62 protein-coding genes and 1 riboswitch are annotated in these 57,255 nt (G+C 36.6%); of the genes, 44 read left to right on the top strand and 18 right to left on the bottom strand.

Translation table 11 applies throughout. The features are described from left to right. Positions 1-139 precede the first annotated feature (139 nt). Positions 140-877: an alpha/beta fold hydrolase gene (locus AC3EA5_RS09355; RefSeq protein WP_488608082.1), complete on the top strand. Its 738-nt coding sequence runs from the start codon at positions 140-142 to the stop codon at positions 875-877. A gap of 46 nt (positions 878-923) precedes the next feature. Next, positions 924-1,406, top strand: coding sequence for a DinB family protein (locus AC3EA5_RS09350; RefSeq protein ID WP_488608081.1), 483 nt, complete (start codon positions 924-926; stop codon positions 1,404-1,406). A gap of 176 nt (positions 1,407-1,582) precedes the next feature. Here the strand turns inward: AC3EA5_RS09350 and AC3EA5_RS09345 are convergent, their stop codons facing one another. Then, complete coding sequence (locus AC3EA5_RS09345; RefSeq protein ID WP_488608080.1) at positions 1,583-2,401, bottom strand: protein-glutamine gamma-glutamyltransferase; 819 nt, start codon at positions 2,399-2,401, stop codon at positions 1,583-1,585. 108 nt (positions 2,402-2,509) lie between these two features. On the opposite strand from AC3EA5_RS09345, the gene AC3EA5_RS09340 reads away from it, so the two are divergent. From AC3EA5_RS09340 to AC3EA5_RS09325, 4 genes are all read left to right on the top strand, one after another. Next, positions 2,510-2,683 carry a hypothetical protein gene (locus AC3EA5_RS09340; RefSeq protein WP_488608079.1) on the top strand — a complete coding sequence of 58 codons (174 nt, stop codon included), beginning with the start codon at positions 2,510-2,512 and terminating at the stop codon, positions 2,681-2,683. 131 nt (positions 2,684-2,814) lie between these two features. Then, entirely contained in the window at positions 2,815-3,633 is an 819-nt protein-coding gene (locus AC3EA5_RS09335) for an SDR family NAD(P)-dependent oxidoreductase (protein ID WP_488608078.1), read from the top strand. A gap of 103 nt (positions 3,634-3,736) precedes the next feature. Further along, positions 3,737-4,276: a P-loop nucleotide/nucleoside kinase family protein gene (locus tag AC3EA5_RS09330; protein WP_488608077.1), complete on the top strand. Its 540-nt coding sequence runs from the start codon at positions 3,737-3,739 to the stop codon at positions 4,274-4,276. Positions 4,277-4,481: 205 nt separating this feature from the next. Then, positions 4,482-4,802, top strand: a complete 321-nt coding sequence (locus tag AC3EA5_RS09325; protein WP_488608076.1) for a hypothetical protein — start codon at positions 4,482-4,484, stop codon at positions 4,800-4,802. Positions 4,803-4,864: 62 nt separating this feature from the next. Here AC3EA5_RS09325 and AC3EA5_RS09320 read toward each other — a convergent pair whose 3' ends face one another. After that, the gene (locus AC3EA5_RS09320; RefSeq protein ID WP_488608075.1) at positions 4,865-6,019 is read right to left on the bottom strand and encodes a phosphatidylglycerol lysyltransferase domain-containing protein; all 1,155 of its coding nucleotides are present in this window, start codon (positions 6,017-6,019) and stop codon (positions 4,865-4,867) included. A gap of 166 nt (positions 6,020-6,185) precedes the next feature. Between AC3EA5_RS09320 and AC3EA5_RS09315 the strand changes: the two genes are divergently transcribed. Both AC3EA5_RS09315 and AC3EA5_RS09310 read left to right on the top strand, forming a co-directional pair. After that, positions 6,186-7,172 (top strand): BMP family lipoprotein, encoded by a 987-nt coding sequence (locus AC3EA5_RS09315; RefSeq protein WP_488608074.1) that lies wholly within the window; start codon positions 6,186-6,188, stop codon positions 7,170-7,172. Positions 7,173-7,189: 17 nt separating this feature from the next. Continuing rightward, on the top strand, positions 7,190-8,839 hold the full coding sequence (locus AC3EA5_RS09310) for a methyl-accepting chemotaxis protein (RefSeq protein WP_488608073.1): 1,650 nt from the start codon (positions 7,190-7,192) through the stop codon (positions 8,837-8,839). Positions 8,840-8,925: 86 nt separating this feature from the next. On the opposite strand, the gene AC3EA5_RS09305 is transcribed toward AC3EA5_RS09310, so the two are convergent. After that, positions 8,926-10,581, bottom strand: coding sequence for an ABC transporter substrate-binding protein (locus tag AC3EA5_RS09305; RefSeq protein ID WP_488608072.1), 1,656 nt, complete (start codon positions 10,579-10,581; stop codon positions 8,926-8,928). A gap of 100 nt (positions 10,582-10,681) precedes the next feature. Here AC3EA5_RS09305 and AC3EA5_RS09300 point away from each other — a divergent pair, with 100 nt between their 5' ends. Together AC3EA5_RS09300 and AC3EA5_RS09295 are read left to right on the top strand one after the other, a co-directional pair. After that, positions 10,682-11,956 (top strand): MDR family MFS transporter, encoded by a 1,275-nt coding sequence (locus AC3EA5_RS09300; RefSeq protein ID WP_488608071.1) that lies wholly within the window; start codon positions 10,682-10,684, stop codon positions 11,954-11,956. A gap of 59 nt (positions 11,957-12,015) precedes the next feature. Continuing rightward, a complete protein-coding gene (locus AC3EA5_RS09295) occupies positions 12,016-13,113 on the top strand; it encodes a threonine aldolase family protein (protein ID WP_488608070.1) in 1,098 nt (365 codons plus the stop codon). Between the two features lie 58 nt (positions 13,114-13,171). On the opposite strand, the gene AC3EA5_RS09290 is transcribed toward AC3EA5_RS09295, so the two are convergent. Both AC3EA5_RS09290 and AC3EA5_RS09285 read right to left on the bottom strand, forming a co-directional pair. Then, the gene (locus AC3EA5_RS09290) at positions 13,172-14,164 is read right to left on the bottom strand and encodes a M23 family metallopeptidase (RefSeq protein ID WP_488608069.1); all 993 of its coding nucleotides are present in this window, start codon (positions 14,162-14,164) and stop codon (positions 13,172-13,174) included. Positions 14,165-14,241: 77 nt separating this feature from the next. Next, positions 14,242-14,949: a gamma-glutamyl-gamma-aminobutyrate hydrolase family protein gene (locus tag AC3EA5_RS09285; RefSeq protein ID WP_488608068.1), complete on the bottom strand. Its 708-nt coding sequence runs from the start codon at positions 14,947-14,949 to the stop codon at positions 14,242-14,244. Between the two features lie 217 nt (positions 14,950-15,166). Between AC3EA5_RS09285 and AC3EA5_RS09280 the strand changes: the two genes are divergently transcribed. Next, the gene (locus AC3EA5_RS09280) at positions 15,167-15,949 is read left to right on the top strand and encodes a SurA N-terminal domain-containing protein (protein ID WP_488608067.1); all 783 of its coding nucleotides are present in this window, start codon (positions 15,167-15,169) and stop codon (positions 15,947-15,949) included. 75 nt (positions 15,950-16,024) lie between these two features. Here AC3EA5_RS09280 and AC3EA5_RS09275 read toward each other — a convergent pair whose 3' ends face one another. Further along, entirely contained in the window at positions 16,025-16,210 is a 186-nt protein-coding gene (locus AC3EA5_RS09275; RefSeq protein ID WP_394188914.1) for a hypothetical protein, read from the bottom strand. Between the two features lie 157 nt (positions 16,211-16,367). On the opposite strand from AC3EA5_RS09275, the gene AC3EA5_RS09270 reads away from it, so the two are divergent. The 8 genes from AC3EA5_RS09270 to AC3EA5_RS09235 all read left to right on the top strand — a co-directional run bounded on the left by AC3EA5_RS09270 (position 16,368) and on the right by AC3EA5_RS09235 (position 23,918). Next, complete coding sequence (locus AC3EA5_RS09270; RefSeq protein ID WP_488608066.1) at positions 16,368-16,853, top strand: hypothetical protein; 486 nt, start codon at positions 16,368-16,370, stop codon at positions 16,851-16,853. Positions 16,854-16,879: 26 nt separating this feature from the next. Next, complete coding sequence (locus AC3EA5_RS09265) at positions 16,880-17,437, top strand: GrpB family protein (RefSeq protein WP_488608065.1); 558 nt, start codon at positions 16,880-16,882, stop codon at positions 17,435-17,437. Between the two features lie 15 nt (positions 17,438-17,452). Further along, positions 17,453-18,217, top strand: a complete 765-nt coding sequence (locus AC3EA5_RS09260; RefSeq protein WP_488608064.1) for an alpha/beta fold hydrolase — start codon at positions 17,453-17,455, stop codon at positions 18,215-18,217. A gap of 25 nt (positions 18,218-18,242) precedes the next feature. After that, on the top strand, positions 18,243-18,716 hold the full coding sequence (locus AC3EA5_RS09255; RefSeq protein WP_488608063.1) for an NUDIX hydrolase: 474 nt from the start codon (positions 18,243-18,245) through the stop codon (positions 18,714-18,716). A gap of 131 nt (positions 18,717-18,847) precedes the next feature. After that, complete coding sequence (locus AC3EA5_RS09250; protein ID WP_488608062.1) at positions 18,848-20,509, top strand: M3 family oligoendopeptidase; 1,662 nt, start codon at positions 18,848-18,850, stop codon at positions 20,507-20,509. 23 nt (positions 20,510-20,532) lie between these two features. Further along, positions 20,533-21,585 (top strand): ATP synthase beta subunit C-terminal domain-containing protein, encoded by a 1,053-nt coding sequence (locus AC3EA5_RS09245; RefSeq protein WP_488608210.1) that lies wholly within the window; start codon positions 20,533-20,535, stop codon positions 21,583-21,585. A gap of 150 nt (positions 21,586-21,735) precedes the next feature. Beyond that, a complete protein-coding gene (locus AC3EA5_RS09240; protein ID WP_488608061.1) occupies positions 21,736-22,824 on the top strand; it encodes an N-acetyltransferase DgcN family protein in 1,089 nt (362 codons plus the stop codon). Further along, the gene (locus tag AC3EA5_RS09235; protein WP_488608060.1) at positions 22,821-23,918 is read left to right on the top strand and encodes an alanine/ornithine racemase family PLP-dependent enzyme; all 1,098 of its coding nucleotides are present in this window, start codon (positions 22,821-22,823) and stop codon (positions 23,916-23,918) included. The genes AC3EA5_RS09240 and AC3EA5_RS09235 overlap by 4 nt, the downstream gene beginning before the upstream one ends. Positions 23,919-23,969: 51 nt before the next feature. On the opposite strand, the gene sda is transcribed toward AC3EA5_RS09235, so the two are convergent. Continuing rightward, the gene (gene sda / locus AC3EA5_RS09230; RefSeq protein ID WP_394188921.1) at positions 23,970-24,092 is read right to left on the bottom strand and encodes a sporulation histidine kinase inhibitor Sda; all 123 of its coding nucleotides are present in this window, start codon (positions 24,090-24,092) and stop codon (positions 23,970-23,972) included. 457 nt (positions 24,093-24,549) lie between these two features. Here sda and AC3EA5_RS09225 point away from each other — a divergent pair, with 457 nt between their 5' ends. Then, positions 24,550-25,086 (top strand): GNAT family N-acetyltransferase, encoded by a 537-nt coding sequence (locus tag AC3EA5_RS09225; RefSeq protein ID WP_488608059.1) that lies wholly within the window; start codon positions 24,550-24,552, stop codon positions 25,084-25,086. A 44-nt stretch (positions 25,087-25,130) separates the two neighbouring features. Here AC3EA5_RS09225 and AC3EA5_RS09220 read toward each other — a convergent pair whose 3' ends face one another. Next, positions 25,131-25,604: an RDD family protein gene (locus AC3EA5_RS09220; protein WP_488608058.1), complete on the bottom strand. Its 474-nt coding sequence runs from the start codon at positions 25,602-25,604 to the stop codon at positions 25,131-25,133. Between the two features lie 431 nt (positions 25,605-26,035). On the opposite strand from AC3EA5_RS09220, the gene AC3EA5_RS09215 reads away from it, so the two are divergent. The 3 genes from AC3EA5_RS09215 to AC3EA5_RS09205 all read left to right on the top strand — a co-directional run bounded on the left by AC3EA5_RS09215 (position 26,036) and on the right by AC3EA5_RS09205 (position 27,539). Beyond that, a complete protein-coding gene (locus AC3EA5_RS09215) occupies positions 26,036-26,536 on the top strand; it encodes a DUF2243 domain-containing protein (RefSeq protein WP_488608057.1) in 501 nt (166 codons plus the stop codon). Next, positions 26,523-27,314, top strand: a complete 792-nt coding sequence (locus AC3EA5_RS09210) for a cytochrome c oxidase assembly protein (protein ID WP_488608056.1) — start codon at positions 26,523-26,525, stop codon at positions 27,312-27,314. Before AC3EA5_RS09215 ends, AC3EA5_RS09210 begins: the two co-directional genes overlap by 14 nt. Positions 27,315-27,386: 72 nt before the next feature. Next, positions 27,387-27,539: a YfhE family protein gene (locus AC3EA5_RS09205; protein WP_488608055.1), complete on the top strand. Its 153-nt coding sequence runs from the start codon at positions 27,387-27,389 to the stop codon at positions 27,537-27,539. Between the two features lie 285 nt (positions 27,540-27,824). Here the strand turns inward: AC3EA5_RS09205 and AC3EA5_RS09200 are convergent, their stop codons facing one another. The 4 genes from AC3EA5_RS09200 to AC3EA5_RS09185 all read right to left on the bottom strand — a co-directional run bounded on the left by AC3EA5_RS09200 (position 27,825) and on the right by AC3EA5_RS09185 (position 30,859). After that, positions 27,825-28,964 (bottom strand): zinc-dependent alcohol dehydrogenase, encoded by a 1,140-nt coding sequence (locus AC3EA5_RS09200; protein WP_488608054.1) that lies wholly within the window; start codon positions 28,962-28,964, stop codon positions 27,825-27,827. A gap of 15 nt (positions 28,965-28,979) precedes the next feature. Further along, positions 28,980-29,207, bottom strand: coding sequence for a hypothetical protein (locus AC3EA5_RS09195; RefSeq protein WP_488608053.1), 228 nt, complete (start codon positions 29,205-29,207; stop codon positions 28,980-28,982). Between the two features lie 71 nt (positions 29,208-29,278). Then, entirely contained in the window at positions 29,279-29,791 is a 513-nt protein-coding gene (locus AC3EA5_RS09190; RefSeq protein ID WP_488608052.1) for a DUF3231 family protein, read from the bottom strand. Between the two features lie 165 nt (positions 29,792-29,956). Continuing rightward, positions 29,957-30,859, bottom strand: coding sequence for an aldo/keto reductase (locus AC3EA5_RS09185; protein WP_488608051.1), 903 nt, complete (start codon positions 30,857-30,859; stop codon positions 29,957-29,959). A gap of 148 nt (positions 30,860-31,007) precedes the next feature. Between AC3EA5_RS09185 and AC3EA5_RS09180 the strand changes: the two genes are divergently transcribed. The 10 genes from AC3EA5_RS09180 (at position 31,008) to AC3EA5_RS09135 (ending at position 40,276) form a co-directional block, all read left to right on the top strand. Then, positions 31,008-31,541, top strand: a complete 534-nt coding sequence (locus AC3EA5_RS09180; RefSeq protein ID WP_488608050.1) for a ribonuclease FAU-1 family protein — start codon at positions 31,008-31,010, stop codon at positions 31,539-31,541. 35 nt (positions 31,542-31,576) lie between these two features. Beyond that, entirely contained in the window at positions 31,577-32,917 is a 1,341-nt protein-coding gene (gene dsdA / locus AC3EA5_RS09175; RefSeq protein ID WP_488608049.1) for a D-serine ammonia-lyase, read from the top strand. Positions 32,918-33,030: 113 nt separating this feature from the next. Then, positions 33,031-33,264 carry a small acid-soluble spore protein Tlp gene (tlp, locus tag AC3EA5_RS09170; RefSeq protein ID WP_488608048.1) on the top strand — a complete coding sequence of 78 codons (234 nt, stop codon included), beginning with the start codon at positions 33,031-33,033 and terminating at the stop codon, positions 33,262-33,264. Positions 33,265-33,469: 205 nt separating this feature from the next. Next, positions 33,470-33,652 carry a hypothetical protein gene (locus AC3EA5_RS09165; protein ID WP_488608215.1) on the top strand — a complete coding sequence of 61 codons (183 nt, stop codon included), beginning with the start codon at positions 33,470-33,472 and terminating at the stop codon, positions 33,650-33,652. 170 nt (positions 33,653-33,822) lie between these two features. Continuing rightward, on the top strand, positions 33,823-35,040 hold the full coding sequence (locus AC3EA5_RS09160; RefSeq protein ID WP_488608047.1) for a dicarboxylate/amino acid:cation symporter: 1,218 nt from the start codon (positions 33,823-33,825) through the stop codon (positions 35,038-35,040). 181 nt (positions 35,041-35,221) lie between these two features. Continuing rightward, positions 35,222-35,980, top strand: coding sequence for a GTP cyclohydrolase II (locus tag AC3EA5_RS09155; RefSeq protein ID WP_488608046.1), 759 nt, complete (start codon positions 35,222-35,224; stop codon positions 35,978-35,980). After that, positions 35,973-37,076, top strand: a complete 1,104-nt coding sequence (gene ribD / locus AC3EA5_RS09150; RefSeq protein WP_488608045.1) for a bifunctional diaminohydroxyphosphoribosylaminopyrimidine deaminase/5-amino-6-(5-phosphoribosylamino)uracil reductase RibD — start codon at positions 35,973-35,975, stop codon at positions 37,074-37,076. Before AC3EA5_RS09155 ends, ribD begins: the two co-directional genes overlap by 8 nt. A gap of 12 nt (positions 37,077-37,088) precedes the next feature. After that, positions 37,089-37,676: a 5' nucleotidase, NT5C type gene (locus AC3EA5_RS09145; RefSeq protein ID WP_488608044.1), complete on the top strand. Its 588-nt coding sequence runs from the start codon at positions 37,089-37,091 to the stop codon at positions 37,674-37,676. A 210-nt stretch (positions 37,677-37,886) separates the two neighbouring features. Then, positions 37,887-39,728, top strand: coding sequence for a DUF5939 domain-containing protein (locus tag AC3EA5_RS09140; RefSeq protein ID WP_488608043.1), 1,842 nt, complete (start codon positions 37,887-37,889; stop codon positions 39,726-39,728). Between the two features lie 104 nt (positions 39,729-39,832). Beyond that, the gene (locus tag AC3EA5_RS09135; RefSeq protein WP_488608042.1) at positions 39,833-40,276 is read left to right on the top strand and encodes a HEAT repeat domain-containing protein; all 444 of its coding nucleotides are present in this window, start codon (positions 39,833-39,835) and stop codon (positions 40,274-40,276) included. 51 nt (positions 40,277-40,327) lie between these two features. Here the strand turns inward: AC3EA5_RS09135 and AC3EA5_RS09130 are convergent, their stop codons facing one another. Next, complete coding sequence (locus AC3EA5_RS09130; protein ID WP_488608041.1) at positions 40,328-41,251, bottom strand: S66 peptidase family protein; 924 nt, start codon at positions 41,249-41,251, stop codon at positions 40,328-40,330. A 138-nt stretch (positions 41,252-41,389) separates the two neighbouring features. On the opposite strand from AC3EA5_RS09130, the gene AC3EA5_RS09125 reads away from it, so the two are divergent. Beyond that, on the top strand, positions 41,390-42,583 hold the full coding sequence (locus AC3EA5_RS09125) for a class I SAM-dependent rRNA methyltransferase (protein ID WP_488608209.1): 1,194 nt from the start codon (positions 41,390-41,392) through the stop codon (positions 42,581-42,583). 495 nt (positions 42,584-43,078) lie between these two features. Here the strand turns inward: AC3EA5_RS09125 and AC3EA5_RS09120 are convergent, their stop codons facing one another. After that, a complete protein-coding gene (locus AC3EA5_RS09120; RefSeq protein ID WP_488608040.1) occupies positions 43,079-44,221 on the bottom strand; it encodes a CAP domain-containing protein in 1,143 nt (380 codons plus the stop codon). A gap of 210 nt (positions 44,222-44,431) precedes the next feature. Here AC3EA5_RS09120 and AC3EA5_RS09115 point away from each other — a divergent pair, with 210 nt between their 5' ends. The 8 genes from AC3EA5_RS09115 (at position 44,432) to AC3EA5_RS09080 (ending at position 52,732) form a co-directional block, all read left to right on the top strand. Next, entirely contained in the window at positions 44,432-45,016 is a 585-nt protein-coding gene (locus tag AC3EA5_RS09115) for a VanZ family protein (RefSeq protein ID WP_488608039.1), read from the top strand. 60 nt (positions 45,017-45,076) lie between these two features. Beyond that, on the top strand, positions 45,077-45,205 hold the full coding sequence (locus tag AC3EA5_RS09110; RefSeq protein WP_394189098.1) for a Fur-regulated basic protein FbpA: 129 nt from the start codon (positions 45,077-45,079) through the stop codon (positions 45,203-45,205). Positions 45,206-45,404: 199 nt separating this feature from the next. Next, positions 45,405-46,871, top strand: coding sequence for an amidase family protein (locus AC3EA5_RS09105; RefSeq protein WP_488608038.1), 1,467 nt, complete (start codon positions 45,405-45,407; stop codon positions 46,869-46,871). 38 nt (positions 46,872-46,909) lie between these two features. Continuing rightward, positions 46,910-48,133, top strand: coding sequence for a carboxylate--amine ligase (locus AC3EA5_RS09100; RefSeq protein WP_488608037.1), 1,224 nt, complete (start codon positions 46,910-46,912; stop codon positions 48,131-48,133). A gap of 3 nt (positions 48,134-48,136) precedes the next feature. Beyond that, entirely contained in the window at positions 48,137-48,835 is a 699-nt protein-coding gene (cuyB, locus tag AC3EA5_RS09095; protein WP_488608036.1) for a cysteate racemase, read from the top strand. A gap of 603 nt (positions 48,836-49,438) precedes the next feature. Then, positions 49,439-50,590 carry a DEAD/DEAH box helicase gene (locus AC3EA5_RS09090; protein ID WP_488608035.1) on the top strand — a complete coding sequence of 384 codons (1,152 nt, stop codon included), beginning with the start codon at positions 49,439-49,441 and terminating at the stop codon, positions 50,588-50,590. Further along, on the top strand, positions 50,590-51,819 hold the full coding sequence (locus AC3EA5_RS09085; protein ID WP_488608208.1) for an aminopeptidase: 1,230 nt from the start codon (positions 50,590-50,592) through the stop codon (positions 51,817-51,819). Before AC3EA5_RS09090 ends, AC3EA5_RS09085 begins: the two co-directional genes overlap by 1 nt. A 13-nt stretch (positions 51,820-51,832) precedes the next feature. After that, positions 51,833-52,732 carry an SGNH/GDSL hydrolase family protein gene (locus AC3EA5_RS09080; protein ID WP_488608034.1) on the top strand — a complete coding sequence of 300 codons (900 nt, stop codon included), beginning with the start codon at positions 51,833-51,835 and terminating at the stop codon, positions 52,730-52,732. A gap of 39 nt (positions 52,733-52,771) precedes the next feature. Here AC3EA5_RS09080 and AC3EA5_RS09075 read toward each other — a convergent pair whose 3' ends face one another. The 3 genes from AC3EA5_RS09075 to AC3EA5_RS09065 are packed head-to-tail and all read right to left on the bottom strand — an operon-like array spanning position 52,772 to position 54,425. Then, positions 52,772-52,888 carry a hypothetical protein gene (locus AC3EA5_RS09075; protein ID WP_488608033.1) on the bottom strand — a complete coding sequence of 39 codons (117 nt, stop codon included), beginning with the start codon at positions 52,886-52,888 and terminating at the stop codon, positions 52,772-52,774. A 58-nt stretch (positions 52,889-52,946) separates the two neighbouring features. Then, positions 52,947-53,297, bottom strand: coding sequence for a magnetosome magnetite crystal formation protein family (locus AC3EA5_RS09070; protein ID WP_488608032.1), 351 nt, complete (start codon positions 53,295-53,297; stop codon positions 52,947-52,949). A 57-nt stretch (positions 53,298-53,354) separates the two neighbouring features. Further along, positions 53,355-54,425: a M20 family metallopeptidase gene (locus AC3EA5_RS09065; protein WP_488608031.1), complete on the bottom strand. Its 1,071-nt coding sequence runs from the start codon at positions 54,423-54,425 to the stop codon at positions 53,355-53,357. Between the two features lie 138 nt (positions 54,426-54,563). After that, positions 54,564-54,669, top strand: a riboswitch (TPP riboswitch). A gap of 99 nt (positions 54,670-54,768) precedes the next feature. Here AC3EA5_RS09065 and thiT point away from each other — a divergent pair. Further along, positions 54,769-55,350: an energy-coupled thiamine transporter ThiT gene (gene thiT / locus AC3EA5_RS09060; RefSeq protein WP_488608030.1), complete on the top strand. Its 582-nt coding sequence runs from the start codon at positions 54,769-54,771 to the stop codon at positions 55,348-55,350. A gap of 123 nt (positions 55,351-55,473) precedes the next feature. Beyond that, positions 55,474-56,226 (top strand): type I methionyl aminopeptidase, encoded by a 753-nt coding sequence (gene map, locus AC3EA5_RS09055; RefSeq protein WP_488608029.1) that lies wholly within the window; start codon positions 55,474-55,476, stop codon positions 56,224-56,226. 245 nt (positions 56,227-56,471) lie between these two features. Here map and AC3EA5_RS09050 read toward each other — a convergent pair whose 3' ends face one another. After that, the gene (locus AC3EA5_RS09050) at positions 56,472-57,203 is read right to left on the bottom strand and encodes a tryptophan-rich sensory protein (protein WP_488608028.1); all 732 of its coding nucleotides are present in this window, start codon (positions 57,201-57,203) and stop codon (positions 56,472-56,474) included. Positions 57,204-57,255: the final 52 nt, after the last annotated feature.

Raw genomic sequence — 57,255 nt, 5'->3', positions numbered from 1 at the left:
AGCCTAATAATTAAATGGGGATATATCAAATATATGGTAATCTTATATGTAGATGAATTGAGATTGGTGGCTAACGGGTTAGGTTAGTGTAACACCAAAGAAATTGCCAAGATGTAGAACTAAACTTATGGAGGAAACAATGAAAACAAATATTATTGGAGATAAGGTAAGTATTAATGGGACAGACCTTTACTATGAACATATTGAAAATTCTAACGATAAACTAACGATTGTGTTTGAATCTGGGTATGGTTGGGATTTAAACAATTGGAATCCAATCAGGGATGAAGTTTCGAAGTTTGCAAATGTCTTTATGTATGACAGAGACGGTGTGGGTAAAAGTGAGAAAAGCAATAAACCAAAACATAGTAATCAAATTATAGAGAACCTTAGAGGTCTGCTGCAAAAACTAGATATAAAACCACCATATGTATTAATAGGACATTCATTCGGAGGACTAAATGTAAGACTATATGCAAGCAAATACCCAGAAGAGGTAGTGGGAGTAATCCTTTTAGACTCGGTTCATGAAGATCAAAATAAAAAAATGATTTCGTTTTTCAATAAGAAAATTCAAGAAGAATATTTAGGACAGTTCACAGTCGAAGCTTCTCTAAGTGAATTTGAGGAAAGTCTGGAACAAGTAAGGGGTACAAGTCTTGGAAACATGCCACTTATCGTTATGACAGGGGGGACACAGTTACATCATACAACTGAATCAATGACTGTTTGGATCGAATTCCAAAGAGAACTCGCTAATCTTTCGTCAAATAGTACTCATCTTATTGTTAAAGAAGCTGGACACGCTATCCACATTGATCATCCTCAACCTGTTATAAAAGCTATTATTAAAATGATGGAAATTCTTAAAGTTTAGAGCTTTCTTATAGACTTAACTAAGTAGTTAAAGGAGAGAAAGAAGTATGAAAGAAGAACATTTATTTGAGCAAATGAAATTATGGCGTAAATGGACTGTGGAGTTTCTTCTTACAATTCCGGAAGATGTCATAGACAAAATTCCACCAGGTCATAATAACAGTATCAGATGGAATGCTGGTCATATCTTAGTAGGGTGGGATAATACGATGTTTCCAGCCGTTAATGAGAAGAGACAAATGCCTCTATCTTATCACTTCCTTTTTCCGAGTGGTTCTGAACCCGAACATTGGGTAGAACAACCGCCTTCAATGGATGAGATATTAAAGCGACTGGAAGAACAACCTATACTTATTGAACAAGCATGTAAAGGACATCTTGAAGACCCACTTAAAGAGCCGTTCTTAGGTATGGGAACATTAGGTGAAATGCTTATTTTTCATATTAATCATGAAAATCTACATATGGGGATAATTAAAAGCATGAAACAAGTGCTTGTAAATAGATCACAGCATAACTTATTCAACTAAGATGTAGTTTTACTTCAAGAATGGAGTAAAGCATTTTTCTTATTGAATTAAAGAGGCAGTTTAATTGTGCGAAATGTTCCTAGTTTAAATGGAGGATGGTTATATCTCTCTTGTAAAGAGTCGAACAGTACTTGAATTAGGAAGAGTAATCGTGTTAAAAGTTTGGTGAATTACAACTAGAACACATATCGATCAATTGGAATCGAACTTTCGTTATGATGGACGATTTGTTGGTATTTATGAACCGAATAACCAAGTTGCGATATCGAAAGTTTCGCCAAATAGGTAAAAGAAGGTCTTCCAATTTTATTTGTCAGATATGTGGATTGATTTGCTCCTGGCTTTCTCACTTGATTCAGCGCATTTATCATTTGTTCAGCTGTCATGATTCCTAATCCATGTCCAAAGAACGAATCATCTCCAAGAACAACAGCATTTTCTCCTCTCCAATAAGGGGTTCGTGGATCAAAGTCCGGATTATTAAAATAGACAACATCTCCAGGCAGAAGATGGGTTGTATAAGTTGCATTTATTCCAAGGTCAGGATCAGCATGCCAGCCATACAAATAGATGTTTTGAAAGAATTGGTTAAATAAAGATTCACCTAAAACGTTTAGGACTGCGTGGTAATAAATAATGAGAATTGCAGTTGCACATTCGAACGCATATTGTGAACTGTTCGTGTAGATATCCTGAATCGCGTCTGATGGTTTTTCCCCATTCAGCAGCAAAAATCCGCCGGACTTCGTCAAATGCCAGTATTGAGGATTACAAAAAGATTTTGAAAAACTTTCAAACCTCACATTGCTTTGATTCATAGCTCTTGCACTTAATAGTATATTTTTTCGCAACTTAAGTTCAAAAGATAATTCACCTATGGATTGATACGAGTAAACGACTGTATCTTCAATCATTCGTTGGAAAATCATCCGTTCGATACTACCAGGCGACCACAGGTCACCTTGTTGAAAGGGCATCCCCGCTAGTTGAATCATAATATACCCCTTTCTAAATCCGAGTATTTCATTCTTACCTAGCATATTCAAGAATCATATTAATGTGTGATCCTTGAGTGAAATATTGGAAATAAAAGGGGGATTCACTTGGAAGAACTTCCATATGTAATCATAGTTTCGATTGTAACGTTTATTAGTTGGATTGATTATAAAAAGAAGGTTAAGAAAGCTGAAAACGAAGAAGAAATAAGAAAGGCATTAGTTACCTTTCTTTTAGTATTGTTTCTATTTGCTACATCTATTTCAATGTTTCTTACTTAAACTACCGTGGTTCTTTTTCTTATTGAACTAAAGCGCCATTAGTGTGACAAGTATTAATACCAAAATGTATGAACAAAAATGTGAAATTTTATTGTATTTAAAATTGAGATAGATAAGGGAGTTAGGAACATTTGAAACCATTACAAGGGAAGATTGCTGTTGTTACAGGTGCATCCCGTGGAGCGGGTAGAGGGATTGCCTTCGAACTAGGCAGTGCAGGGGCGACCGTATATGTGACAGGTAGGAGTATAAAGGGAGCTACAACCGATAATCGATCAGAAACCATTGAGGAAACTGCCGATGGCGTCACTATACGAGGAGGTAAAGGCATCGCCATACGATGTGACCATACAAGCGACAATGACGTGAGAAACCTGTTCGATCAAATTGAAAGAGAACATGGTCGGATTGATATTTTAGTAAATAGTGTATTTGGTGGCTCTGAAAGTTCTCTACCGTCAGGAGAAGGACGACATTTTTGGGAACGACCAGTGGAGCATTGGGATGCTATGATGGTTGCTGGACCGCAAGCTTATTTGCTGACTACTCGATACGCTGTACCTTTGATGAAGCATCACCATAGAGGGTTAATTGTAAATATCACATTTTTTATCAAGAATCAGATTTCGGGTAATTTATATTATGATTTAGCTATGAATGCTATCAGTCGAATGACCCTAGGGATGGCAAAGGAATTAAAGGACTTCAACGTTTCAACCGTCGCTGTTTGCCCAGGTTGGATGAGGACAGAAAGAGTGGCAGATTCAGGTTTTGGACCAGAGGATGGAACAACGGAAACAACAGCTTATGTAGGTCGTGCAGTTGTGGCATTGGCAACAGACTCCACGGTATCAAAGGTTTCAGGCGATACAATAATGGTGGCTGATCTAGCGAGAAAATATGGTTTTACTGATGTAGATGGAACTCAACCTTTGCCATTTGGAGGATAATCAGTTTTCTGTACACTATAGCAGGAGTTGAAAAAGGATTAATTTCTAATAGAAAAGACAGATTGTAAAAGTTGACTTAACATGACAATAAGGAAGTGTAATGATGTTTTTTCTTCAAATGTCTGGTTTTCCTGGAGCGGGGAAATCGACTCTTGCTAAACAAATAGCTAAACTTATGGATGCCGTAATAGTCGATCATGATGTTGTAAAATCAGCCTTATTAAATTCGTTGAATGGCAACTCAATCGACCATCAAATGACAGGGAAAATATCATATGATATTGATTGGTCATTAGTCGATTTCTATTTGTCTCAAGGACAAAGCGTAATTTTAGATAGTCCTTGTTTTTACACGGAAATGGTTGAAAAAGGTGTACGTCTTACTGAAAAATACAAGGTAGAGTATAAATATATTGAATGTTATTTAAACGACAGTAAAGAAATTATATTCAGACTTGCGAATAGAGAACGAATGGTGAGTCAAATTGAAAACATAGCCTCCGAAGAAGCTTTTAATGAATGGGTGAATAATAGCAAAAAACCCGTGGGACATGAGTGTTTGAGAGTGGATTCAAGTATGCCTATAGAAAATTATATAGATGATGTTCTTAACTATTTAATGACTAAGTCAAATTCTTATTGAAACATCTATAAACTATTTTAGGTTTTCAATCGAGCATAAGAGTAAATTCTGTTCTGTCATTTTCAGATGTATACCCCTGCATATACATATCATAATAAAGCTGTTTTTGTTCGAATTTACCGTATCATATATTCAGTACATTCTAGAAGTGATATAGTAAATAAGAATTATACAAATGACAATTAAGTGGATGGGGATGTTGAGAATGTCAGTTTCAAGAATTTTGAAATGGGTTACTGGAGGAATGGAAGCAGTTTTAGCGATTCCGATTTTAGGGGCAACAATCGTAATCGGATTTTTATGGGTCCCTTTAGCGATTATGCTTGCGTTGCATATTGTTACACTCGTTTTAACAAAAAAAGATGAGGGATCAACCACAGGGAGTATCCTTGGAATTGTGACTTCTTGTATTGCGTGGATTCCATTTGTGGGAATGATTATGCATACTCTAACAGCCATATTCTTAATGTTAGATGCGGCAAAACCTGATCGTGAAGTAAGAGTTAATGGTTTTGATGTGAATTAAATTTTTTATTGAATATAGATAAAGGCATCTTAGGGACTTTAAATCCTAAGATGCCTTTTGCTTTATCCAGCTCTTTTTAAGAGAAGTTTAATTTTATTTACAAAGATAGGTTGAGGTACGGGTGATTTATGAATGACTAAATAGATCTGTATTAGTGCAATTGGAAGGAAAGACCCTTTATACGCCAAGTACTTTGGTTCCCACACACTGGCAAATTTACTCTTGAATTCTTTCAACCCTTTGATATTGTAAGATGACTTTCCATAGGAAGACAGTAAGTGAATCATCTTCTCACTGAATAAAGAATCCTTTGAATTTCCTACATTCGCTAAAGGAGCCATACCTAAACTGCAGCTTTGGTAATCATGATTCTTTGCCCACCTCATGATATGAATAAATAAGACATCCATTGTTCCGTTTTCGGAATTTGGAATTTTTCTCATGAGGTCGATTATTAAGGTCTTTCTATGATCAGATGCTAACGTTACAAATGCCACTGTCTGTCCATTCGAATCATAAAGCAGTGCAACAGGAAAGCGTTCTACATATTCCTTACTAAACGATACAACGGAAAAACTTTTCTCTTCTTGAGTACCTAGCCAAGAATTCGAAACGACTGTTAGTTCTTCAAGAAATGCATCTGAATAGGGAGGTTTTACAACACGAAATGTATATCCGAGTCGAGAAAATTTATTGGATGTTGTTCTGAATTTCGCACCTTGTTTACCTTCAAGAGAAAAAGTAGGAAGGGTAACTTTTCCTTCTTCACCCATTTTCATCAAGCGATAGCCATTCTCTTGGTATAGATGCATATGTGATGGACTTATTTGGTAGAAAAGAGGCTTTAAGCCTTTTCTCTTACAATCCATGAAAAATTCACTGATTGCCTCTTGGAATGATGAACTTTCTCCAATTGGATCTCCTAAAACAATCGCTCGATGAAAGTTTATTTTATAAGCAATCACCACTTTTCTGTCATTTGACCAGAAGAGCTGTTTGTCTTTTAAAAAAATAAGGTGAGAAATATGGTTCCCTCCGTGTGTCATCAAAAATGTTTGAAGCAAACGATCATTAAACTCTTCAATCTTATTGGGAGTAAACTCTTTAGAAGATTTTTTATTTAAATAAAATGCGTAAATTATGACGGTTAGTAACGAAAAATAAATTAAATATAATGAGACAATTTCAAGTTTCAGTTCAATTCCTCCTTGTACCATGGAACTTTATAAAGATAGCATACAGAAGGAATGTATTCTAGAAGGAAATCACTATCTTTAACTTACTGAAAACTTACAATTTCGAATATGATTAAGATTATTAATAATTTTGGAATGTAACCGTTAATAAATAAGCGAAACAAAAAATATGGTTAGGAATGATTTTATGAAGAAACACCTTAATGGTTTATCGGTATTATTTTTACTATTTATTCTTTCTGCTTGCTCAAATTCAACAACAAGTGAGTCAGGTTTAGACAATAAAAAATTACAAGTTGGAATTATGCTCTCAGATGCTGGATTAGGCGATCAGTCTTTTTCGGATTTAGGATTTGCTGGGTTAGAAAAAGCTCGTGATGAGTTAAACATTGAATTTGATTATCTTGAAATTAAAGATACTAAAACTTATGAAGTTGGACTCGAAGAACTAGTTAAACAAGAAAACGATTTAATTATTGGCTTAGGTTTCTCTATGCAAGAAGCTGTAGAGGAAATAGCTAGTAAATATCCAGACAGTACATTTTTGTTAATAGATGCAAAATCAGATTTACCTAATGTTTTCAATGTCACTTTTAAAGAAGAGGAAGCATCATACCTGCTAGGGGCTATTGCTGGTATGAAGACGGAAAGCAATGTTGTTGGATTTGTTGGGGGTGCTAAGGTGCCACTAATCCAGAAGTTCGAGACAGGTTTTATCGAAGGTGTTAAGTCAGTTAATGCTGAAGCAACCATCATTTCAAATTATGCTGAGAACTTTGGTGACGATAAACTTGGTGCAACCATTGCAAAAGAGATGATTAGCCAAAGTGCGGATTATATCTACCCGGCAGCAGGTTTTACAGGTGTAGGCGTTATTCAAGAGGCACAGAAATCGTCCATTTATTCTTTTGGAGTAGATAGCGATCAGTTTTATTTAGCTGAACAAGCAGTTGTTTCTTCTATGTTGAAAAAAGTAGACGTTGCCATCTTTAATGCTGTGAAAAGTTTAGCCGAGAATGGTGAGCTTTCTAATAAAGAAGTGGTATTGGGATTGAAAGAAAATGGTGTTGATATTGCACCAATTCGAGTGATCGAACTTTCATCAACTGAGTTACAAGTACTTGAAGATTTGAAAGAAGAAATCATAAATGAATCAGTCACAATATTAAAGTAAGAAGAGAGATGAAATGAATGAAACTGAAACAAAAAATATTACTTATTTCGATTATTCCATTGCTTTTGTCAACTGGAATTATTGGCTATAACATTGTCCAATTAAAATCACTCAAATCTTCTACCGAAGAAATCGTGAAAATGCTTGTTCAAGTTGAAGAGTTAAATAGTTCATCCAAAAGTTTGCAAAAATCATTGAATGCTTACTCATTGAATATTTCTGAGGGTAATCGAAACGATATAGAGATGGATTTAGAAAAGACGAAACAAATATACGATGCACTTGCTTTGGAATTACAGGAAAAAGACCAACTAAAGTTAGCTGAAAAAATTTCGCTAAAGTATGAGGATGTATTACAAGTAGCTTCTAGCGCAGTCGAAGAACAAAATCAACCAGAAATTAAGCGGCAGTCATTACGTACAAAAGGTCTAATCAATGATGTAATAAAACTGAAAGACAGTATCAGTCTTCAGTATCAAAAAATGCAAGAAGGACTTCAAACAAAAATTGATGGAATTGTTACGTTTTCAATTGTGGCTATACTAATTCTATTAGTCGGCAGTATATTGTTAACTATCATTTTAACAAATCGAATTGTTAGACCTATTAGTAGAATCACAAAGAATGCTGAAGAAATCGCTGATGGAAATTTAACCGTACAACCAATCAAAGTAAATACGCGAGACGAAATTGCTTCCCTTCAAAAAGCATTTGATGTAATGACAGTCAACCTTCGTGAAGTAATTTCTCACGTTTCAGAAAGTTCAAGTCAAGTTGCTGCTTCAGCTGAAGAACTAATGGCTAGTGCTGATGAAACCATGAAAGGTTCTGAGTTAATCTCTTCGGCTATTCAACAGGTTTCTGAAGGGGCTGAAAAGCAAACTAATATGTCTAACGAATCTTCGAAATTAGCAGAAGAAAGTTCTAGGGGAGTAGCTCAAATTGCAGAAAAAGCTCTGTTAGCAATGAATGTGACAGTAACTACGAATGAAAAAACGAAACAAGGGACAGAATTTGTCCAGCAAACTGTTTCTCAAATGAACTTAATCAATGAATCAGTAGAAGGCACTGATCGTGCTCTTGTCATATTAAACAATCGTTCAAAAGAGATTGGTAATGTACTAAAATTAATTACTGATATAGCAGAACAAACGAATTTATTAGCTTTAAATGCAGCGATTGAAGCAGCTCGTGCAGGAGAAGCGGGTAAAGGGTTTGCAGTTGTTGCGGGAGAAGTTAGAAAGTTATCTGAACAAACTAGAGTAGCCGTGTCTGACATCTCAGACATTACTAATGAAATTGAGAAAGATACAGTAACAACCGTCGCATCGATTACCGATGTAAAAGATCGAGTTCGTACAGGACTAGAAATTACGCATCATACAGAAACAACATTTAATGATATTTTGTCTTCAGTAGAAGATGTGAAAGAACAAGTCGTCAACATATCATCTATTACGAACGAAATCATGATGAAGGTCACAGCTGTGACCACTCAAGCAAACGATATGTCTACCATCTCTATTCATACATCAGATAGTTCTTCATCGGTGGCATCGGCCTCTGAAGAACAACTTGCCTCTATGGAAGAAGTGAGTGCCGCTGCCGTATCATTGGCTAACCTAGCAGAAGATTTACAACTGAGAGTCTCAAAATTTACAGTTTAAATAATAAAAATGCGTCTATTAAGTGAATCCTGTTCAAGGAAACTTAATAGACGCATTTTTTTATTCTTCATCATTGTTGCTACAAATTATGTAATCTCCGGACGTACCCACAATTTAGAAAAGTCTACATAGCCGAAATGCTTAATAGTAATGTTCATTAAATCTGCTGAAAATGGGATTTGACGTTTTTCATAATAAAGAGGAATCATAATCGATGATTCTAGTAAGGCTCTTTCAACCTTTAAATTTAATGCGGTCCATTCATGGAATGGGGTATGGGCATATTCATTCATATAATTAGTCAATGTATTATTTGTTTTAAATATTTTCGCTAACGGTGAGTAGCCATTTTTTAAAAAGTGGTAAAAAGAAAAGTTTTGATTCAACTCAAAAACTTCGCCATGAATGAACAAATCCACTTGTTGGTTCTTTTCGCTATTAGTTATGGTATCTGCGAATGATATCCATTTTATTTCAACGGGGATCCCTTCAGACTCAAATATTTCTTTTAGCCATTGAGTTGTGTTTTCTGTGTAACCGACGAGTTTCATAATAAGTGTTCCAGTAAACTTAGGACGGTCTACTTGAGAAACAACATAGTGTTGGTCCTGTCCAAACAGACAGCTTTTATGGTTTGGCAATGCTCGAGAAGATACACGGCCAATATCATGGCGGTGCTTTGAAATCACAAAATGGATGTAATCTCTTACTTCTTTTCGTTGAATGTCAGTGTTTCGGAAAGTATTCATGATGACAACGCCAAACCCTGAATCACTTTCCACTTCAAATGTATCTTTTACATCCTCTTGGGTAGAAGAGCGGTATACGATATCGAAATCTTTAGGTACTTGCACAAATTCCACTTCATCTAGTAAGGGTCTTTCTTGAAAATAATCTTTAAATGCAAATAAAGTCGTTTTTAAATCATGACTATTTTCAGCGTAAAATGCGCCTGTTCCAAAAAGCTGACCTTTACTTTCTTTATAAATACTCGCATTCAATGTTCCAATCATTTGTAGGGCATAGCTACAACCATCCGGAAAACAAATATCTATTACTAATGGAGCAATAACCTTAATTTCTTGAATAGGTTGCCACAGCTCCTTAAAATGAGCGTCCTTGCGAAGCTTTTCTAAACAATCAACAACATCTTCGGCTAATAAAATCGAACCATCATGAAATTTAACATCTTTTTTTAAGTAAAGTCTTAACTTTGTTTTGGATTCATCCCAACTGTGAGCTAGTTCCGGATAGATGACGCCTTGATCATCGACCGTGACTAATCGATTAAAAACATTCGCCACCATATTTGCGCTATGTACTTCCGCAGCCTTTAAAGGGTGCATGGTGAGTAGGGGATAACGTCTTGGAATAATGAGCTTGTCTATTTCATTTGCACTTTGGACGTATCCTAGTCTTGAACTGAATTTATTCATTAAGCGAAGTTTACTGTCTTTTGACCAATCGAATAAAAGATATTTACTGCTCGTTTCAATGGGTTCAATTTCAATCAACTTCATAAGCTGTTCTTCTAATACTTCTTCTACATCCTTCAACCATTGCAGTCTCGATACATTTCCGCGACCTTTACCAGGTGTAAAGGTTAGCCAGCCTTGAGTAACCCATTTTTGGATGTAGCGAGTTGTTTGTTTAGAACTTAATTGAAGAACCTCCGCAATTTCCTTCTGTTTAATTTCACCTGAGTCAACAACATTCCATAATGTTAAAAGATAATGATCCATCTTAACCTCCTTTTGCATAAGTGGACATTTTTATACTAATTGTCTATTTTTAGGAACTTGAGTCTAGTTTAATATACAAAAGACAGAGGAGGTATGCAACATGAATTGGAAAGACTATCCACAAAATATTAAAGTTCGTTTAATCACTTCTTTTTTTAACCGCGCAGTATCGTCAGCAGTTATGCCATTTATGGCATTGTTCTTTGCTCTAGAAATGAGTAAGGTGTGGGCTGGATTGTTTTTAGTATTTACTGTCATCATAAGTTTTTTTATTAATTTAATTGGTGGATATATATCCGATCGATTTCCACGAAAGAAGGTTTTATTATCTACCTCTTCGTTAAGTGCAGTGATGTTTTTACTGATGACGATTAGCTTAATTCCTGAAAATAATGTCATTTGGTTATTTGCCATTGCGTATGTAGGGTTTGTCATTACAAGTAGTCTAGGTAGACCAGCAATGCATGCCATTATTATCGATTCCACTACGCCTGAAAATCGAAAGGCTGTATATGCCATTGATTATTGGATGATCAATTTGTCGATGGCAATCGGTGCTGCATTAGGTGGCTTACTGTATGTAAATCATCAAATTGAGTTATTTGTTTTGCTAAGTGTTACTTCTGCGATTCTTCCAATCTCATATAAAATCTGGCTTATTGATGAACATACAAATCGTTTAGAAAAGCAACACCAAAACGTATTTATCGATTTAATTCAAAATTATAAAGTTGCTTTTCAAGATCGACCATTCGTTAAAGTTGTTGTTGGATCGATGTTCATCTTTGCAGCGGAATTTTCTTTAAATAGTTATATTGGTGTTCGACTGGCAGAATCTTTTAAGACCGTCACTATTGGTGATTTTGACATTGGTGGAGTACGTATGTTGAGTATTTTAAATATCGAAAATATGCTACTCGTTGTCTGTTTAACCTTTTTTATTACCAAATTTACAGATCGATTTAATAAACAAAAAATGATGTTAGCTGGACTTATTATTTATGGAATCGGTTATGTAACGATTACGTCGGCAAATTCGTGGTATCTGTTAATTATTTTTGGTTTTATCGCGACAATTGGTGAGTTAATTTATTCACCGATTCGAAATGCTGAGCAGGCCAACATGATGCCAACTGATAAGAGAGGGTCATATTCTGCATTTTCAAATCTGTCCTTTTCAGGAGCTGACTTAATCGCAAGATCTACAATCATAATTGGTGCATTCTTAATACCAACGATGATGTCGGTTTATATCGGAGTCATCTTAATGATTGGTATTTTTCTCGTCTACACCGGGTTATTTGTGAAGAGCTCCCAGCCGTTAATAAATAAAAAAGCTATTTTGACTGCATCAACGAAGATGTTTATTAAATAATCAAACTCCTATATATTTAATTTAATAAACAAATGCGTGTATAGAGGAGCGATCACACAATGAGTAGTAGTAAAGCATTATTCAAAGCTTTTAAAGAGTCCAATATTCAAATGGCCGGACATGGTAAGCGAAATGTGAAAGTTCTTAAAGAAGCATTTCACCAAGTTGATGGAAATCTAGAGAGTGACATTTACGGAAGCGGGAAAATTATTGAGGATTTCCAGAATAAAATGGCTGCTCTTTTAGGTAAGGAATCTGCCGTATTTTTCCCGAGTGGTACGATGGCTCAGCAAATCGCTTTACGCATTTGGTGTGACCGTAAAAATGTGAAGAAAGTCGCTTATCATCCTCTCTGTCATTTAGAGATTCATGAAGCAGATGGCTTGAAAGAACTGCATCATATTGAGACTGTTCTGTTAGCAGATAAGACCAGAGTGATCACCTTAGAAGACGTAATGAATATGGAAGAAAACATCGCCTGTTTATTGCTGGAATTACCTCAACGAGAAATTGGAGGGCAATTACCTGACTTTGAAACGCTAGTAGAAATATCGAAGTATTGTCGTGAAAAAGGGATACAGCTGCATTTAGATGGTGCACGTTTACTGGAAATTCTTCCGTATTACCAAAAATCAGCTGCTGAAGTTTGTGGTTTGTTTGACAGTGTCTACATCTCTGTTTATAAAGGAATCGGAGGTATCGCAGGGGCGGTGCTTGCAGGTGACAATGATTTCACACAGGAATCGAAGGTGTGGAAGCAACGTTATGGTGGGAATTTAATAAGTCTCTATCCATATATCATTTCGGCGGATACTTATTTAGATCAACGTGTAGACAAAATGGACCAATATTACCGTGATGCTAAAGATTTAGCTAACCGATTTAATTCCTGTCATGCGGTGACAACAATCCCTGCCATACCTGTTTCAAACATGTTTCATGTACATTTTGATGCTTCAAAAGAAGAGATGGAACATGTCTTAAAAGAAATTATGGAATTTTCCAAGGTTGGTATCTCGGGTTATGTAAGAGAAACAAGTGATCACTCTTGTTATTTTGAAGCGAGTCTTGGTGATCAGTATGAAAGCATTACTGAGGATCAGCTGAACTCTGTTTTTGGCAAGCTGAACGTACAGATGAAGAAAATTAAAAATTGATGACATGAATTAACCTCCCAGTTCCTTTTTAGGTACTAGGAGGTTTTATTTTTCATTATTAATTCCCTCTTTTACGTTCTTCCTGTTCCCATCTTCTTAATGCAGGGAAGGGATCATAAGCCCATTCTGTACGACCATTAAATTTATACATACCGTAATGCAGATGCGGTGGAAAGCGACCAGAAGTCCATTTTTTCCCGTACCCTGAACTGCCTACATATCCTATAATCGTGCCTGGTTCAATAATGTCGCCCTGTTTGACTTTTTTGTTAAAACTCGATAAATGAGCGTAATAATGATAGGTATTATTTACATCTCGTATGCCAACTCGCCAGCCACCATATTCATTCCAACCCATCGTTTCAATCATGCCATATGTGGTGGATTTAACAGGCATTCCATAGGAAGCAAACAAGTCTGTACCTTCATGAATTCTTCTGCCACCCCATCCACGACGATCTCCCCAAGTACTTCGATAGCTATAATCTTGTCTAAGTGGAAGCGGGAATGCATGCTGATCTAAGTTGATTGTTTCAAAATGCTGATAAATCTTCGCTGTTGTCAGGATTTGATTAACAGCCAAATCATTCTGATAGTAATTCTTAACGGCTTTTTTAAAGTCCTTTTCGCTATGTCCTTGTACATTCAATAACTCGACAAGCGTCCCCATCACATCGTCATCGTTCTTCCGGTCTGCTAGCCCATCACCATTAGCGTCCACACCATTCCCATTAAAAAAAGCGATGGACAGGGAGTAATTATCATCTCTTTGTGGATTAAGTGGACCTACCCAGTAGTCATCTGAAAATTGCATGGCGACAATTCCGTCTCGCTTTGGTAGATCTCTCCGTACTTCTTGGATATTCCGTTCATACTGATCAATTGCGGCTAAATAATACCATGGCAAAATGTCGCTCGAGTAATTTATATAATAGGCCATTCGCTTTTCCAACACTTGTTCTCTCGTGGGTTGCTGTTCATACGCATATGCACCAGAGGAAAGTAGTAAGAAACAGGCACTAAGTGTAGTTAATCGAAGCCATCGATTCAATCCGTATCCCTCCAAAGGTCGTGATGTCTTGTAGTTTTCCCAGGAAAGATATTTTCATGAATGAATTATGAAATTGGCTATTCTTTTTTTTGACAAGCTTTAATAAATGCTTGAAATATGGCCACGGACGAAAAATCATTCTTTTTGAACATGCCTTCAGGATGCCATTGAATACCTAAAACAAAATCATGTTCTTTGCTCTCAAGCGCTTCAATTAATCCATCATTGGCAATTGCACAAATTTCAAAAGCTTTAGGAATTTTTTTAACTGCTTGATGGTGAAAACTATTCACTTTTGCCAAATCGCTTTGTAAAATACCATGAAGCAAAGTTGCTTTTTCGATTTGAATAAAATGCGAAGCGTGATGGCGAGGAGCCAATTGAGTATGTTGTAAAAGTGGTTTATCAAATTGAGAATATATATCTTGATAAATATTTCCTCCTGCCGCAATGTTAAGAATTTGAATTCCTCTGCAAATTCCTAAAATGGGTTTATTCAGTTGTAACATTGCTTGAGTTAGGGCAATTTCAAAGTTGTCTCTTTCCGGAGAGACATTGCCCAGATGTGGAATTGGTTCTTCGAAAAATAAAGTAGGGTCGACATCACCGCCACCAGTTAAAAGTAATCCATCCAATAAAAGTGCGATAGACTGAACATCCTCATCGTTTAGATTGGGCAACACAATTGGTAAACCGCCAAACGAAGTAATAGCATCAAGATAGTCTGTTGAAACAGATAGCACGTGATCCTTTAAATTTGTTGATACGCCAATAGTAGGTTTCAAAATGAATCGTCCTTTCAAGCTAAGGTCGTTCATTTTATGTATAAATTCTCTCATGTATATGTAAAAAATGAGAAAGTAAATATGTCGATAATAAGATAACAGGAACATGTCAATTCAATGACATAAGGGCTTATTGGTTTAATTCCTTTCATAATTTCGTTAAGATGCAGGCTAGGCATTAAATACATGCGTTAGATTTGAAAGGAGATTTTCATCCATGAATTATAAAAAATACTTACTTCCTTTAGCTGCAGGTGCTCTGGCACTTGGATTAACAGCTTGCAGTGAAGAAGATAAATCAGCTAAAGAAGAATCACCTAAAGAAGAATTAGCGCAAGAAGAAACAAAAGCCCCATCTGAACAGGATGCAAAAGCTGCAGCAAAAGAAATGGAAGCCAACTTAGCTAAACAGCAAGTTGATGAAAAAGAAATCGTAGCGATCGTTAATAAAGAAGAACTTACTGGTGCACAATATAACGAAGCATTGGCTTCGATTCAAGGTCAAATGCAACAAATGGGTCAAGATCCTAATAGCAAAGAAGCAGCAGAGCAATTAAAAACGCAAACGATAGATTCACTTGTGAATCAAACGTTAATTCTTCAAAAAGCAGAAGAAGCTAAAATAACAGCTTCTGAAAAAGAAGTTGAAGAGCGTTATGCAACATTTGAAGAGCAATTTGGTGGAGAAGAAGCCATGACAAAAGCACTTAAAGAACAGAACATGGAATTAGGAACATTAAAAGAGCAAATCGCCCAATCCATCGTTTTTGAAAAATATCAAAACAAAGTAGTACCTGCGGCTGAAGTGACTGATGAAGAAATTAAAGCCTATTACGATCAAGCAGCAGCTCAATCTAAAGAAGCGGGTCAAGAACTACCTCCTCTTGAAGAAGCAAGTAAAGAAATCAAAGGAGTCTTGGAACAGCAACAACAACAAGAAAAGTTCGCTGCACATGTAGAAGAAATAAAAGCTGATGCTGAAATTGATGTAAAAATTTAATCATCGGTTATTTTGGAAAGACACCTTCCGCAATGGAAGGTGTCTTTTTTGTGATTCAAAATAGGGGAGAGTTTATCATTGTTCTCTTTTCTTACGTTGGTTTTGCGTCATAGGCTCATGCTTTGGATTTAAATTCCCTAACTCAGCTAATTCCATAGAAATTTCTTCTCTTTGTGAAGGAGTTCTTTTTCTAGAACGTAATGTGAAATCAGTAAATGAAACCGTCTTATTATTGACTCCATTTTGATAATCTTTTTTCATGAAAACTCTCCTTTCAAATTTCGAATCCTCCTTATCATGAGTTAATTCATGCGAATAATGTATGCCATTTTATATGTAAAAACAATGAGTATATTGATATTATTGGAAATGTAACCAAATACATGTATTATCGTCTAATGATATGAGGTGATTGCGATTGAATTTAAGAAGGATTGTTCTTATTATCATGCTTTTGGGAGGTTGTTCAAATGAATTTAACAATACACATAAAGAAATGCCTGCCGATTTTGATTTCAGTCTAAAATATGGCGTAAATGGCAATGGAGAAATCAATACATTTAAGAATTTTATCGTAAAAGATTTAGTCAAAGATGGAACCGTTCAAGCAAGTTTAACTCTGAGTGAACAAGACATGAATGACATCTACAACGAAATGATGAATTTAAATATTATGAAAGAACTAGAATTAAAAAATGAAGAAGGTTGTCACGTTGAACCGTCAAGTCTGTCAGTTTGGGAAATCCATATGAATGGCGAGACAAAGAAATTTAGTTACCAAAGTTATTGTGAAACACCACCTGATGTACTCAAGCTATATCAACTTGAGGAATTTATTCGAAAAATTATTACCCAAAAAGAAGAATATAAGAAGCTTCCAGCAGTTAATGGTGGTTATGAATAATGTTGTCACACCGGAGGTTAAGAAGTATGACTAATGTTGGCGATCTGCAGCCACATAATGCAATATGGGCGCAACAATTTACTGAATTAAAAAATGAATTTATCATTGAACTGGACAGTTTGATCGTTGCAGTTGAGCATGTGGGAAGCACGTCAATCGAAGGGATTTCTGCCAAACCTATTTTAGATATAGATATTGTCATCAATGATGTTAGCCTATTCCCACAAGTATGTGCCAGATTAGAAAAAATGGGCTATATCTATCAAGGTAATCAAGGAATTGAAGGACGAGAAGTCTTTAAGATTAATGGTAATGAATTATTAAACATAAATAAACCTCCACACCATCTATATGTATGCTCATTAGATAGCAAAGAATTAAAAAGGCATTTGGCATTTAGAGATTATTTGCGACAACATCCGGACGAAGCCAAAGCGTATGAGGTCCTCAAAAAATCCTTGGCAGCCACCGTTAACACAAGAGAAGAATATACAGAAGGTAAAACCGAGTTTGTAGCATCGATTTTAGAGATGACGTTAACTACTTATTGTTTGCCATTTGAAAAATCCACTTCTTCAAAATGACTTGGGAGGTTTGCAATGTACTACGAAATAAATAAAATTCAATTTTATTATGAGACCATTGGTGAGGGGATACCAATCCTTTTCTTAAGTGGTTTTGCCAATGATCTCTCCATTATGAAGAAAAATTTTGAACCATTTTTTAAAAGTGATGAGAATTGGCAAAGAATTTATGTAGACCATCCTGGCGTCGGAAAGACTAAATTATCTGGAACAATAGACATCGAAGATTTATTGGATGGTATCAAATCATTTGTTCAATCGGTTACGAGAGAAAAAGAGTTTTTAATTGTTGGCGCTTCATTTGGCGGTTTTATAGCAAGGTATTTAGTTGATGTTTTCAAAGAGAGAGTTAATGGTCTTTTCTTATTGTATCCGTTAATATCACATAAATTCAGTGAAGCAACTATTGAGAAAGATGTAACTGATCGTATCAATATAGTGACGACCAACCAGGAAATCGAAAGTGAAATTCAAGAAGAAGCGAAAGAAGCTATGCAGAACACCAATTTTCTTTTTTTAGAAAATCTAATCACACAAGCACAAGAGTTTCATTTAGAAATCGGCGAATCTTTTTTTAATAAGCCGGTCTGTATTCTGACGGGTAGACAGGACTCTTCAGTCGGATATAAAGACGCCTTCAGTCTAATAGAGAATTATCCTAAAGCTACGTTTTGTGTTCTTGATAATGCAAGCCATAATTTGCACGTGGAACAAAAAGAGCTTTTCAGTATATTTGTTGAGAATTGGTTAAGGAGAGTTGCAAATTTACAAGTTAATTAGAAATATAACAATGGGGGATTTAAAAATGACACATCAACACCCAAAACATATTATTGCAGTTTCGGCATTTATCACTAATGAACGAGGAGAAGTGTTATTAGTTAAAACACATTGGCGTACAGATACATGGGAGTGTCCTGGTGGTCAAGTTGAAGAAGGTGAAGCTTTAGATCAAGCTGTAATCAGGGAAGTTTTTGAAGAAACAGGAGTCGTGATTAAACCTCTCGGGATTACTGGAGTTTATTATAATGCAACAAAACAATTGTTGTCTGTTGTATTTAAAGCTATATACATAAGTGGAAATATTAAGATTCAACCCGAAGAAATACAGGAAGCTGCATTTATAAAGTTGACAACGGATAATATGGAGGAGTACATCACGCGACCTAATATGATATCGCGAACGCTTGATTCAATGAATGCGGAACACTTCACGCCTTATGAAACATTTGAAGTAGGTCCGTATAATTTACTTGGAAGATTAGAAAACTTAGTTTAATTAGAAATTTATTTGAAGGATCCTTTTGGGTCCTTTTTTTCGTTTAGTAAAGTTTGTAAAAATCGAATTTGACCTTTAGAGTAATTTAAATTACGATATAAAGTAATTAATGAAAAACGGGAGGGAATCGTATGGACACCATATTTTTAAAAGATAGGTTTAATGAATTGCTAAATGCGTTTAATAATGCAAAAACGTTTGAAGAGCAAAATAATTCCTTTAAAGAACTCAACAAACATCGACTGCTATATGAGGGAACAAAGAACTTACGAATGCTTAACCATTACAGTGATTTAAATAATGTAAAAGCTCAAGAAGAATATGCAGCTATTCAACAATCAGAGCCAATGTATCTTTCATTAGTAAATGACTATTATGAAACGATTTTATCGGCGACATTTAGAGACGACTTGGAGAAAATGTGGGGTGAGCAGCTTTTTAAGTTAGCGGAAATAAAAATAAAAACATTTAATAATGAAGTAGCTGAAGAAATAGAGAAAGAAAACAAATTGATTTTAGAATACCAGCAAATTTTCAAAAAAGCAGAAAGTGTTTTTAGAGGAGAAAGCATATCACTTTCTTCACTAATTCCTTATATTTTTTCGTCAGATCGCAGTACAAGAAAAGAGGCATTTGAATCAAAGTATCTATTCTTTCAAAAAAACGAGAAAGAGTTTGATCGAATTTTAGATGAATTAGTTAAAGTTCGACATCAAATGGCTTTAAAATTAGGATATCCATCGTATATTGAATTGGGGTACCATCGCATGCACCGTACAAATCTCAATCAAGGTGACTTCAAAAAATACCGTAAGCAAGTTAAAGAAGTAGGAGTTCCATTAGTTAACCATCTGCGTCATAAGCAAAAAGAGAGATTACAAGTTGAGAAGTTAACATACTACGATGAGCATGTATACTTTCAAACACCTGCACCTAAACCGGTGGGGGATTACCAACAAATTTTGACTACATATCGTCATGTATTTGATGAGTTATCTCCGGAGACTTCATCTTTTTATAATGAAATCATGAGGTATGGTCATCTGGATGTTCAAAATAGACCCGAGAAGACGGGTGGTGCATTTGCGACTTACATTGGCCAAGAGGTGGCACCATATATGTATTGCAACTTTAATGGGACGTCAAATGATGTTCGTGTATTTGCTCATGAAGCGGGCCATGCATTCCAATTTTATATGACTCGAGAGAAACAAATTCACGAATATATTATTCCGTTTGATTCTGCAGAATTGTTTTCATTTATAATGGAGCGCTTAGTTTGGCCTTGGATGGAACAATTTTTCGGAGATGAAGTACATCGATATAAATATGAACATCTAACTCAAGGGGTTATGTATATGCCAATAGCATCTGTGGTTGATGAGTTTGAACACTTCTTATATCAATATCCAAAAGCGACAGCACTAGAACGGAAACAACAATGGCGAAAGCTAGAACAGGAATATATGCCGGAAAAAGATTACGATCAAAATGAGTTTCTAGAACGGGGCATGGGATTTTGTGAATACGGACATATCTTCTCTACACCTTTTTACTTTATTGATTATGACTTGGCACATTTTTGTTCCTTACAGATGTGGATGAAGCAACAAAAAGAAGGAGTACCACCAGTTCAATCTTTTATCAGTATGTGTGAGAGTGGGGGCAGCTTATCGTTTGAAGATTTGCTAGCACGTGCCAATCTGATGTCTCCTTTTGAAGAAGGTAGTTTAACGACTATACTTGAGGAAGTACAAGTGTGGTTAAATAACGTGGACCATCACAATTTTTAGTTGGAATTAGGAGTTGAGAAATGTTGAAAGACATTCGATTAAATGCAGAATTATTACGCAGAAAAGTTCCGAACTTAACGGTGGCAGCAAAATCCATTGGGATTCGACCAGCCACCGTCTCGAATCTATGTACAGGAAAAATTGATCTTGGTAAGGCGGAAGTACGAACATTAGTTGGTTTAGCCACTTTAGCCAACTGCACAGTGGATGAACTGATCTTAAGAGAGGTGAAGTTGAACATGATACCAACCCAAATTAAAGTGTTAGATTTTTTCGCACCCTTGGTTGCTGGAGGAACAGTAGGGATCGTTGCTCGACCAGGCATGGGGCAATTAGTTATACTAGCTGAGTTGTTACAACGTTTGAAAGAATCTACATATGAAACGATATTATTAATGCCTGAAGCAACTTCGAGTGATATGGAGGAATTAGCTGGGCTAGCTAACTACGTGGTCCATTCATGTGAAGAAGCACTCGATATGATGACTAAATTAGACTCGGAAATTGTATTTATCACGGATAGAAGTTATTTAATTTCAGGAGATTTGTTAGATTTACAGGACCGTCTTGTTCACCAAGCGACGAGAGAAATTACAACGATTTTAGTAGATATATCAGGAGACGTCGTTGATGAAGAAATGCCATATGGTCCTCTTGAAACTTTGTGGCAATTAGATGCTGATTTAGCAGCGAGACATCTATATCCTGCTGTTCATCCTTTACAATCTACATCTTCAATTGTTGAAGGGATCGATTTGGATCAAAAACATTTTTCTTTACGACAAAGAGCACAACAACTTCTCCGACGTTATAAAGAATTACGTTCGTTTGTTAATGTTCATGGGAAAGAGCGACTTCAAGAGAAAGATATTACAATTTTTAATCGTGGTGAATTACTTGAATCTTACTTTACTCAGCCTTTTTTCGTTGCAGAAGCTTTTACAAAACAAAAGGGGTTAGAAGTGTCATTAACTGAAACTTTGCGCGACGTTGAAATTATTTTAGATGGAAGGGTAGATACCCTCAATCCTGAACAAGTACGTTATATCGGTAGTATTCAAGAATCTATGTTATAATGAATAAATGGAATTAACTGTATATCGCATGAAATACCTTGCATCTTCTAGAATCTCGCCTTAAGGCTGTTAGTGTTCTACAAGAATGTCTAGGTATTTTTTTTGTGATATTTATTTTTCTTTCATGAAAAATGGATGGAGGAAAACTAAATGAAGAAGACAGCAATTATATACTGCGAGAATCATTTTGGAACGATGGATGGGAAAACAGCAAACGGTTTGATTCGAAGCTCCGGCAAATATCAAATCGTTGGTGTGATAGATAGTACGAAGGCAGGCATGGATTCAGGAGCAGTGCTTGAAGGGAAAGAGAATGGTATTCCTATGTTCGCTAATGTAGAAGATGCATTACTAAATTTATCTAGCGTTCCAGATCAATTTATTTATGGGATTGCACCAGCCGATGCATTTTTGAAAGAAAATGAACGCAATGTTATTTTAGAGGCAATGAAACAAGGGATGAACATTGTAAATCCACTTCAGGAGTTTCTAACAGATGATGAGCAATTTGTTCAAGCTGCTCTTCACTTTAGAGTGGGAATTGAAGATGTAAGGATGCCTCCATTAAAAAAAGATTTACATCTTTTTTCAGGGAGAATCCTACAAATTGATACACCAATCGTTGCTGTATTAGGAACAGATGGTGCAGTTGGAAAAAGAACAACTTCTGTTATTCTTGAAGCTGCCCTACAAGCAAAAGGTTTGAAAGTAGCTTTTATTGCCACTGGACAAACCGGTCTCATTCAAGGAGCTAAGTATGGTGTAGCAATTGATGCTATTCCTTCACAATATATTACGGGTGAAATTGAAAATGAAATAATGAAAGCATATGACGATGAAAATCCAGACATCATCATCGTTGAAGGACAAGGTGCGTTAAGTCATCCTTCCTATATTAGTTCTAGTGGGATCTTAAAAGGTTCAAGACCTGGCGCTGTCATTGTTCAACATCCACCAATGAGAAAAGTGCTTGGTGATTTTAACTTTATGCCAATGCCTACTGTTAAAAGTGAAATAGAACTAATTGAAAATTTTTCGGATTCCAAAGTCGTAGCGATTACAATCAACCATGAGAATATGACAGATCAAGAAATTGAAGATGTCGTTGTAGCTTATGAAAATCAACTTCATTTACCAACTACTGATGTATTAAAACACGGGAGTGACAAGCTTGTTGAAAGCGTTCTTGCAGCGTTTCCTCAATTAGCTAATCGTCAAAAGAAAGCGCTTGTAAATTGACTCATTCTGAATTGCCTCGAATCGAAATAAACCTAGCGAAAATAGCTCATAATGCTGAAATGCTTTTAAAAATATACGGTTCTAAAGGAATCGAATTAATGGGTGTTACTAAAGGTGTATGTGGGAGTCCAGAAATTGCTAAGGTTCTAGTCGGGAAGGGGATACAAATGCTTGGAGATTCTAAAGTGAAGAATCTGAAGCGGATGCACGATGCGGGTATCAATGCAGAGTTTGTTTTATTGCGATCACCTGCATTAAGCGAAATTGAAAAAGTCATTCAAACGGTGGATGTGAGTTTAAATTCTGAACTTATTGTTATGAAACAACTTTCTGAAATGGCACTTAAACATCATGTCCTTCATAAGGTCGTCCTGATGATTGAAATGGGTGATTTAAGAGAGGGTATATTGCCTGAGAACGCAGTAGATGTAGTGCGAGAAGTTTTACAACTTAGAGGAATACGTTTAGTTGGCATTGGGGCAAATTTTGCTTGTTTCGGCGGAGTTAAACCGACTGAAGATAAGATGAATCAACTTTCTTTACTAGCTACTCAAATAGAGTCTGAGTTTAATATTACTTTGCCATATGTTTCTGGGGGTAATTCAGCGAACTACAGTTGGTTTATTAAGGCTGAAGACTCGAATCGGATTAATAACTTGAGAATTGGAGAATCGATTCTTTTAGGTAGAGAAACGCTCTATCGTGAGGCAATACCGAATTTATTCACAGATGCATTTACTTTTGTAGTTGAAGTAATTGAATCGAAAATGAAGCCTTCAGTTCCTTATGGAGAAATTGCTCAAAATGTTTTAGGTATATCTCCTGAATTTGAAGAACGAGGAGAAATCAGAAGGATTATTCTTGGTGTTGGATTTCAAGATGTGTTGATTTCTGGGCTTACACCGAAATTAAATATTGATATTCTCGGATCCAGTAGTGATCATACGGTCATGGATGCGAAGCAGGAAGCTTTGCAAGTAGGCGATGAAGTAAGCTTCTCCGTGAATTATGGTGCATTGTTAACACTTATGACTTCAGAAAATATAAGTAAAAAATATATAAACATGTTAACTCCACATGTTGTGGATAAATAAAAAAAGCACTCGGTTCAAATCCGAGTGCTTTCTTCCGTTATGAGGTTAAAGTTAAACTTTTAATGATCGTCTGCGAATCTCTGATTCTAGTAGACTGATGAAATCTGAGCTTAATTTTAACTCTTTTGCTTTGTAGTAAGACTCTACTAGTAATTCTGATGAAAGATTACTCATTTTAAAAAGGCACCTCCGTTTAATAGTTTTATTTATAGTTTGAATTTTAAATTGATATTTTGGATGTACATTTAATCTATCAAAATAATTTCCAAAGAACAACCGTTCTGTTATCCACAGTTTACAGTGGATAACTTGTGTTTAAGTTGTGTATAGTTTCTCAAACCGTATATTTAGCAGCACTAAATATGTGTATAAAGTTATCCACAGTTTTGAAAAATGCGAAATTTGTCGAAACATTTTTTTGGGAATTGGAAAAATAATTGGTAATATTAATAAATATTCAGGACATTTAATAGTTATTATCTAAAAATACAGACTTTTCTAATAACTTACTCATTTTTATTCACCGGAAAAGTGACTGTTCTTTTTAATCTACGTTAAGGTGAATGTTGTGTATTGTCGAATATAGGAATAAAAATTGATGGTATTAGACAAAAGTATTGGAGGATTATTTGTGATATTTCAACAAAAGGATTTGGTTTTAAGAGAATTAATGAAAGAAGATGCCGCTTTATTAGCCAAATGGCTTTCAAATCCAGCTGTGTTAGAGTTTTATGAAGGAAGAAACAATCCATTCGACTTGGCCAAAGTACGTCAAAAATTCTTCAATCAAAATGACGCTGAAACAAGATGTATCATTGAATTTGAAGGGAAAGAAATCGGTTATCTTCAATTTTATGAACTAGATCAGGAAGCTTTTTCAGAATACGGACTTGAAGCTTCGAATGAACGAGTTTTCGGCATGGATCAATTCATTGGAGAAGTGGATTGTTGGAATCGAGGTATAGGTACGAAAGTGGTGTCCGCTACGGTTCAATATTTATTGGAACAAAAACAAGCAGACAAAATCGTTATGGATCCTCAAGTGGTTAACGAACGCGCAATTGCTTGCTACGAAAAGTGTGGATTTTTAAAAGTGAAGGTTTTACCGCAAAAAGAACTTCATGAAGGCGAGCTTCGAGATTGCTGGCTAATTGAATATACGAAATAAGTGAATAGATAAACGGCAAAAGCATAAACGCTTTTGCCGTTTTGTTATTTCTTTATAAAATGATCTCTCTTCATCACATATGTGTTGGCCATTAAATCATGTAAACCACGTTTTTCAGGATGAAAAATAATTAACAAAAACCCAGCAAAAAGAATAACAGAGCTAACAAAGGAAGCTAGATAACGACCAGTGGAACGGAGTAAGGAAATTCGATTTCCTTGTACATTCACTATTTGTAGTCGCATAACCAATTTTCCAAGTGTTGCTCGTAAAGGAGTGGCGGGTAAAATGATGTAATACGCAATAGTTAATATGTAAAAAAGACTTTGTTCTTGTGCTAAATCCATCCCCACATTCAGTCCTGAGACAACTTCCATTGCTTCATCCGTTGTTAACCCTATTAATTTTCCTAATCCTAATAGAAGAATGGATAATATGATGAAATCTAAAAATGATGCGAAGAATCTGCTCCAAAATCCACCGAATTCAGGATGAAGTACATGCTGTCTGATGCTCATTTGATTTCCTCCAAAATGTAGTGAAATTAGTAGTGCTTAAACAAATTGAATATAAGACGAAATGGTGCTGAAAAAAGAGACCACAAAATTTGTCCTACAACTTCACCCCAAATATAATCTCTCAGTGAATGATCTTTTTCCTTCTTTTTCTTCTCCATTAGATTTGTCTCCTTATGTCTAACTTCGTTAGTTGATTTACGTATTTTATTATGTAAAGTTTCAAATTACTACTATATGTTTTGAATTAACATTTTTGATTCATACTAATCTTAGTTAGAAAATGAGTGGTTGTGAAACTGGCTCTTCGAATTGGTACAAGTCTAGTGAAAGTTACGAATGCTATAAAAATAGCGATGTAAGCATCTGAAGTTGCTCCAAAACAGACATGACTTTTCAAAGTTGAAAATCTATCAACAAAGTAGGGGGATTATATGGAGAAAACTAGTAAACATGTGAAAGCGAGTTTGACAAATCAATCGAACTATTCATCGAGAAATTTGTGGGGAGGCTTTCTATTTGGACTCGGGGTTGTCGCATTTATTGATGAGACAGTTTTTCATCAATTGCTACACTGGCATCATTTTTATGATAAATCTACAACGGACATAGGACTCGTTTCGGATGGGTTATTTCACTCGTTTAGTTGGTTTGCCACTATTGGGTCAAGCTTTATGCTAGCGGACCTTAATCGAAGACATGCTTTTGTGATGAAACGCTGGATTGGTGGAGCATTATTAGGGGGTGGGACATTTCAACTTTATGATGGAACGATTCAGCACAAACTTATGCAGATTCATCAAATTCGCTACAATGTCGATATTACGCCGTATGATGTTGTGTGGAATATTACGGCTTTAGGAATGATTATCGCAGCCTATTTCCTTTTGAAGAACACAAACATAAGATCGGAGGAACATCATGCATTCAAATAACCATCTACCTGAACCGATTCTTTGGTTACAACTGATCGCCGTATGTATGATAGCCATCGGTTTATATTTGATTGCCATGGTGATCTCAAGTAGACGCTATAAAAAGTCATGGTCTATGTGGAAAGCTTTTTCGTTTGGCCTTGGTGTGGTGTTTATCCTTAGCGCCATCATTGGACCACTCGCAATGAAGGCTCACTCAGACTTCTATGCACATATGACTAATCATTTACTGCTGGGGATGTTCGCTCCGATATTAATCGCTTTTGCATCACCAGTAACTTTATTTTTACGAGTGCTTGACGTTAAAACAGCAAGACGTGTAACTGAATGGATGAAGAGTTGGCCGATGCTATTGTTAACACATCCATTATTTGCAGCTTTGATTAGCGTTGGTGGACTATGGATTTTATACACATCTAGCTTATATGCCCTCATGCAACAAAACGTCCTGTTGCATATGTTCGTGCATGTTCATGTGTTTATCGCGAGTTATCTATTTACGATTTCCATTATTTCTTTTGACTATCTTCCTCATCAATGGAGCTTTCGATTCCGATCAATTGTTCTCTTATTAGCCCTTGCTGCCCATGGGATATTGTCTAAGTATTTATACGCCCATCCTCCAGAAGGCGTTTCAAGAGTAGATGCGGAAAAAGGTTCAATGTTGATGTATTACGGAGGAGATGCAAGTGAAATCCTGCTTATCCTCATTTTCTGTACACAGTGGTATAAATCAACTAAACCACGAGTATCCACAGGCACTCATTCCTTTGTATGAAGTAAAAGCAATCGGGCAATCTAAAGTTGTTTAGAACAAACTCGCATTGAGTGATGAAGGGGAGAATTAAAAATGTCTAAGAACAGAGAGCCACATGAAAAAATGACCACTCAAAGTAATGGTCTAACAAAAACGCAAGAAGTTTTGTACCAAGAAGAATTCAAAAAAGCAGATCGTCATTCGAACAGAAATAAAATAGAAGTTACCAACAAACAAAAACAGTAAGAACGCGGAGGACGCTTTCGCGGGCATAATAACTATCCAAACTATTTTATATGGGAAGTGGTCGGCTATTTCTGAAGACTCCTGCGGAAAAACGAAACACGATAGACCCCACAGGCAACGAATTGTGCACAATTCGTTTGCGACGAGTAACCGCAGAAGCATAGGTTTTTAACAGCTGAGGAGGCTGGCGTTTAGTCCGCGGAAAGCGTCCGTCGCAATGGAAATCAACATTTTTTTTTCAAAAGTCGAAAATGCTCTTTAGTGAGAATCTAAAGAGCATTTTTTCTATGGCTTTAATATGAACTTGATGCTTTCGTCTTCATGGTCATGAAATGTTTTGTAAGCTTTGCTCGCTTCTGCTAAAGGTACTTTATGTGTAATGATTTCTCTTGGGTCGAATTCGCCTTTAGTAATCTTATCGAATAATAAAGGCATGTAGTGTATGACAGGGGCTTGTCCCATTTTTAGTGTCACATTGCGTTCAAAGATATTTCCTAAAGGGAACATATTATATAGAGAACCATAAACTCCTGTTAGTTGAATGGTTCCAAACTTACGAACTGCATTTAAGCCAATATCAATAGCACTCAAAGTGCCACCTTGAAGCTTTAATTTTTGTTCGACTTTTTCTACGATCGAAAGTTTCCCATCCATCCCCACACAATCGATGACAATGTCTACGCCGCCATTCGTTATCTCCTTAATATGTGCACCCATATCTTCAAATTCATCAAAATTAAACGCTTCTACATTGTTCATTTTTATCGCATGTTTCAATCTGTAAGGTAAGTGATCAACTGCAATAACACGTTTTGCGCCTTTCATCCACGCAAATTTTTGCGCCATTAAGCCGACAGGACCAGATCCTAAAACGGAAACCGTATCCCCTGGCTTTACCCCTGCATTTTCAACACTCCAATAAGCAGTGGGAAGGACGTCTGATAAAAAAAGAAGCGATTCATCTTCGAACTCGCAAGAAGGTGGAACAACGAAAGGCATAAAATTTCCATAGGGCACTCGCAAATATTCTGCTTGCCCGCCCGTATAGTTGCCATATCTTTCTGTAAAACCAAAATATCCACCTGTATCAACTTCTGGATTATCGTTTGAATTATCACACTGACTTTCTAAATCATGCTTACAATAAAAACAAGTTCCGCAAGAAACGTTAAACGGTAAAACCACACGATCTCCTTTTTTCACTTTGGTTACTGTTGGACCTACTTCTTCAACAATGCCCATAGGTTCATGACCAATAACATAATCTTTTCTTGTCGGAAGGGCTCCTCGATAAATGTGGAGATCCGATCCACAAATGGCAGTTGAAGTGATACGAACGATAATGTCATCTTGTTTTTCTAATTTGGCATCTGGTACTTCTTTAACCTTAATATCCTTTGTGCCTTGAAAAGTGACTGCTTTCATTTATATCCCTCTTTTTCAGTTTGGATGAATTTCTTCATTTATAGCTGGATCTTTCGTAACTTTTCGATACGGATCGTTTATCACTTGTTTATTTAATTCATTAATCGAAATGGAATCGACTGTTTTCATGTCATCATGCATATCGAAGAGACTTATCTTATCAGTCATCACTTGTTCAGGATTATCCATGTAAGGTCCTAAAGCCAATTTACGATCTTCTTCTGAAAACACTTTTTTGTCCATTGAATGACCATCCTTTCGTGAAATAAACCCATGACGAGCCAATGCGCATCGCCATGGGTAAGTGAATAATATTACTTCGCGACTGTCGGTGCGTAATGAAGTGGTGGGGGTACGAGCCAAGCTTTTTCTTTATTTAAACGTAGTAATTTGGCACCGAATAAAGCTTTGCTTGCATGGAATTGTCCAAACATCAAGGCAATATCTTCACGTATAGCTTGTCCCATAACTAAGCTACATGCGACTAGACCTTGAGCTGCATTCACTGATACAACGGCACTGATTTCAGGGTCCATGAATCGTGCGCCGACCGGAATTTCCTCGGCAGAAGCAACCGGTCGATCTGGTAAGGCTGGAGGCAAAGCAATACCATTTTCTTTTAAAAGTTCACCAATCGATTGGTTTTCATCTTTCATGGTTCTTACAGCTTCTTCAAGCATCGATTTAAGTTCTTTGTCACCTGCATGATTGATGAATGCTTGATAAATAGACAACAAACCGTTATTCGATATCATATAAGACCAAGCACCAAAAACTTCACCGTCATGTAGGGGTTCGTCTTTCGAATTTCCAGATAAAATGCCCAACTATTTTCCTCCTTTTGAATTGCATCGAGAATGTACAAAAATTCGTACTGACTTATGTTGTGTCAGTTTCTAACCAATATGCAGATGAATTTCAGGAAAAAAATAAGGGCAAAGAAAAAAGACTCGAGAAGGTGTTTTTCTCAAGTCCATTTTAATAAAAATACATTAAGCTATTTCATGTCCTTTTGACACTTGGAAGATGTCGAACCATTGTTCGCGGGTTAGTGTGATATCAAGTGCGCGAACTGCTGATTCAATCCTGCTCAATTTGCCTGAACCTACAACTGGAATAATGTGAGCTGGATGATTTAATAACCAAGCATACAATATTTCGTCTATATCTTGAACGCCGATTTCACCCGCAATTTTAGTTAACGTGTTGCGTAAAGTCAACGAGCGTTCATCTTTGCTTGAAAAAATAGATCCTCCAGCAAGAGGTGACCATGCCATAGGTGGAATTCTTTCTTCTTGGCATAAATCTAACGTTCCATCTTCGAAATTTTCAAGATGAACTGCTGACAATTCGATTTGGTTTGTTAGTAACGGGAAGTCTAAATAGGATTGGAGCATTTTGAAATGAGAACGTTTAAAATTCGAAACGCCAAAATGCCGCACTTTTCCTTCGGTCTTTAGTTGAATAAAAGCTTCTGCCACTTCAGCAGGATTCATGAAAGGATCCGGACGATGAATTAATAATACATCTATATAATTTGTTTGAAGATTTTTTAAAGATTGTTCAACTGATGCGATGATATGTTCCTTACTCGTATCATAAGACTTAATCGAATGATGTGGTCTGTTTTCTGAAATAAGTTTTATGCCACATTTCGTCACGATTTCCATCTCGTTTCGCAGTTCGGGTTTAAGTGCTAATGCTTCACCAAATATTTTTTCGCATGTATAGTTCCCATAAATATCGGCATGATCAAAAGTGGTAATGCCTAATTTTAAACAATTTTCAATATGTACAACTAAATCATTCGTTGACATGTCCCAATCGGAAAGACGCCATAATCCATAAACAATTCTAGAAAAAGATAAGTCCTCTGTAAGTTCTACTCGTTGCATAATCATTCTCCTCTCTCGTTTATTGTATACATTTCATGTTTTATTTTCATTCATAAGAAGTTTGTTGCGATGATTCACTTCATCTATTAGTTATAAGATTTCATGGTTATTGGTACAATTAGGATATAGATTGGTGGTGCTTTTTCGATTGAAACGTAAATTTGGCGATCGTTCCGAGTGGAAAAGAATACTTGATAGGACTTATGTGCAAACCTATATGGAAGCTCCAGAATTTAAAGGGCATATCACGTTACTACACTTAAAAAAAGTGGCTGCACCTCTGACAGTTCGATATGATGATCTTCATATCTGCTTAGCTGATGACGGTTATTTCTGGCTTCAACATTTTCCGGCAGACCAAAAATATTCCGTAACAACCATGTTTGATGATAAGGGTGAGATTGTCCAGTGGTACATCGATATTTGTTATCAAATTGGTTTTGATCAAGTCCCATGGTTGGATGATTTATATTTGGACTTAATCGTTTTCCCATCCGGAAAAATAATTCAAAAAGATCGTGATGAACTAAATGAGGCTATGACTCAAGGAGTTATAAATAAAGTTCTTTACAATCAGGCATGGGATGAGGCAAATCGTATACTACATCTTATACAAAAAGATAATTTTCATTTGCTTCACCATTCTGCAAAACATAAAAAAATGTTAGAAGAAAAAATGTAAAGCATCTAAATCGTACAATTGAAAGGAAGGATTTTATGGCTTTTGACAAAACCGCACTCAATACTTGGTTTCATCAATTTCCTTTACTAAAAAAAATCGTCTCTTTGGAGCCTGTTGTCTGGTTAAATCCGAACCATCTTCCAAAAAGTGAGATGGATTCTCTTCCAGTTACTCGTGATGATATGAATGAAGCAGCTGATTTATGGGATCGATTCGCTCCTTTTCTCGCATTAGCTTTTCCTGAAACGAGAGAAACAAATGGTATCGTAGAATCCCCATTGCGGTTAATTGCTACGATGAAAAATGAACTGAATAGTTGTTATGTTGCTCAAATTGAAGGGGAATTATTTCTGAAGTGTGATAATGAATTGCCTATTGCCGGATCTATTAAAGCGCGGGGCGGCGTGTATGAAGTTCTTTATTATGCTGAGCAACTTGCTCTTGAAGCGGGTTTAATACAACAGGATGAAGATTATTCGGTATTTTGTCATGAGAAATTCACATCATTTTTTAAACAGTTTACAATAGGCGTGGGTTCTACAGGTAATTTAGGATTAAGCATTGGGATTATCGCTGCTAAGTTAGGATTCAATGTTTCTGTTTACATGTCTTCAGATGCAAAGCAATGGAAGAAGGATTTATTGCGTGCAAAAGGGGCCACTGTCATTGAATTTGCAGGAGATTTTGGAGAAGCGATTTTTGCTGGTCGAGAACAAACAAAATTAAATCCAAAAGGTTATTTTGTGGATGATGAAAATTCTAGACATCTCTTTTTAGGGTATAGCGTAGCGGCTCTTCGGTTAGAGGAACAGCTCGCACTTGAAAAAGTTAAGGTAGACCGTGATCATCCTCTCTTTGTATATTTACCTTGTGGTGTTGGGGGATCTCCTGGTGGTATCGCTTTTGGTTTAAGACAGGTTTTCGGAGACCATGTTCATTGTTTCTTTGTCGAACCAACACATTCACCAGCAGTTTTAATCGGTTTGTTAACAGGAGAGAAGGAAAAGGTTTGTGTCCAGGATTTTTGCATTGATAATATTACAGAAGGCGACGGGTTAGCTGTAGGTCGGCCTTCCAGCTTTGCATCATCCATTAGTGAAAAGACCATTAGTGGAATGTATACACTCGAAGACGATGAGTTGTTTAAGCTGTTAGCTCTACTTGCAGACAGTGAAGGTATTCAAGTGGAGCCTTCTGCTGCTTCGGGTTTATTAGGTCCATTGAATATGATATCAACAGATTATTTGAATGAACACCAACTGAAAGAGAAGAATGCTACACATATCGTTTGGGCAACTGGTGGATCGTTAGTGCCCCGTGAAGATATGGACCTTTTTTATGAAAAGGGAATTGAATTACTAAATAAAAATTTGTGAAATCGCTTCATACAATCAAGTCAATCTGAATTGGAGAATTTTTATTCAGAATAGGTTTTGGCATTTTGGTAATCCTACATTCGTATGTTTTTTCAGAAAGGAGGAGACTAAATATGCCTAAAAACACACCTAAACCAGATAACCGTTCTGATAATGTTGAAAAGCTTCAAGATATGGTGAAAAATACAATTGGCAATATGGAAGCTGCTGAAGAAACGATGGCATTTTCTGATGGGAAAGAATTAGAAGCCATCCGTGAAAAAAATGCTCGTCGTGAAGCAAGTATTGAAGGTTTCCGTGAAGAAATTAAAGATGAAACAGAAGCTCGAAAAAATGGAAAAGTATAAGTAAGTTAAAAAACAGTCGAGAAGCACTAAGCTTCTCGACTGTTTTCATATTATCCTCTAAATGATTCAATTTCTTTCATTAAACCACTTAAACTTCCAGTAACTTGCTTTAACTGTCGTGCAAGTGTTATCGATTCATCAGCCTTTGAAGAATCAAATGAGGATTTATTGGAAGAATAAATAGTGTAAGGGAGGTGTTCAATTCATGCATCAAAATCTGAACGAGAAACCAATTGAAAATAGAACGAATGTTAATGAAGTAAAACAACTAAATTCAACTTCTGGTCTAACCTATAATGAGGTGAAACAAATGTTAGTACAGAAAATCAGAAATCCCGATGAGGAAGAATTAATTGATAAAACTCAATCATTTATGAAAAATAATTAGGTTCTAATTTGGTCAAAAGCAACTTAACTCTTTATTGGGTAAAGTTGCATTTTTTTTTTTTGATTAAATGTGGTTTATCAAATTCAAAAAAAGTGAATACTAGTTAAAAATCTAGTTAATAGAAAAAAAGAATTGCATCTATGTTTTTCATATGAAAGAGGGAATGAATTATGAACTTATCTGTCAAAATTATTATTGCGTTAGTGTTAGGTGCGATTACAGGTATTTTATTAAACGTGTTTGCTCCTGATTTATTTCCACCGTTAGATAAATATCTTTTTTCACCAGTTGGTAAAATTTTCATCAGTTTAATCACCATGCTTGTGGTGCCGATCGTATTCATCTCGATTGCACTAGGAACAGCAGGACTTGGGGATCCAAAGAAGTTAGGGCGAATTGGCTTAAAAACAATTAGTTATTTCCTAGTTACTACTTCTGTGGCAATCGTCATTGGAATCGGTTTAGCTTACTTACTTGAACCTGGAAATGCAGGGACATTTGAGACAGAGGGATTAGAGTATAGCTCGGAAGAAGCTCCACCTATATCTGAAACGTTATTAAATATTGTGCCAACCAATCCAATCCAATCATTTGCAGAAGCTAATATGCTCCAAATTATTGTATTCGCGATTTTCGTTGGATTTGCACTGGCTATGTTAGGTACGAAAGTTGATAAAGTTCATGAACTTTTAGAGCAAGGTAATGAAATCATGATGTATCTTGTAAATCTAGTTATGAAATTTGCTCCATATGGAACATTTGCTTTGCTTGCTTCTGCCATTGGTACACAAGGTTTAGATGCGATTAAAGCGATGGGACTTTATATGATTGTCGTTGTCCTGGCCCTAGTTATACATGGACTCTTCACATACGGTTCATCGATTCTATTATTAGCTAAGCAAAATCCAATTAAATTTTTCAAAGGTTTTGCACCAGCTATGGGAGTTGCTTTCAGTACATCAAGTAGTAATGCAACGCTTCCAGTTTCAATGAGTGTGGCACAAAAGAATCTTGGTGTTCCAAAAGCAATTTCAAGTTTTGTTCAACCATTAGGCGCAACAATTAACATGGATGGAACAGCTATTATGCAAGGTGTAGCTACAGTATTTATAGCTCAAGTTTATGATGTGAATCTTACTTGGACAGCACTATTAATTGTCGTAATGACAGCGGTTCTAGCAAGTATCGGGACAGCAGGTGTCCCTGGTGTAGGACTAATCATGCTCGCAATGGTATTAAGTGCAGTTAATCTACCTGTTGAAGGTATTGCTTTGATTATCGGTATTGACCGATTACTAGATATGGCCCGCACCGCGGTTAATATCACAGGTGATGCAGCATGTGCTGTAGTCGTAGCTGAAACGGAAGAACGTGCTGGTAGAGTTTAATAAAATAAAAAGAGTCGACTTTGTTATCAAAGTCGGCTCTTTTTTGTTTTTATAGGTAATTTTAATATAGACTGGACTCCTACTAAAGAGAGTTTGAAAAATATCCTTAGTTGACATTTTTAAGTTACAAAAATATAATAACTTACATAAAGTAACTTAAAGAGTTCAAAGGGGAATTAAAATGACGGATATAAAATTTGTTCCAAAAGAAGCGTTACTGGTGTTAAAAGATAAAATTAAACTCATTCCAACGGAAGAAGGCAGCATTTATTTAGTAGGACCAATCCGTTTACCAATTAACTTATTTGGTGAGACGATCATCTTTCAATGGTACTGCTGGTTAAACAGTAAAGATGAAGGACATGATTTAAAACAAATCATTGAAAATCTATCTTCTGCAAACCTTGCGGAATATCAGCAATCGAGTGTATTGGTCTATGGAGATTTTGAGCATTCTGAAGAAGCGCTCATCCGCATGCATTCAATTTGTCACACAGGTGATATTTTTGGGAGTAAAAGATGTGATTGTGGCTATCAATTAAAGCAATCTTTGCAAATGATTGTGGATCACGGAAACGGTGCGCTCTTCTATTTAGCTAACCATGAAGGAAGAGGCATTGGTTTATTTAGCAAGGCAATGGCTTACATTTTGCAGGAAAATGGATATGATACAGTTGAAGCGAATGAAGAATTAGGATTTGTTGATGATTCACGAAATTATAGTGATGCGATTCAAGTCTTGCGTGTCCTTCGATCAAAACCTGTGAAATTAATGACGAATAATCCCAAAAAATTAGTAGCCTTAAAAGAAGCGGGAATGATGGTTTCAGGAAGAACCCCGTTGTGGGGAGATGTCTCGGAATTTAATGAAGGATATTTACAAACAAAAATAAAACGTTCAGGACATTTAGAGGAAGAAGTGACTTGCCCAAATGACTAACCATGAATTTTATATGGACATAGCATTACAAAACGCCTTAGCAATGAAGGGACAAACGGATCCCAATCCTTTAGTAGGGTCAGTGATTATAAACGAAAATCGCATCGTTGGTGTTGGTGCTCATATGAAAACGGGTGAACCTCATGCTGAAATTCATGCGCTTCGCATGGCAGGAGATGCTGCTAGGGGAGGGACTATTTATGTCACGTTGGAACCTTGCTCACATCATGGACGAACAGGTCCATGTGCGGAAGCAATAGTTCAAGCAGGTATAAAAAAAGTCGTAATTGCCACATTGGATCCAAACCCGATAGTTGCAGGCAATGGCGTTAAAATTCTTGAAGAAGCTGGACTCGAAGTTATCATTGGAGTACAAGAAGAAGCTTCAATAAAAATGAACGAAGTGTTCAATAAATTTATTGTCGAGAAACTACCCTTCGTTACATTAAAAGCTGGCATTACACTAGATGGGAAAATTGCTTCACATACATTTAATAGCAAATGGATTACATCTGAAGAAGCAAGACGAGATGTCCATCGATTGCGAAATGAACATATGGCGATTTTAGTAGGGGTCAATACAGTGATCGCAGATAATCCTGAGTTAACGACTCGAATTCCAAATGGTCGTCATCCTCTGCGTATTGTTTTAGACTCTTCTTTGAAAATCCCCTTGGATTGTAAAGTAGTGGCGGATGGATTAGCTGAAACATGGATATTTACGAGTAAGACGTATGATGCCAATAAGAAAGCTTCGTTAGAGAAAGCGAATGTTTCCGTTTTCCACACGAGTGGTATCGGTACAGTGGACCCTTCTGAAGTATTAAGCATATTGGGTGAAAAAGGGATATCATCTTTATTGATAGAAGGCGGTGGCACAATCAACGCTTCGTTTTTAGAACATCAGTTAATCGACAAAGCCGTCATCTATATCGCGCCTAAGTTAATTGGAGGGAAAAACGCCCCAACATTTTTAGAAGGTACAGGAATTAGACAAATGAGTGATGCGGTTGAGCTTCGAGATGTCGATATCGTTAAGATAGGGAAAGATTTTAAATTTGTTGGTTATCCAATTTATCAATTAGAAGAACAGTAGAGGGATTTGATTATGAAATTTGGTTTTGATATTGATGATACACTCATCAACTTAAGAGAACATGCTTTTCACATTTACAATAAAAAATTGAATCAAAACGTACCTATAGATATTTTTCATGAAATTAAAAAAGTCGAGATCCACGAAGCATTTGGTCTTACTTCTGAACAAGGTTCTAAAATGTGGAATGATTCCTTAGAAGAAGTCTATTTTACAAGTTGTCCTGCTTATCCAGATGCAGTGGAAGCATTAAATGAACTGAGTAAAGATGGCCATGACATTTATTACATTACAGCTAGACCAAAAGAACATGGCGAGCGGACAAAACAGTGGATGATCGAACAAGGTTTCCCAGTTCAAGAAGACAAGTTCTTTTGCGGAATGAAAGATGAAGATAAAGTCCACATCATTCAAGATTTACAATTGGATTTTTTCTTTGACGATAAACCCGATGTGTTGAATACATTAGCTATGGATGAATTGACCGTTTATGTGAAAAATCAACCATACAATCAACACTTAACCATTCCAAGACTAACGAATTGGAGTGAGTTAAGAGAGATTGTGAAAGAACAGGCTGAAAAACGAGAATCTATGTAGATTCTCGTTTTTCTTTTTGGGTACCTTGAGAATGAGGGAGCTTAAGTAACAATTTACCACTTTCAAAGCGGGATCTTTCTTAGTGGAGAATCTGAAATTCTTTTTGAGTTTGAATGAATTTCAACATATTTGAAGCCTCGAACAATAGAAAAATGTGGTATTGTTTACTAAAAAAGATGATTGATTTCTTTCTGAAATGGGTGAAAAAATATGGATTTCTCTTCAAAAAAATTTGTGATGGAAAAAGATTATCCATTATCAAGAGAAACGGTCTGGAATTTATTGAGCGATACAGATCGACTTAATCGAATTATTGGATTGTTTTCGGTTAAATTTAAGCCTGCCAATCAATTACCGGGCAAAACATTTTACCGTGAAGCATTAGCTAAGGTTGGTGGAATCGTTCCGTTAATCTGGAAAGAGTACCCTTTTCAATGGGACAAGTACGAAAACTATATGGTGGAACGAGCTTACGAAGGAGGTCCTCTTAAGCACTTTCGTGGAGGAGTGGAGCTTGAAGATACGGATGTCATTCTGCCTGATGGTTCAAATGGAACCAAGGTTCGTTTAATAGGAGAATTCACGCCTAGAAATTTACTTGGGATTGGAGCTGTTCAATTTACAGGTGTCCAATCCATGAAAAATACCATGAAATATGTTGACGATTATTTAGAAGCAGTCCAAACGGAAAAGCCTTTGCCTTCTGACATCTCTACAAAGGTGAAAATTAATCTTGATAAGCTCAGTATCCTTGAAGAAAAACTAGCAAGTATGCCTGTTAATCCTACATATATTGAAAAGCTCCATCAGTTTCTGAGCACAAGTGATAGCTCAGACGTTTCTAAAATGCGTCCGATTTACTTAGCAAAAAAGTGGAATGTCGATGAACTAGAGGTTATTCGCTTGTTTTTGTACGCGACGAAGGTGGGAGTCATGAATTTAAGTTGGAATTTAATTTGCCCAAATTGTCGTGTCTCAAAAGTTGAGTACAGCTCATTATATTCCTTAGAACAGCAATTCCATTGCGATTTATGTGGAATTAATTACAATGCGAATTTCGGAAAGTATGTAGAATTGAATTTTTCAGTTCACCCAGCTGTTCGAGTTGCGTATGACAATATGTATTGCGTTGGTGGTCCAATGATTTCACCTCATGTCCACATCCAACAAGTAATTGAACGAGAGCAACGATTTGAATTAAAGATTCCTAAAAATCCTAAAGATTTCCGAGTTCGCATTTTACAAGCCAATCATGTGTTGGAATTAGAAGCGTCTAATTCAATTTCATCCGAGCCGATGGATGTGGATTATGTGGATGAAGGATTTACACAGGATGAAATGAAATTTAGCGAAGGTATGAACACAATGCATATCGTGAATTCTAGTTCTGCAGATATTGTTTTAGTTTTGGAGAAAAAGGAATGGAATTCGGATGTATTAACAGCTGCTCAAGTGACTTCTATGCAGGAATTTAGAGACCTGTTTTCCTCAGAAGTATTATCTCCAGGTCAACAAGTTGGAATCGAAAATGTCACAATTTTGTTTAGTGATTTGCTGGGTTCAACTTCTTTATATGAGCTAGTTGGAGATGCAGATGCATATGGTCAGGTTCGAAGACATTTTGAATTTTTAACAGAGTGGATTGCGAAGAATTCAGGAGGCGTTGTGAAAACGATAGGGGATGCTGTGATGGCAGTGTTTCATATGCCGGAAGATGCGCTTAATGCAGCCATTCAAATTCAACAGCATGTTACTGACTTTAATAAAGGACGTCGAGATCCAATTGTATTGAAAATAGGCTTATATAGTGGACCGGCCATTGCAGTAAACTCAAACGATCGCCTTGATTATTTTGGTCGAACCGTAAATATTGCTGCGCGTATTCAAGGACAAAGTGAAGGCGATGATATCGTTTTTAATGAAGACTACTTGAGTAATGAGAGTATCCTTTCTTTATTAACAAAAAGCCATGCAACTCTTGAACCGTTCCATGCAAACTTAAAGGGAATTGATGAAAATATGAAATTGGTTAGAATCCGATTATCTAAATGAAATTTCAATAATGGAAAAAGTATGTGTTTTGGTATTTGATGGTACAATATAGAGAAGAATATTTTCATTTTCATTAGAGATGAAAGTAAAGGAGACTGAGTCGTTTGACAAATAAACAAATAAATCAAGAACTACCAGAAAATTATGATGAACTTAAAAAAGCTGCAAATCGCACATCTAGTTGGAGAGAGCGCTTTGATGCTGTAGAAGAATTAGGTCAGTCAAAGCACCCAAAAGTGATCGATGTTTTAACGAATCGCATGAAAAATGATGCGGTTTACAAAGTTCAAGAAGCGGCGTATCGCCAGTTAACCAAAATGGGCGAAGATGTAGAAGCGCCAGTTCGCAATAAATTTGAATTGATTAAAGGAACAAAGAAAACCTTCATTCGAATCAAAAAAAGTTTACCAAAAGATCATAGTTATGAAGATTTTAAAGAGAAGCTTAAAAAAATGCGTTTAGATATTTACGATGCATATGAAGGCGAAAAAGGTGCGGACTTTGATAAGTGGCTTGAAAGTGAATGGGAAGCTGCTTCAAAGAAATAATATATGAAACCCGATTACATAATAGATGTAATCGGGTTTAGTTTTGTTCAATTATACAGAGACGGCAGGTTCCGTAACAGTTAGGGTTAATGTTTCAGTATTCATTGTCAGACTGGTACCAATCGGAATAGCTGCTTTTAAGGGACCGTGACCAGTAGCGAGATTGCTAATTAGCGGTTTGCCTAAGGGGACGAGCACCTCATCTATCAAATCATTGTAAGTTTTGCCGTAAGCAATTTCACAGTTTGAACATTCACCCATAAGAATCCCGATACAATCATCAAATTTACCAGCTAATTTTAAGTGATTGATATACCGGTAAACCGTGTTAATCGGTTCATGCGTATCTTCTAAAAGAAGGATTTTACCCTCTGTGTTGATTTCAAACGAAGTTCCTATCGTATCAATAAATGAAGTTAAATTACCACCAACTACAGGACCAGTGACAGTTCCCGGAACTTTACTTACAAGGGGTATCTCTGGTGGATTCTTAATTTCCCAAGGAGCGGTTGTGGCGGACGTTGCGCTAAAGAACTGATTAAAATTGTAAGCCGGGGTTCGATTGTTGAAATCGAGAAGCATTAAGCTATGAAACGTCACTAAATCAGCGTACTCATAAAGAACATTCAATAGCACCGTGATATCGCTATAACCTGAAATGATTTTAGGATTCGCTTTAATGATGGGGAAGTTCAAAAACGGTAATATTGCTGCAACACCGACACCACCTCTTGTCGGCAAGATACAACGCACTTCTTTGTTAGCAAACATTTTCATAAGATCAGCCCCACGAGATTCAGGTGTGCCAGCAAGAAAGCCGTTTGAAGCGTAGGTGCTGTCACCGACAACAACGTTAAACCCCATCCCTTTTAGTGTGGCGATTCCTTCATTAATACGATCAGCTTCTAACGGAGTTCCAAGTGTCACTATTCCAATCGTATCTCCTGGGCGTAATTGAGGTGGTTTAATCGGCATTTAATGGCCTCCCTTCAAAAATAATCATTCCTAAAGAATATGAATTACAGTAAAGCGATAGTACATAAAACAAGCCATGACATGATTTTCAAAGAAAACATCTGTAGAATAGGAGGAAATTAGTGAATGGGTGATTCGATGCAACAACCAATAAAACTTAAAGTGAAATCTTCGTTCGTGAAGAATTTCAAAGATGGATATCCTCTTGTTACTGAGGAGTCCGTTCAAAATTATCAAGATTTAAAAGTAGAAGGCTCTGTCTTCGAGCTTGTGGATGAGCAACAAAAATTCATTAGTAAAGGATACTATGGCAAGCAAAATAAAGGCCGTGGATGGGTTCTTACTAAAAATCGAGAAGTTGAATTTAATTTAGCTTTTTTCACAGGGAAATTAAAAGAAGCCATTACACATAGAGGATCGCTTTTTCAAGATAAGAACACGACTGCTTTTCGCGTTTTTAATGGAGAAGGGGACGGGATTGGTGGACTAATAATTGATTACTTCAATGACTATTATGTAATCAGCTGGTACAGCGAAGGGATTTATTCCTTTAAAGATGTAATCGTTCAAGCTTTGAATGAAGTAGTTGAAGTAAAAGGGCTGTATGAGAAAAAGCGATTTGCCTCTAAAGGTACGTACGTTGAAGACGATGATTTTGTAAGTGGAGAGCAAGCACCATCTCCATTAATCGTAAAAGAAAACGGGATGAATTTTGCCGTTTACTTAAATGACGGAGCGATGGTTGGTATTTTCCTTGATCAGAGAGATGTACGAAAAACAATTCGGGACTCTTACGCTGAAGGTAAGACAGTACTAAATACTTTCTCTTATACAGGAGCTTTTTCAGTAGCAGCGGCTTTAGGTGGTGCAGTGAAAACAACGAGTGTGGATCTTGCCAATCGAAGTAAGAGTAAAACAATTGAACAATTTAGTGTTAATGACATCGATTTTGAAGCACAAGATATTATCGTCGAAGATGTGTTTAATTATTTCAAATATGCGGTGCGTAAAAAGTTAGCTTTTGATATGGTTATTCTCGACCCACCTAGCTTTGCACGTTCTAAGAAACATACATTTAGTGCAGGGAAAGATTATACCGATTTATTAGTCCAAGCGATTGCTATTACTGAAGAAAACGGGATTATTGTCGCTTCGTCGAATTGTAGTACATTCGGTATAAAGAAGTTTAAAGGTTTTATTGAAAAAGCGTTTAAACAATCAGGTGGTAAATACACGATTGTCGAAGAGTTTACTTTGCCAACCGATTTTAAAACGATTTCCGAGTTCAAGGAAGGCGACTATTTGAAAGTGGTCTTCATTAAAAAACACTAATTTAAATTAAAAACAAAGGGATGTTCCAAAAGTCAAAAATGGCTTTGGTAACATCCCTTTCTTCGCATAAAGTGGCTGATTTTCATTGCGGTGGACGCTTTCCGGGGGAGGCCAACAGGAAGTTGGTTTCAAAGACGTTGCCACGTGATGTGGCGTTTTTAGTCTTTGTTCCTCTAATATCCGCTCCAGGGTCTAAAGCTCGTGCTGATCCCCGCGGAGTCGCCTCCTCCATTTCAATCAGCAAAAGTAAATTAGAAACACAGCTTGGATCCTAACTGGTGAAGCTATGTATTTATTTTACTGACATCCGAAAAGATTCTTGTCATTATTAAAATTAGTTTTTCTTATAAAAAGTAAGAGAAATTCGCACATAAAAATCAAAAACAGGTGAAGAAAAGTTAATTATTTCTCTCCACCTGTTTTTATTAGATTATTATTGGACAACCTCATGATTTCATGAATTATATGATGTTGCACAAATGCTTCTAATTCAAATTATTTCGCATAAAAATTTTCTGTATAATAGGGTTGGTTTTCTTCGTTAAAAGCGACTCCTACTCCTAGTAGTGAGAAATCAGGTTTTAATAAGTTTTCGCGATGTCCGATAGAATTCATCAATCCTTCATGTGCGAAAATGCTGCTGGATTGTCCATACGCTAGGTTTTCTCCAGCTACTCTATAGGAGATTCCATCACTCGTCATACGATCGAATGGTGATTCACCGTTTAAGTTCGTATGACTAAAATAATTGTTGATGGCCATATCTTCACTGTGATCGAACGCAGTTATTTGAATTAATGAATCCCATTTCACTGCTCTCACTCCGTGATGAACTCTTGCGGCATTAGTTAGGTCAAATAGCTGGAGCTCTAGTCCTTCTTGCAAAGATTTACTGCTAGCCGCATACACAGAAGGTTTACTCTTTTCAAGATTTTCAGAAAGAATTTGAATGGCAGTTACCGTGTTATTTTCATGAACATCGTAAAAGATTGTTGCGTACACATTTTCTATTAAAAAAGTGTCTGCTCCTTGATCTTCATTCAAAATAAAATTGGTATTTCCTTTGGTGATATACGTAAGGGGTTTACCAAGAGCTTTTCTGACATCTTCTTTAGAAGAATTTAACTTAATACCGAGTGAAGAGGCGATTAAGTCATTATTGGTAAATAGTCCGTTCACTTTGTTTTCACGGTCATAGGAAACCATGAAAAAGTTTTGATAGTCGGTATGGTACGTTTGCCACGATGTTCCGTATTCATTCGCAGTAATGCGTTTAGGTTCGCCTATTTCTGCAATAACTGAATCTTTCGGAGCACCAATTTCAATATTATGAACCGAGAATAAGCCCTCGGAAGGCGTTTTCAAAGTTGGTTTATCTATTGGTTCAATAGGAGCGGGTAAGATACGATTCTTTTCTTCGACTAATTGAGCTGGTAGTTCGGTTATAGCTGTTTGAATTGTTTCAACAGATTCGGTGAAAAGGGGCTGTTCCTTTATATAGTCAATCCCAACTTGAACTTGTTGATCTATTTTGTCTAAAAACGAGGTATCTATATAATCGTCAGCGTATTTTTCCCAAAAGGGGCTCGTTACATATACGCCAATTGTAAGGACAATCAATAATCCAATGGTTCTCAATTAAATCCCCTCCTGTCTTTCTATTTTAATCCGACTTTGCTAGAATCCATAAAGAAACGCATTGCTCTATCTACTAGAGTAACCATTTTTAATATATTGGATACATATTACTACACGATTAATTCAACCAGAATCTCCTAGAAATCTCCTTTGGACTTAGAACCGTTAAGGGATTACACTGAGACTATCAGATTTAACGAGGGAGCCCCTATGCATACAATTATTTATTATCTCCAAGACATGTGGTTCTACATGGCCATCGCATTGCCAGTCATCATGATTTACCGCTTTTATCGAATAAAGAAATCGAAACATAAAGCTAAACCATTACACGAAATTGGCGTAATAGTCTTTTTGATTTTTTTAATCGGCTTGCTTTCCCAAACGGTTATTCCTTCCATATCATTTAACAATGGCTCCATTGAGTTCGTGAATGGTAATTTCCAAGCTGTTAATTTAGAATTCTTCCGTGTGTTTCGGGAAACATATAATGCGATTAAATATCTCGATTTGTGGCAGCCTTTTTTAATCAATTTTATGGGGAATATTTTTATGTTTATGCCCATTGGATTCCTATTGCCTTTACTTTGGAGAAAGTTTGAACATATTTTATGGACAGTCTTAGCAGGATTTTTATTGTCATTGTCGATTGAATTGTTGCAGTTGACGCAATTGAGAAGTAGTGACGTCGATGATTTATGGTTAAATACACTGGGCACATTCATTGGTTTTATTTGCTTTACGTTTATTCCAAAAAAACATCGTCACTGGTTTAAAAAAGAAAAGGTGGGGTAAATACTTACTGACTAAATATGTAAGGAGATTCACATCATGATCCCACCTAAAGAAACTAAAATGGACGGAAAAATAATGACCGTCATAGATGACCTGGTAGCTCAAGGTGTCTTTAAAGTAGAAGGCAAACAACTATATGAACTATCATTATATGAGTTAATAAAAGAGCATATGGAAAAAGCAAACTAATAAATATAGGTCAGTATGGCGACGTAACATGTTGCCATTCTGGCTTTTTTTACGTAAGTAAATATAAATTTTCATTGAAATAGCGTCTAAAGGACGACTTATGTAAAGTTGGAATAAATGCTATAATTTCAGTTTGAAGCAATTATAAAAAAGAAGTTAAATATGTTATGCCTATAAAGTCTATTGTGGAGGTTTTCAAATGAATAAAGCGCAACGAAAACAACTCTCAAATGAATGGTTAGAAGAAGCAACAATCTTTCAAATGCAAGAGAAAATGGAAGCTAGCGAGGTGACTTCTGAAGATCTTGTTTTGATGTATTTAGAAGCGATTGCAGAGAAAAATTCACTTGTAAATGCAGTACTGGAAGTGAATCCAAAAGCTCTTCAAATTGCACAAGCTTTAGACGCTGAACGCTCAGAAAGTGGACCACGTTCCATTCTCCATGGAATACCCATTTTGTTAAAAGATAATATCGAGACTGCCGATGAATTACATACTAGTGCGGGTTCGTTGGCACTAGCTAAGCATTATGCCACGAATGATGCCACCATTGTTGAAAAACTTCGAAATGCCGGTGCTGTTATTTTAGGCAAAGCGAATATGACTGAGTGGGCTAACTTTATGTCAGATAAAATGACCAATGGGTTTAGTTCTCGTGGTGGACAAGTCGTCAATCCCTATGGTCCTTTTGATGTCGGGGGATCCAGTTCAGGATCTGCCTCAGCCATCGCATCTAATTTAGCTGCTGCAGCTATTGGAACAGAGACATCTGGTTCCATATTAAATCCAGCAGCGCAAAATGGCTTAGTTGGTTTAAAACCAACAGTCGGTAGTGTGAGTCGTGCGGGAATCATTCCCTTGTCACATACTCAAGATACGGCTGGACCTATGACTCGCACTGTTGAAGATGCGCTTCATCTGTTTTCTGCTATTGTGGGACAGGATAAACGTGACCCAATTACTCAAAAAAGTCGCGTATTTAAGGATATGACATGGACAGACTGTTTGGATGTTCATGCACTCAAAGGGAAAAGAATTGGTGTTGCCCGTGCTATTTTTGATCAAGAAATGTCAGCAGAACGTGCTGAATTATTTGAAAGACAACTAGCTGTTCTAAAAGAACTCGGAGCCGAAATTATTGACCCAGTCGATATAGGTTGCCTAGAAGATGAATTAGGGTATGACGTGTTGACGTATGAATTTAAAGCCGACTTAAACAGTTATTTAGCTAACACAAATGCAACTAATCCAATACGTTCTCTTAGTGACGTTATCCATTTTAATAATCTTCACCCAAATGAAACACTAAAATTCGGTCAAATTATGCTTGAGCGCTCAGAGCTAACTTCTGGCACATTAACGGAAAAAGAATATATTCAAGCGCTTACTAACAATCGGTATTTAGCAGGTGAGATTGGACTCGGTAAATCTCTAGATGACCTAAAACTTGATGCTCTTGTTTTTCCGCAAGACCATGGATGTAGCATAGGTGCAGCTGCTGGATATCCATCGATAACAGTTCCTGCAGGATTTACCCAAGTTGGGGAGCCATTTGGATTGACCTTTTCGTCAAGAGCATGGAGTGAACCAATGCTCATTTCAATGGCTTATGCATTCGAGCAAAAAGTTAATGCTCGGAGAAAACCAACATTCACGATACAATGAACATACATTATGTTTCTAGAAAAGAGAGTTGATATTAGATGACGTTAAACAATTCATTTTTACCCATATTATTAGGTTCTGATATGAATGCATACGGTATGGCACGTGCCTTTCATGAAGCTTATGGAATTAAACCACTTGTCTTAGGTCGTATGAATTTGTCTGCAACACAAGACAGTAAAATTTTAGATTTTCAAGTTATTCCTCGTTTAAATGAGCAAGATGTTTTTGTACCTGCTCTAATTAAAGTAGCAAGTGAACACCCGAACCAAAAGTTACTATTACTAGCTTGCGGAGATGATTATGCAAAGTTAATCATTAAAAACAAACAGGAGTTACTTCCTCATTTTGCAGTCCCATATATTGATGAATCCTTAATGGAACGCATCGTATTAAAAGAGAACTTTTATGAAATCTGTGAGCAATACGGCTTTTCTTATCCAAAAACAGCCTTATGTACGTTTGAGAATAAAGACGAGTTCAATATGGATTTCACATACCCAATTATTATTAAAGCCTCTAACTCAGTGGCTTACTGGAATTGTTCATTCCCAGGCAAAAAGAAAGTGTTTGTGGCACATGATGTTGCAGAAAAAAATGCCATTATCAAAGCTATTTATGAATCGACTTATAAAGATAATCTGACAATCCAAGAATTTATTCCGGGTGACGATTCGTTCATGCGTGTGTTAAATGCGTATGTTGGAAAAGACGGAAAAGTGAAGCTAATGTCACTAGGAAATCCGATTTTGGAAGAACATTCACCGGAAGGAATCGGTAGTTACGCAGCGATTATCAATACGTTTGATGAAGCATTGTTGGATAAAGTGCGATTCTTCTTAGAGGATATTGGCTATAACGGATTTGCTAACTTTGATATGAAATATGATTCTCGTGATGGAGAATACAAGCTATTTGAAATTAATTTACGAAATGGTCGTAGTAGCTATTACGTTACGGCAAGTGGACATAATTTAATGCAGTATGTTGCGGACGATCATATGTTAAATATTCCTCAACAATTAACGTACGCGAAAGATAAGCATCTTTGGATGATTATCCCGAAAGGTGTTTTATTCAAATACGGAAAAGAAGGCCCGTTATTGGATGAAGCAAGACAATTAATCGAAGAAGGTAAAGTAACTAACCACTTATATTATTCAGAAGACTTCAGTCCAAAACGTTGGGTGAAATTAACGTTAAATAACTTAAATTATTATCGAAAATATAAAAAATATTTTAACAACAAAGGTTTGTCATAAACTATGGAGAAAAAAGTATTAGGCATTATCGGTGGTGTTGGCCCACTAGCGACCATGCTTCTTGGTGAAATGATTGTTAGACGAACAGTTGCATCTGTCGATCAAGAGCATGTCCAAATGGTCATTACCAATAATACGTCGATTCCTGATCGTACGACGTATATTTTAGACCGGTCGAAGAAAAACCCTGTTCCTGTTATGATCTCAGATGGTCAAAAGCTGAAATCGATTGGTGCTGAAGTCATTGCGGTTCCATGTAATACAGCTCATAGCTTTTATGAAGAGATTCAAAAGGGGATTGGATTACCAGTTATTCATATGATTCAAGAAACCGCTAAAAAGGCGAAGCTTGAGGGTGCAAAAAAAGTTGGTATTCTAGCTACCACTGGTACGCTTACTGCTTCTGTGTATCAGTTAGCTTGTCGTGATGTAGGAATTCAACCGTTTGTTCCAGATGAAGAAACACAAAAACTCGTAATGTCTGTTATTTATGATGATGTGAAGGCTGGCAAACCAGTAGATTTCTCAAAATGGCAACAAATCATTGAGACAATGACAGCACTCGGTTGCGATCGAATTATATTGGGCTGCACGGAGCTATCTATTGTTAACAAAGAACTGAAATTAGATGAATTTTATATCGATTCCCTGATGGTATTAGCTGATTGTGCAATCGAATTATGTGGTTACGGAACAATATAAAAGTTTAGGGGTTGTCCAAGGTTCACTTTTCGTGACTCTTTGGATGACCCTTTTTTTAAAAAAAGGCTGATCTTCATTGCGGCAGACGCTTTCCGGAGGAGGCCAACAGGAAGTTGGTTTCAAAGACGTTGCCACAGGACGTGGCGTTTTTAGTCTTTGTTCTACAATTAGCCGCTTCCTTCGCGTTGCTCAGTCCAGGGTCTAAAGCTCTTGCTGATCCTCTCGGAGTCGCCGCCTCCATTGCAATCAGCGACAGCATAAAAATAATTAGTTTAAATTGAAGGTAATAGATCATATGCAATCACTTTAATTAATTGAGCATTTTCTAGTAGCAATCAATCAATCTTCTTACTCTGTTTTTATAGATTTTTTTTGCACTTCATCATTTCTAGTACAATCTCTTAAGTCTCCTCTAGTGTGTCTTAGTATCAAACTTTTTGTTTATGAAAGTTTGTCTTCTCACAAGAGTGTCAACTATACTTTTACAAAGTACAATTTCGTTAAAGTGAGCCTTTATTTTATAGCTATTATTAGTTGCATAAAGGGCTAATTCAAGCGATTTATGGTACACTTAGCTCATGTAGTGTAAAGGTGGAGAAGACCATGTCATTTATAAATGAATTAAAAAAAGAACTTCAAGATAAGTGGAAGTTCGATACAGAAATGCCCGTTCAAACTCAGCTGATTCCAGCAATGTTAGAAGGAAAAGATGTTGTAGCTCAATCTCCAACTGGTTCAGGAAAAACATTGGCTTATGTATTACCAATCCTTGAACAAGTTGATGGATCTAAGCAAGCAACACAAGCGCTAATTGTAGCTCCTTCACAAGAATTATCGATGCAAATACTTGAAGTGTTACGTGAATGGACTGCAGGTACAGACATAACGGTTACTCAACTAATTGGTGGAGCAAACATGCAACGTCAGCTAGAAAAGCTTAAGAAAAAACCGACAATCGTAGTTGGTACGCCAGGTCGTTTAAATGAATTAATTAAAGCTAAAAAATTAAAATTGCATGAAATTCGTTACATTGTTTTAGATGAAGGTGATCAGTTATTAGCTCGTGACCATAGAACGACAATTAAATCATTAATCGAAGGAGCTAATCATGAACGTCAGGTTGTAGTTGTATCTGCAACGATTACGGAAGAGATTGAGTTAGTTGCCTCACGTTTAATGAAAGAGCCAATTCGTATTCAAGTGAATCATGATGAACTGCCAGCCCAAGGAAAAGTGGTTCATTCATTCGTTAAAATCGAAGAACGAGATAAGACCGATATGCTTAGAAGACTTGCGCATACGGAAGGCTTAAAAGGATTAGCATTTGTTAACAATTTAGATCAGTTATTGATGAAAGAAAATAAACTTAAATTCAGAGAAGCTAATGTTGTGGCATTGCATTCTGACATGAAAAAAGAAGAGCGTAAACAAGCGATTACTGCTTTTAGAAAAGGGGAAGCAAATATTTTAATCGCGAGTGATGTAGCAGCTCGTGGTTTAGATATTGAAGGGATCACTCATGTTATCCATGTAGATGTTCCTCATACGATTGAACAATACTTACATCGCTCAGGTCGTGCAGGGCGTGCAGGTGCAGATGGTGAAATTTTAACTTTGTTATCTTATATGGATGAAAAGAACTTCAAAAAATGGACCAAAGAGTTACCTTCGAAGCCAGTTCAAAAAGTTTGGGATCGAGGCGTTTTAATTGAAGGTTCATCTAAAACGTTGCAGCAAAGGGGGAAAAAGAAATGATGACATTCGAAGAAAAATTAGCAGAGTATGCTGATTTAGCAGTTCGTGTCGGAATTAATGTTCAACCTGGTCAAAATGTTTTAATTAATACTACAACGGATACATTAGAATTTTCCCGCCTTATAGTCAAAAAAGCGTATGAAGCTGGAGCAAAAAGTGTCCATGTAAATTTTACAGATGGTCCTATTCATCGAGCGTTTTTTGACTTAGCACCTGAGTCAGCCATGAAAGAGTTTCCGGCATGGATGGTTACCCAACGGAACGAACTTATTGATCAACAAGGTTCTCTCCTTTGGATTGACGCTGAAGATCCTGATTTACTTGCAGGTGTTCCTGCGAAAAGAATCTCTGATTACCAAAAAACATCAGGTCGCGCTTTAGAAAAATATAGAGCAGCCGTGATGTCTGACAAAATTGCTTGGTCCATTATTGCGATTCCTTCTGAAATTTGGGCGAAAAAAGTATTCCCTGATTTACCTAAAGAAGAACAAGTAAATGCTCTCTGGGAAGTTATTTTTAAAACTGTTCGAATTGGGGAAGGAACCGCTGTAGCAAAATGGAAGACTCATATTCGCGATTTAGAATTACGTGCCACGATGTTGAATGATCGTCGATATAAAAAGATTCATTATTCTGCTCCAGGAACTGAGTTGACAGTTGAGTTGCCAGACAAACATTTATGGCTGTCGGGTGCAAGTAGAACACCAAACCAAACAGCTTTTATCGCTAATATGCCGACTGAAGAAGTGTACACTGCTCCTTTAAAATATGGAGTAAATGGTTACGTTAAAAATACAAAACCTTTTGTTTATAAAGGAAATTTAATTGATGATTTCACGTTAACTTTTGAAGACGGAAAAATCATCAAGGCCCATGCAGAAGTAGGAAATGAACTACTTCAAGGTTTAATTAAAAACGATGAAGGATCTTCTTATCTAGGTGAAATTGCGTTAGTTCCACATGAATCACCTATTTCTGCCTCAGGAATATTGTTCTACAATACCCTGTTTGATGAAAACGCTTCGAACCATTTAGCGATCGGTGAGGCATATCCTACATGTTATGAAGGTGCTCGTGATTTAGAAGAAGCTCAACTTCAAGCACTTGGATTAAACACATCCATTACTCATGAAGATTTCATGATTGGTAGTGCAGAAATGGACATCGATGGAGAATTGTCAGATGGAACAAGAGAGCCAATTTTCCGTAAAGGGAATTGGGCTAATTGAGAAGGTGCCATTCATGAAGAAAAATATTTCTATTATCCTAAGCATTTTCGTTATGTTCATGTACTTACCTGTTCAAGCCTCAGCACTTGTGAATGGCCCCGTTAGCTATCTTGCTTTAGGGGATTCTCTAGCAGCTGGACAAACGCCGAATCGGGAAATTGATACAGGGTATAGCGATTTAATCGCACAAGAAATTGCGCGAAATCAACCACTCGCGTTTTATTCTAAGGCTCTAGCATTTCCAGGCTATACGACAGCACAAGTTTTAGAAAGAGTTCAGTCTGAAGAAGCTAAACCTTTACTTGAAAATGCAAATCTAATTACGGTATCCGCAGGTGCTAACGACCTTCTTCGATTAATACAAGTAGATGGAGCATCAGGCTCTATCGCTTTTCAACAAATCCCTGCAGATTATTCGTTGAATAAAGCTCGTGAGAATATGGTGAAGCTGTTAGCCGAATTAAAAAAACGTGCCCCAAATGCAGAAATTTATGTCATGGGTTACTATTTTGCTTATCCTCATGTTCGCGAATCGCAAAAAGTTGGGACAGCTAAACAGTTAAACAAATTGAATGAAATTTTGGCTCGCGTTTCAAAAGAAGCAGGCGTTCAGTTTGTTTCTGTTGATGAAGCATTTGGAGATCGAGCAAAAGACAAAATCCCTAACCCTATAGATGTACATCCTAATGCCGAAGGGTATCGCGCAATGGCTAATCAATTTTTAGCAATGTATTCAAATGGTCAAGCGCAAGTGCTGCCAGCTGAAATACCTCCTGCTAATCCATTAACATTTGAAGAATTGATGGAAACTCAAAATAGTTCGAAACCTGCTAAAGACGAGTCGGCTTTATTGCCATCATCTAATTTATCAAACAACCTACTGGTCTTAACGGAATTACGTCCATTATCATAAAAAAAGCTTGAACTCGATTTATGAGTTCAAGCTTTTTTGCTATTTTCTTGGCGTTGTCATTTTTGTGCCTTTACGTGAATCTAATACCTTTTTTGCTATAGGTAGTATGATTGGTGCAAATTTAATGGCTGTTTTTATTAAGCTACCAATTCTCATTTGAATCGCTCCTATCGGCTGTTTCTATATTACTATGAGTTCCCCAAATCGAAGATAATCAAACATACTGAAGCACTTTGACACCTTGTACAATGTTCCAAATCAACACAATAAGTGAAACAATGCCATACACAATCATGAATAGGAACGGGAGGCCAGTAGCGAGTATTCCAAACCCTGAGTTGGTTCCATCAAATGTCACAGTTGAAGCTGATACCATTCCAATAGCAAATACTATAAACGCAATGATTAATAAACCAACAGGTATTAAATGTGACAATAAAGATCGCTTCGCATGATATTTGACCTCTTGATCTACCGATACAAAATAAATAATGATGGGTAGTAAAAAAGGAGCAAATAAAATACTGAAATAACACAATGATGACAACGCTCGATTGTTATCCACTTGTAATCCTCCTACTGATCTTAGATACATACTATACGGAAGAGAGAGAATTTAGTTTCAAGAAAGGGCATGTTTCGTTAAAATATCAGCGTATTGTTCTACTGAAGAGATAAGAACATACTCTCCAGGTCCATGCCAGTCGTCACCAGCTGGTCCAAATTCAATTGCACCTGCTCCAGTTCTTGCGTAATACCTAGTATCTGCAGCACCATGTTGACCAAATAAGACTGCATCTTTCTGGGTCACATCTGCAGTTACTATAGCTAACGTTTTAACGAATTCATTATCTTCAGTTGTTACAATTGCAGGCGTTTTTCCACCAGGTTTCACAACCGTGTTTTTATTTAGCGATAATGCTAGGTCTGTCATTTCTTGGACAATATCTTCCCATTTTTGACCTGGAACAAAGCGGATATCGTATGCGACCTCGCATGTATCCGGAACCATATTGTAGCGATCACCAGCTTGTATTTTCGCTAAGTTGACGGAAGGATGTTCATAGTAAGCATTACTCACTTTATAGAATGGCAATGTCTTTAATTTGTCGTGGAATTCATAAGCTAATTCAATGGCATTTGTACCTTCCCATGGACGTGAGCCATGTGCACCTTTCCCATTAAACGTTAGATCTACATGAATAATACCTTTTGACTGAACGCTCAGTTTTAGATGCGTAGGTTCACCACAAATAACGAAATCACCCGTATATCCTGTCTCAACTAAATGTCCAGAGGTTTTACGACCACCCGTTTCTTCATCCGTCACTATATGAAGGGCAATACGGTGTGTTAATTTCTCGGGTGTTAATGAAATTCGGCGGAACGCTTCCATCATTGCGGCAACGCCTGCTTTCATATCTGCAGACCCTCGACCATATAATTTATCCCCATCAATAACAGGATTAAACTGTTCAAGCTTCCCTGGAACTACATCGACATGTCCGTTCCAAACAATTGTAGATGGACCTGTGCCAACTTCAGCATGAATCATTAAACGACCTTCATTTTCGATCACAGTATGCTCGATATCGTGACTATTTAGCCATGTTGAACAGTATCGAAGTGCTTCGTTTGCTCCTTCTTCAGTATCACTCTTAATGGCGATTAGATTTTTTAACAACTCAATCATCTGAAATTCACATCCTTATTAGATTTAGTACTATTAGTATACCCACGGATTGTATTCCTCACAAACGTGGAAATTAGTCTCTTGATTCTCTTTCCCTATTTATGTACAATTAATCCGTACTAACAAAATTAGATGTATATGAACCACAAGGGGAGCCGTTAAACGGCTGAGAGTGAACATGACATGTTCTAACCCTTAGAACCTGTAAGTTAATGCTTGCGCAGGGATGTGGATAGAAACCGACACCAACGATGTCAGGCTCTGTCCTGTATTCGTTTTTTTTATTGGTTTTTTTCACCCCCAACATGCGATTTACAGTACATCGCAAAAGGAGGAAGAAAAAATGAGAAACAAAAGAGTATTACTATTAGTAGAGATTGCAATCTTTGCAGCGTTAGGATTTGTATTAGACTTTGTCGCATTTAAAATGCCTCAAGGCGGCTCTGTGAGTCTAGTGATGATTCCAATTGTATTAATTGCATTCAGAAGAGGCGTAATTGCGGGTATGTTAACGGGACTGTTAGTAGGGCTTTTACAAATAGTCTCTGGCTTAATTTCAGTCGCTCCATTGTCATTTAGTTTTGTGGTCATGCAAGTAATACTAGATTATTTAATTGCGTATGCAGTAGTTGGTTTTGCAGGGGTAATGCGCAAACAATACTTTAGTGAAAATAGTAAAACAAAAATGAGATTAATAACGATTATTGTTACTGCTGTATTTATTGGATCTTTTTTACGCTATATCGTACATGTAATTACAGGAATATTCTTCTTTGGCATGTATGCTGAGGAAGGCCAAAATTTATTAATCTATTCAAGTGTTTATAATGCAACTTATATGATCCCGGTATTCCTGTTAACAGCGGTTGTAACTTCACTGTTGTTTTTAACAGCACCAAGACTCTTGAATCCCGAAAAATCTTGATTAAAATATGATGATTTTCTTGAGGTTTTCCAAATGTTCAGAATGATTCTGACACATGGGAAAGCCTCTTTTTATATGGTATAGTATGGAGTAGAAATTAGAAGTAGAAGGGATTTTGTAACCATGATTGCTAAAACAACAGAAGACTTTGAGTCGTTAAAAACCATTGGACGTATAGTTGCTGAAATTAGAGATGCCATGCGCCTTGCTACAAAACCGGGCATTACTACGAAAGAACTTGATGAAATCGGCGGTAAAATGTTCAAAGAAAAAGGTGCTATTTCAGGACCTAAAGGCGAATATGATTTCCCGGGTTTCACATGTATCAGTGTTAACGAAGAAGTTGCTCATGGTATTCCAGGCTCTCGAATCATTAAAGATGGAGACATGGTTAATATTGATGTGTCAGGTTCTTATAATGGTTATTTTGCCGATACTGGTATATCGTTTGTTGTAGGCACAGGCGATAAATTAAAAGAAAAGCTATGTAAAGTAGCTGAAAGTTCATTTGATCGTGCGATGCTGAAAGTTAAAGCGGGTGCACGTTTAAATCAAATCGGAAAAGCTGTTGAACGAGAAGCAAAACAAAATGGTTTTACCGTTATTATGAATTTAACTGGACACGGTGTAGGGAAATCTCTACATGAAGCTCCTCAGCATATTTTAAATTATTATGATGCATGGGAACCAACGATCTTAAAAGAAGGCATGGTCTTAGCTGTTGAGCCTTTCATTTCTGAAAAAGCAGAACACATTATTGAATCAGGTGATGGTTGGACTTTCTTAACAGCAGATAAATCGTTTGTTGCTCAAATTGAACATACGATTATTGTGACAAAAGACGCGCCGATTTTATTAACAAAAATAGATGACTAACGTGAAGACTTTCTGCTATTAACGCAGAAGGTCTTTTTTCATTACTGTGTGAATTTTGATGTTGATTTTTATCACTGGAAATAGAATCGTCTTCCTGGACCTTTCACTTTCTAATGGTGATCTTTTACGTTCACAAGACGAACTTGTTCGTTCACATGAAGACCTTTCACTTAAAATCAATTTCTATGAGCGAAAGCCCAATTGTATCCAAAAAAAAAAGACTGCCTAGGCAGTCTAAATTTGTTTTATTGAACTGATGAGGATTTTTTGCGGATGAATATTATTCCGACTAGTAGGACAGCACTTAGAAATAGAGCAGCTGTCATTACTAAAAGCTCTTCAAAGCCATTTCTTACGGCAATTCCAATGAATGCCCATATAAAGACTGCTGGGTAGGCAATATCAAAATGATGAAAACGAATATGCAATGCTAAAGCAGCACCTATTGTCATCATGATTACTGCCCATAAAGGGTCACTTAATCCCCAACCACTCCATTCATAGACTGTAAGTACATAGCTAATGTTGGCAATAGTTGCAACGCTTATCCAACCAAGATAAATCGAAATTGGTAAGCGGCTCGACAAGCGATTATCTTGTACAGGATATGTACGATAAAGAATAATTAATGTAAGCAACAAACTGATCATCACTACGACAGTTAAAAGGAAATATTCATAATGCCATAAGAAAATCCAAGCTATATTAAACACACAGCTTATGATGAACAATAGAGAACGTCTTTCATACAGGGCATCCTTGTTAAAGCGATTGCGCCAAAGCCCGATTACCCAAAAAATCAACAATAAATAAATCAGGGACCAAATTGAAAATACATAACCTGCCGGTGTAAATAGTACAGGCAAACGATTTGAGATTTCTCCTGTAGTTTGACCGTTTAAAGGAAGTATATTTGCTAGTGCATTGGTTGTTATGACTGCCAAAAGTGACACTATGACAAGAATATAACGTAACATATCATTCACCTCCTAGAGTAAGTATAGCGACATCTTATCTGAACAACAAATT

The organism is Paenisporosarcina sp. (assembly GCF_057785155.1).
The sequence above is the reverse complement of the archived record's forward strand: the minus strand, read 5'-3'. Positions and strand labels throughout refer to the sequence as shown.

What these genes read in the sequence shown, in the direction of transcription:
- AC3EA5_RS09355 (WP_488608082.1), top strand. Translation starts at nt 140, where the DNA reads ATGAAAACAAATATTATTGGAGATAAGGTAAGTATTAATGGGACAGAC.
- AC3EA5_RS09350 (WP_488608081.1), top strand. Translation starts at nt 924, where the DNA reads ATGAAAGAAGAACATTTATTTGAGCAAATGAAATTATGGCGTAAATGG.
- AC3EA5_RS09345 (WP_488608080.1), bottom strand. Translation starts at nt 2,401, where the DNA reads ATGATTCAACTAGCGGGGATGCCCTTTCAACAAGGTGACCTGTGGTCG.
- AC3EA5_RS09330 (WP_488608077.1), top strand. Translation starts at nt 3,737, where the DNA reads ATGTTTTTTCTTCAAATGTCTGGTTTTCCTGGAGCGGGGAAATCGACT.
- AC3EA5_RS09325 (WP_488608076.1), top strand. Translation starts at nt 4,482, where the DNA reads ATGTCAGTTTCAAGAATTTTGAAATGGGTTACTGGAGGAATGGAAGCA.
- AC3EA5_RS09320 (WP_488608075.1), bottom strand. Translation starts at nt 6,019, where the DNA reads ATGGTACAAGGAGGAATTGAACTGAAACTTGAAATTGTCTCATTATAT.
- AC3EA5_RS09315 (WP_488608074.1), top strand. Translation starts at nt 6,186, where the DNA reads ATGAAGAAACACCTTAATGGTTTATCGGTATTATTTTTACTATTTATT.
- AC3EA5_RS09310 (WP_488608073.1), top strand. Translation starts at nt 7,190, where the DNA reads ATGAAACTGAAACAAAAAATATTACTTATTTCGATTATTCCATTGCTT.
- AC3EA5_RS09305 (WP_488608072.1), bottom strand. Translation starts at nt 10,581, where the DNA reads ATGGATCATTATCTTTTAACATTATGGAATGTTGTTGACTCAGGTGAA.
- AC3EA5_RS09300 (WP_488608071.1), top strand. Translation starts at nt 10,682, where the DNA reads ATGAATTGGAAAGACTATCCACAAAATATTAAAGTTCGTTTAATCACT.
- AC3EA5_RS09295 (WP_488608070.1), top strand. Translation starts at nt 12,016, where the DNA reads ATGAGTAGTAGTAAAGCATTATTCAAAGCTTTTAAAGAGTCCAATATT.
- AC3EA5_RS09280 (WP_488608067.1), top strand. Translation starts at nt 15,167, where the DNA reads ATGAATTATAAAAAATACTTACTTCCTTTAGCTGCAGGTGCTCTGGCA.
- AC3EA5_RS09275 (WP_394188914.1), bottom strand. Translation starts at nt 16,210, where the DNA reads ATGAAAAAAGATTATCAAAATGGAGTCAATAATAAGACGGTTTCATTT.
- AC3EA5_RS09265 (WP_488608065.1), top strand. Translation starts at nt 16,880, where the DNA reads ATGACTAATGTTGGCGATCTGCAGCCACATAATGCAATATGGGCGCAA.
- AC3EA5_RS09260 (WP_488608064.1), top strand. Translation starts at nt 17,453, where the DNA reads ATGTACTACGAAATAAATAAAATTCAATTTTATTATGAGACCATTGGT.
- AC3EA5_RS09255 (WP_488608063.1), top strand. Translation starts at nt 18,243, where the DNA reads ATGACACATCAACACCCAAAACATATTATTGCAGTTTCGGCATTTATC.
- AC3EA5_RS09250 (WP_488608062.1), top strand. Translation starts at nt 18,848, where the DNA reads ATGGACACCATATTTTTAAAAGATAGGTTTAATGAATTGCTAAATGCG.
- AC3EA5_RS09240 (WP_488608061.1), top strand. Translation starts at nt 21,736, where the DNA reads ATGAAGAAGACAGCAATTATATACTGCGAGAATCATTTTGGAACGATG.
- sda (WP_394188921.1), bottom strand. Translation starts at nt 24,092, where the DNA reads ATGAGTAATCTTTCATCAGAATTACTAGTAGAGTCTTACTACAAAGCA.
- AC3EA5_RS09220 (WP_488608058.1), bottom strand. Translation starts at nt 25,604, where the DNA reads ATGAGCATCAGACAGCATGTACTTCATCCTGAATTCGGTGGATTTTGG.
- AC3EA5_RS09215 (WP_488608057.1), top strand. Translation starts at nt 26,036, where the DNA reads ATGGAGAAAACTAGTAAACATGTGAAAGCGAGTTTGACAAATCAATCG.
- AC3EA5_RS09210 (WP_488608056.1), top strand. Translation starts at nt 26,523, where the DNA reads ATGCATTCAAATAACCATCTACCTGAACCGATTCTTTGGTTACAACTG.
- AC3EA5_RS09205 (WP_488608055.1), top strand. Translation starts at nt 27,387, where the DNA reads ATGTCTAAGAACAGAGAGCCACATGAAAAAATGACCACTCAAAGTAAT.
- AC3EA5_RS09200 (WP_488608054.1), bottom strand. Translation starts at nt 28,964, where the DNA reads ATGAAAGCAGTCACTTTTCAAGGCACAAAGGATATTAAGGTTAAAGAA.
- AC3EA5_RS09195 (WP_488608053.1), bottom strand. Translation starts at nt 29,207, where the DNA reads ATGGACAAAAAAGTGTTTTCAGAAGAAGATCGTAAATTGGCTTTAGGA.
- AC3EA5_RS09185 (WP_488608051.1), bottom strand. Translation starts at nt 30,859, where the DNA reads ATGCAACGAGTAGAACTTACAGAGGACTTATCTTTTTCTAGAATTGTT.
- dsdA (WP_488608049.1), top strand. Translation starts at nt 31,577, where the DNA reads ATGGCTTTTGACAAAACCGCACTCAATACTTGGTTTCATCAATTTCCT.
- tlp (WP_488608048.1), top strand. Translation starts at nt 33,031, where the DNA reads ATGCCTAAAAACACACCTAAACCAGATAACCGTTCTGATAATGTTGAA.
- AC3EA5_RS09165 (WP_488608215.1), top strand. Translation starts at nt 33,470, where the DNA reads ATGCATCAAAATCTGAACGAGAAACCAATTGAAAATAGAACGAATGTT.
- AC3EA5_RS09160 (WP_488608047.1), top strand. Translation starts at nt 33,823, where the DNA reads ATGAACTTATCTGTCAAAATTATTATTGCGTTAGTGTTAGGTGCGATT.
- AC3EA5_RS09155 (WP_488608046.1), top strand. Translation starts at nt 35,222, where the DNA reads ATGACGGATATAAAATTTGTTCCAAAAGAAGCGTTACTGGTGTTAAAA.
- ribD (WP_488608045.1), top strand. Translation starts at nt 35,973, where the DNA reads ATGACTAACCATGAATTTTATATGGACATAGCATTACAAAACGCCTTA.
- AC3EA5_RS09145 (WP_488608044.1), top strand. Translation starts at nt 37,089, where the DNA reads ATGAAATTTGGTTTTGATATTGATGATACACTCATCAACTTAAGAGAA.
- AC3EA5_RS09140 (WP_488608043.1), top strand. Translation starts at nt 37,887, where the DNA reads ATGGATTTCTCTTCAAAAAAATTTGTGATGGAAAAAGATTATCCATTA.
- AC3EA5_RS09130 (WP_488608041.1), bottom strand. Translation starts at nt 41,251, where the DNA reads ATGCCGATTAAACCACCTCAATTACGCCCAGGAGATACGATTGGAATA.
- AC3EA5_RS09125 (WP_488608209.1), top strand. Translation starts at nt 41,390, where the DNA reads ATGCAACAACCAATAAAACTTAAAGTGAAATCTTCGTTCGTGAAGAAT.
- AC3EA5_RS09115 (WP_488608039.1), top strand. Translation starts at nt 44,432, where the DNA reads ATGCATACAATTATTTATTATCTCCAAGACATGTGGTTCTACATGGCC.
- AC3EA5_RS09110 (WP_394189098.1), top strand. Translation starts at nt 45,077, where the DNA reads ATGGACGGAAAAATAATGACCGTCATAGATGACCTGGTAGCTCAAGGT.
- AC3EA5_RS09105 (WP_488608038.1), top strand. Translation starts at nt 45,405, where the DNA reads ATGAATAAAGCGCAACGAAAACAACTCTCAAATGAATGGTTAGAAGAA.
- AC3EA5_RS09100 (WP_488608037.1), top strand. Translation starts at nt 46,910, where the DNA reads ATGACGTTAAACAATTCATTTTTACCCATATTATTAGGTTCTGATATG.
- cuyB (WP_488608036.1), top strand. Translation starts at nt 48,137, where the DNA reads ATGGAGAAAAAAGTATTAGGCATTATCGGTGGTGTTGGCCCACTAGCG.
- AC3EA5_RS09090 (WP_488608035.1), top strand. Translation starts at nt 49,439, where the DNA reads ATGTCATTTATAAATGAATTAAAAAAAGAACTTCAAGATAAGTGGAAG.
- AC3EA5_RS09085 (WP_488608208.1), top strand. Translation starts at nt 50,590, where the DNA reads ATGACATTCGAAGAAAAATTAGCAGAGTATGCTGATTTAGCAGTTCGT.
- AC3EA5_RS09080 (WP_488608034.1), top strand. Translation starts at nt 51,833, where the DNA reads ATGAAGAAAAATATTTCTATTATCCTAAGCATTTTCGTTATGTTCATG.
- AC3EA5_RS09075 (WP_488608033.1), bottom strand. Translation starts at nt 52,888, where the DNA reads ATGAGAATTGGTAGCTTAATAAAAACAGCCATTAAATTTGCACCAATC.
- AC3EA5_RS09065 (WP_488608031.1), bottom strand. Translation starts at nt 54,425, where the DNA reads ATGATTGAGTTGTTAAAAAATCTAATCGCCATTAAGAGTGATACTGAA.
- thiT (WP_488608030.1), top strand. Translation starts at nt 54,769, where the DNA reads ATGAGAAACAAAAGAGTATTACTATTAGTAGAGATTGCAATCTTTGCA.
- map (WP_488608029.1), top strand. Translation starts at nt 55,474, where the DNA reads ATGATTGCTAAAACAACAGAAGACTTTGAGTCGTTAAAAACCATTGGA.
- AC3EA5_RS09050 (WP_488608028.1), bottom strand. Translation starts at nt 57,203, where the DNA reads ATGTTACGTTATATTCTTGTCATAGTGTCACTTTTGGCAGTCATAACA.